General features: G+C 71.3%; 65 protein-coding genes and 1 pseudogene (2 of these 66 running past the window's edge). 31 read left to right on the plus strand and 35 right to left on the minus strand.

Features of this window, described 5'->3' with window-relative positions; all coding sequences use genetic code 11:
* A protein-coding gene (locus AB0M48_RS36695) for an acetyl-CoA C-acetyltransferase (protein ID WP_363850956.1) crosses the window boundary here: on the minus strand, positions 1-1,002 show its 5' portion. 213 nt of this gene lie to the left of the window's left edge; 1,002 of the gene's 1,215 nt are visible here — the first part of the coding sequence; its start codon is at positions 1,000-1,002; the stop codon falls past the left edge of the window.
* A 78-nt stretch (positions 1,003-1,080) separates the two neighbouring features.
* On the opposite strand from AB0M48_RS36695, the gene AB0M48_RS36700 reads away from it, so the two are divergent.
* Positions 1,081-1,971: a LysR substrate-binding domain-containing protein gene (locus AB0M48_RS36700; RefSeq protein ID WP_363850959.1), complete on the plus strand. Its 891-nt coding sequence runs from the start codon at positions 1,081-1,083 to the stop codon at positions 1,969-1,971.
* A gap of 7 nt (positions 1,972-1,978) precedes the next feature.
* Here the strand turns inward: AB0M48_RS36700 and AB0M48_RS36705 are convergent, their stop codons facing one another.
* Positions 1,979-2,473: a MarR family winged helix-turn-helix transcriptional regulator gene (locus tag AB0M48_RS36705; RefSeq protein ID WP_363850962.1), complete on the minus strand. Its 495-nt coding sequence runs from the start codon at positions 2,471-2,473 to the stop codon at positions 1,979-1,981.
* 113 nt (positions 2,474-2,586) lie between these two features.
* On the opposite strand from AB0M48_RS36705, the gene AB0M48_RS36710 reads away from it, so the two are divergent.
* Positions 2,587-3,564 (plus strand): NADPH:quinone reductase, encoded by a 978-nt coding sequence (locus AB0M48_RS36710; RefSeq protein WP_363850965.1) that lies wholly within the window; start codon positions 2,587-2,589, stop codon positions 3,562-3,564.
* 45 nt (positions 3,565-3,609) lie between these two features.
* Here AB0M48_RS36710 and AB0M48_RS36715 read toward each other — a convergent pair whose 3' ends face one another.
* From AB0M48_RS36715 to AB0M48_RS36735, 5 genes are read right to left on the minus strand one after another with little or no spacing between them, the layout of a single operon-like run.
* Positions 3,610-4,806 carry a cytochrome P450 gene (locus AB0M48_RS36715; protein ID WP_363850968.1) on the minus strand — a complete coding sequence of 399 codons (1,197 nt, stop codon included), beginning with the start codon at positions 4,804-4,806 and terminating at the stop codon, positions 3,610-3,612.
* A complete protein-coding gene (locus AB0M48_RS36720) occupies positions 4,803-5,987 on the minus strand; it encodes an FAD-dependent oxidoreductase (RefSeq protein ID WP_363850971.1) in 1,185 nt (394 codons plus the stop codon). The genes AB0M48_RS36715 and AB0M48_RS36720 overlap by 4 nt, the downstream gene beginning before the upstream one ends.
* Positions 5,984-6,178, minus strand: coding sequence for a ferredoxin (locus AB0M48_RS36725; RefSeq protein WP_363850974.1), 195 nt, complete (start codon positions 6,176-6,178; stop codon positions 5,984-5,986). Before AB0M48_RS36725 ends, AB0M48_RS36720 begins: the two co-directional genes overlap by 4 nt.
* The gene (locus AB0M48_RS36730) at positions 6,175-6,855 is read right to left on the minus strand and encodes a TetR family transcriptional regulator (RefSeq protein ID WP_363850977.1); all 681 of its coding nucleotides are present in this window, start codon (positions 6,853-6,855) and stop codon (positions 6,175-6,177) included. Before AB0M48_RS36730 ends, AB0M48_RS36725 begins: the two co-directional genes overlap by 4 nt.
* A gap of 3 nt (positions 6,856-6,858) precedes the next feature.
* Entirely contained in the window at positions 6,859-8,067 is a 1,209-nt protein-coding gene (locus tag AB0M48_RS36735; RefSeq protein WP_363850979.1) for a cytochrome P450, read from the minus strand.
* Between the two features lie 135 nt (positions 8,068-8,202).
* Between AB0M48_RS36735 and AB0M48_RS36740 the strand changes: the two genes are divergently transcribed.
* The 5 genes from AB0M48_RS36740 to AB0M48_RS36760 all read left to right on the plus strand — a co-directional run bounded on the left by AB0M48_RS36740 (position 8,203) and on the right by AB0M48_RS36760 (position 11,322).
* A complete protein-coding gene (locus tag AB0M48_RS36740) occupies positions 8,203-8,643 on the plus strand; it encodes a hypothetical protein (protein ID WP_363850982.1) in 441 nt (146 codons plus the stop codon).
* 79 nt (positions 8,644-8,722) lie between these two features.
* Positions 8,723-9,430 carry a DUF2071 domain-containing protein gene (locus AB0M48_RS36745; RefSeq protein ID WP_363850984.1) on the plus strand — a complete coding sequence of 236 codons (708 nt, stop codon included), beginning with the start codon at positions 8,723-8,725 and terminating at the stop codon, positions 9,428-9,430.
* A gap of 130 nt (positions 9,431-9,560) precedes the next feature.
* The gene (gene ribA, locus AB0M48_RS36750) at positions 9,561-10,211 is read left to right on the plus strand and encodes a GTP cyclohydrolase II (RefSeq protein WP_363850987.1); all 651 of its coding nucleotides are present in this window, start codon (positions 9,561-9,563) and stop codon (positions 10,209-10,211) included.
* A gap of 21 nt (positions 10,212-10,232) precedes the next feature.
* Positions 10,233-10,838, plus strand: a complete 606-nt coding sequence (locus AB0M48_RS36755) for a nitroreductase family protein (protein WP_363850989.1) — start codon at positions 10,233-10,235, stop codon at positions 10,836-10,838.
* Between the two features lie 4 nt (positions 10,839-10,842).
* A complete protein-coding gene (locus tag AB0M48_RS36760) occupies positions 10,843-11,322 on the plus strand; it encodes a MarR family winged helix-turn-helix transcriptional regulator (RefSeq protein WP_363850991.1) in 480 nt (159 codons plus the stop codon).
* Here the strand turns inward: AB0M48_RS36760 and AB0M48_RS36765 are convergent.
* Complete coding sequence (locus AB0M48_RS36765; protein ID WP_363850994.1) at positions 11,319-12,029, minus strand: bacterial transcriptional activator domain-containing protein; 711 nt, start codon at positions 12,027-12,029, stop codon at positions 11,319-11,321. The genes AB0M48_RS36760 and AB0M48_RS36765 overlap by 4 nt on opposite strands.
* A gap of 198 nt (positions 12,030-12,227) precedes the next feature.
* Between AB0M48_RS36765 and AB0M48_RS36770 the strand changes: the two genes are divergently transcribed.
* The 6 genes from AB0M48_RS36770 to AB0M48_RS36795 all read left to right on the plus strand — a co-directional run bounded on the left by AB0M48_RS36770 (position 12,228) and on the right by AB0M48_RS36795 (position 16,510).
* On the plus strand, positions 12,228-13,091 hold the full coding sequence (locus AB0M48_RS36770; RefSeq protein ID WP_363850997.1) for a manganese catalase family protein: 864 nt from the start codon (positions 12,228-12,230) through the stop codon (positions 13,089-13,091).
* A gap of 13 nt (positions 13,092-13,104) precedes the next feature.
* Positions 13,105-14,325: an Nramp family divalent metal transporter gene (locus tag AB0M48_RS36775; RefSeq protein WP_363851000.1), complete on the plus strand. Its 1,221-nt coding sequence runs from the start codon at positions 13,105-13,107 to the stop codon at positions 14,323-14,325.
* Positions 14,322-14,759: a DUF2243 domain-containing protein gene (locus AB0M48_RS36780; protein WP_363851003.1), complete on the plus strand. Its 438-nt coding sequence runs from the start codon at positions 14,322-14,324 to the stop codon at positions 14,757-14,759. Before AB0M48_RS36775 ends, AB0M48_RS36780 begins: the two co-directional genes overlap by 4 nt.
* A gap of 98 nt (positions 14,760-14,857) precedes the next feature.
* The gene (locus tag AB0M48_RS36785) at positions 14,858-15,499 is read left to right on the plus strand and encodes a hypothetical protein (protein WP_363851006.1); all 642 of its coding nucleotides are present in this window, start codon (positions 14,858-14,860) and stop codon (positions 15,497-15,499) included.
* Positions 15,486-15,902, plus strand: coding sequence for a phage holin family protein (locus AB0M48_RS36790; protein ID WP_363851009.1), 417 nt, complete (start codon positions 15,486-15,488; stop codon positions 15,900-15,902). Before AB0M48_RS36785 ends, AB0M48_RS36790 begins: the two co-directional genes overlap by 14 nt.
* Positions 15,878-16,510 (plus strand): DUF3618 domain-containing protein, encoded by a 633-nt coding sequence (locus tag AB0M48_RS36795; RefSeq protein WP_363851012.1) that lies wholly within the window; start codon positions 15,878-15,880, stop codon positions 16,508-16,510. The genes AB0M48_RS36790 and AB0M48_RS36795 overlap by 25 nt, the downstream gene beginning before the upstream one ends.
* Before the next feature lie 150 nt (positions 16,511-16,660).
* Here AB0M48_RS36795 and AB0M48_RS36800 read toward each other — a convergent pair whose 3' ends face one another.
* On the minus strand, positions 16,661-16,903 hold the full coding sequence (locus AB0M48_RS36800) for an acyl carrier protein (RefSeq protein ID WP_363851015.1): 243 nt from the start codon (positions 16,901-16,903) through the stop codon (positions 16,661-16,663).
* Positions 16,904-17,005: 102 nt separating this feature from the next.
* Here AB0M48_RS36800 and AB0M48_RS36805 point away from each other — a divergent pair, with 102 nt between their 5' ends.
* The 5 genes from AB0M48_RS36805 to AB0M48_RS36825 are packed head-to-tail and all read left to right on the plus strand — an operon-like array spanning position 17,006 to position 19,858.
* The gene (locus AB0M48_RS36805) at positions 17,006-17,416 is read left to right on the plus strand and encodes a hypothetical protein (protein ID WP_363851018.1); all 411 of its coding nucleotides are present in this window, start codon (positions 17,006-17,008) and stop codon (positions 17,414-17,416) included.
* On the plus strand, positions 17,413-18,582 hold the full coding sequence (locus tag AB0M48_RS36810) for a zinc-dependent alcohol dehydrogenase (protein WP_363851021.1): 1,170 nt from the start codon (positions 17,413-17,415) through the stop codon (positions 18,580-18,582). The genes AB0M48_RS36805 and AB0M48_RS36810 overlap by 4 nt, the downstream gene beginning before the upstream one ends.
* Before the next feature lie 46 nt (positions 18,583-18,628).
* Positions 18,629-18,838, plus strand: a complete 210-nt coding sequence (locus AB0M48_RS36815) for a hypothetical protein (protein ID WP_363851024.1) — start codon at positions 18,629-18,631, stop codon at positions 18,836-18,838.
* A 34-nt stretch (positions 18,839-18,872) separates the two neighbouring features.
* Positions 18,873-19,664 carry an MBL fold metallo-hydrolase gene (locus tag AB0M48_RS36820; RefSeq protein WP_363851027.1) on the plus strand — a complete coding sequence of 264 codons (792 nt, stop codon included), beginning with the start codon at positions 18,873-18,875 and terminating at the stop codon, positions 19,662-19,664.
* Positions 19,665-19,690: 26 nt separating this feature from the next.
* Positions 19,691-19,858 carry a hypothetical protein gene (locus AB0M48_RS36825; protein ID WP_363851029.1) on the plus strand — a complete coding sequence of 56 codons (168 nt, stop codon included), beginning with the start codon at positions 19,691-19,693 and terminating at the stop codon, positions 19,856-19,858.
* A 37-nt stretch (positions 19,859-19,895) separates the two neighbouring features.
* Here the strand turns inward: AB0M48_RS36825 and AB0M48_RS36830 are convergent, their stop codons facing one another.
* The 4 genes from AB0M48_RS36830 to AB0M48_RS36845 all read right to left on the minus strand — a co-directional run bounded on the left by AB0M48_RS36830 (position 19,896) and on the right by AB0M48_RS36845 (position 23,568).
* Positions 19,896-20,438 (minus strand): DUF2231 domain-containing protein, encoded by a 543-nt coding sequence (locus AB0M48_RS36830; RefSeq protein WP_363851032.1) that lies wholly within the window; start codon positions 20,436-20,438, stop codon positions 19,896-19,898.
* 85 nt (positions 20,439-20,523) lie between these two features.
* On the minus strand, positions 20,524-21,618 hold the full coding sequence (locus tag AB0M48_RS36835) for an amidohydrolase family protein (protein WP_363851035.1): 1,095 nt from the start codon (positions 21,616-21,618) through the stop codon (positions 20,524-20,526).
* A 52-nt stretch (positions 21,619-21,670) separates the two neighbouring features.
* Positions 21,671-22,792, minus strand: coding sequence for a glycosyltransferase (locus tag AB0M48_RS36840; protein ID WP_363851038.1), 1,122 nt, complete (start codon positions 22,790-22,792; stop codon positions 21,671-21,673).
* A 5-nt stretch (positions 22,793-22,797) separates the two neighbouring features.
* On the minus strand, positions 22,798-23,568 hold the full coding sequence (locus AB0M48_RS36845) for a GAF and ANTAR domain-containing protein (protein ID WP_363851041.1): 771 nt from the start codon (positions 23,566-23,568) through the stop codon (positions 22,798-22,800).
* Positions 23,569-23,883: 315 nt separating this feature from the next.
* Here AB0M48_RS36845 and AB0M48_RS36850 point away from each other — a divergent pair, with 315 nt between their 5' ends.
* Both AB0M48_RS36850 and AB0M48_RS36855 read left to right on the plus strand, forming a co-directional pair.
* Positions 23,884-24,606 carry a GAF and ANTAR domain-containing protein gene (locus AB0M48_RS36850; RefSeq protein WP_363851044.1) on the plus strand — a complete coding sequence of 241 codons (723 nt, stop codon included), beginning with the start codon at positions 23,884-23,886 and terminating at the stop codon, positions 24,604-24,606.
* 5 nt (positions 24,607-24,611) lie between these two features.
* Positions 24,612-26,081 carry a PP2C family protein-serine/threonine phosphatase gene (locus AB0M48_RS36855; protein WP_363851046.1) on the plus strand — a complete coding sequence of 490 codons (1,470 nt, stop codon included), beginning with the start codon at positions 24,612-24,614 and terminating at the stop codon, positions 26,079-26,081.
* Positions 26,082-26,368: 287 nt separating this feature from the next.
* On the opposite strand, the gene AB0M48_RS36860 is transcribed toward AB0M48_RS36855, so the two are convergent.
* On the minus strand, positions 26,369-26,698 hold the full coding sequence (locus AB0M48_RS36860) for a hypothetical protein (protein WP_363851050.1): 330 nt from the start codon (positions 26,696-26,698) through the stop codon (positions 26,369-26,371).
* A gap of 72 nt (positions 26,699-26,770) precedes the next feature.
* Positions 26,771-28,003 (minus strand): cytochrome P450, encoded by a 1,233-nt coding sequence (locus AB0M48_RS36865; RefSeq protein ID WP_363851053.1) that lies wholly within the window; start codon positions 28,001-28,003, stop codon positions 26,771-26,773.
* A 300-nt stretch (positions 28,004-28,303) separates the two neighbouring features.
* Here AB0M48_RS36865 and AB0M48_RS36870 point away from each other — a divergent pair, with 300 nt between their 5' ends.
* Positions 28,304-28,753 (plus strand): Hsp20/alpha crystallin family protein, encoded by a 450-nt coding sequence (locus AB0M48_RS36870; protein WP_363851056.1) that lies wholly within the window; start codon positions 28,304-28,306, stop codon positions 28,751-28,753.
* 75 nt (positions 28,754-28,828) lie between these two features.
* Positions 28,829-29,635 carry a metallopeptidase gene (locus AB0M48_RS36875; RefSeq protein WP_363851059.1) on the plus strand — a complete coding sequence of 269 codons (807 nt, stop codon included), beginning with the start codon at positions 28,829-28,831 and terminating at the stop codon, positions 29,633-29,635.
* An 87-nt stretch (positions 29,636-29,722) separates the two neighbouring features.
* Here AB0M48_RS36875 and AB0M48_RS36880 read toward each other — a convergent pair whose 3' ends face one another.
* Positions 29,723-30,100 carry a hypothetical protein gene (locus AB0M48_RS36880; protein ID WP_363851247.1) on the minus strand — a complete coding sequence of 126 codons (378 nt, stop codon included), beginning with the start codon at positions 30,098-30,100 and terminating at the stop codon, positions 29,723-29,725.
* 106 nt (positions 30,101-30,206) lie between these two features.
* On the opposite strand from AB0M48_RS36880, the gene AB0M48_RS36885 reads away from it, so the two are divergent.
* A complete protein-coding gene (locus AB0M48_RS36885) occupies positions 30,207-31,676 on the plus strand; it encodes an ornithine decarboxylase (RefSeq protein WP_363851250.1) in 1,470 nt (489 codons plus the stop codon).
* An 8-nt stretch (positions 31,677-31,684) separates the two neighbouring features.
* On the opposite strand, the gene AB0M48_RS36890 is transcribed toward AB0M48_RS36885, so the two are convergent.
* Entirely contained in the window at positions 31,685-32,461 is a 777-nt protein-coding gene (locus tag AB0M48_RS36890) for an alpha/beta fold hydrolase (protein WP_363851061.1), read from the minus strand.
* A gap of 123 nt (positions 32,462-32,584) precedes the next feature.
* Here AB0M48_RS36890 and AB0M48_RS36895 point away from each other — a divergent pair, with 123 nt between their 5' ends.
* The 4 genes from AB0M48_RS36895 to AB0M48_RS36910 all read left to right on the plus strand — a co-directional run bounded on the left by AB0M48_RS36895 (position 32,585) and on the right by AB0M48_RS36910 (position 35,679).
* Complete coding sequence (locus tag AB0M48_RS36895) at positions 32,585-33,556, plus strand: exopolyphosphatase (RefSeq protein WP_363851064.1); 972 nt, start codon at positions 32,585-32,587, stop codon at positions 33,554-33,556.
* Between the two features lie 73 nt (positions 33,557-33,629).
* Entirely contained in the window at positions 33,630-34,037 is a 408-nt protein-coding gene (locus tag AB0M48_RS36900) for a four-helix bundle copper-binding protein (RefSeq protein ID WP_363851066.1), read from the plus strand.
* A gap of 12 nt (positions 34,038-34,049) precedes the next feature.
* Positions 34,050-34,427: a sensory rhodopsin transducer gene (locus AB0M48_RS36905; RefSeq protein WP_363851069.1), complete on the plus strand. Its 378-nt coding sequence runs from the start codon at positions 34,050-34,052 to the stop codon at positions 34,425-34,427.
* A 40-nt stretch (positions 34,428-34,467) separates the two neighbouring features.
* Positions 34,468-35,679: a zinc-dependent alcohol dehydrogenase gene (locus AB0M48_RS36910; protein ID WP_363851072.1), complete on the plus strand. Its 1,212-nt coding sequence runs from the start codon at positions 34,468-34,470 to the stop codon at positions 35,677-35,679.
* Between the two features lie 27 nt (positions 35,680-35,706).
* Here the strand turns inward: AB0M48_RS36910 and AB0M48_RS36915 are convergent, their stop codons facing one another.
* The 3 genes from AB0M48_RS36915 to AB0M48_RS36925 form a co-directional block, all read right to left on the minus strand.
* Positions 35,707-36,564 (minus strand): DUF6585 family protein, encoded by an 858-nt coding sequence (locus AB0M48_RS36915; protein WP_363851075.1) that lies wholly within the window; start codon positions 36,562-36,564, stop codon positions 35,707-35,709.
* Positions 36,565-36,752: 188 nt separating this feature from the next.
* A complete protein-coding gene (locus tag AB0M48_RS36920) occupies positions 36,753-38,405 on the minus strand; it encodes an RICIN domain-containing protein (protein WP_363851078.1) in 1,653 nt (550 codons plus the stop codon).
* Between the two features lie 349 nt (positions 38,406-38,754).
* On the minus strand, positions 38,755-39,759 hold the full coding sequence (locus AB0M48_RS36925) for a BtrH N-terminal domain-containing protein (RefSeq protein ID WP_363851081.1): 1,005 nt from the start codon (positions 39,757-39,759) through the stop codon (positions 38,755-38,757).
* A gap of 162 nt (positions 39,760-39,921) precedes the next feature.
* Between AB0M48_RS36925 and AB0M48_RS36930 the strand changes: the two are divergent.
* A pseudogene (locus tag AB0M48_RS36930) lies at positions 39,922-40,245 on the plus strand (FHA domain-containing protein); the annotation flags it as partial.
* 150 nt (positions 40,246-40,395) lie between these two features.
* Here the strand turns inward: AB0M48_RS36930 and AB0M48_RS36935 are convergent.
* The 9 genes from AB0M48_RS36935 to AB0M48_RS36975 form a co-directional block, all read right to left on the minus strand.
* A complete protein-coding gene (locus AB0M48_RS36935; protein ID WP_363851084.1) occupies positions 40,396-41,850 on the minus strand; it encodes a HAMP domain-containing sensor histidine kinase in 1,455 nt (484 codons plus the stop codon).
* Complete coding sequence (locus AB0M48_RS36940) at positions 41,844-42,554, minus strand: response regulator transcription factor (protein WP_363851087.1); 711 nt, start codon at positions 42,552-42,554, stop codon at positions 41,844-41,846. Before AB0M48_RS36940 ends, AB0M48_RS36935 begins: the two co-directional genes overlap by 7 nt.
* Positions 42,533-43,657 (minus strand): streptophobe family protein, encoded by a 1,125-nt coding sequence (locus AB0M48_RS36945; RefSeq protein WP_363851090.1) that lies wholly within the window; start codon positions 43,655-43,657, stop codon positions 42,533-42,535. The genes AB0M48_RS36940 and AB0M48_RS36945 overlap by 22 nt, the downstream gene beginning before the upstream one ends.
* Entirely contained in the window at positions 43,657-44,445 is a 789-nt protein-coding gene (locus tag AB0M48_RS36950; RefSeq protein ID WP_363851093.1) for an ABC transporter permease, read from the minus strand. The genes AB0M48_RS36945 and AB0M48_RS36950 overlap by 1 nt, the downstream gene beginning before the upstream one ends.
* The gene (locus AB0M48_RS36955; RefSeq protein ID WP_363851096.1) at positions 44,442-45,356 is read right to left on the minus strand and encodes an ATP-binding cassette domain-containing protein; all 915 of its coding nucleotides are present in this window, start codon (positions 45,354-45,356) and stop codon (positions 44,442-44,444) included. Before AB0M48_RS36955 ends, AB0M48_RS36950 begins: the two co-directional genes overlap by 4 nt.
* 205 nt (positions 45,357-45,561) lie before the next feature.
* On the minus strand, positions 45,562-45,936 hold the full coding sequence (locus AB0M48_RS36960) for a hypothetical protein (protein WP_363851099.1): 375 nt from the start codon (positions 45,934-45,936) through the stop codon (positions 45,562-45,564).
* Complete coding sequence (locus AB0M48_RS36965) at positions 45,929-46,309, minus strand: hypothetical protein (protein WP_363851102.1); 381 nt, start codon at positions 46,307-46,309, stop codon at positions 45,929-45,931. Before AB0M48_RS36965 ends, AB0M48_RS36960 begins: the two co-directional genes overlap by 8 nt.
* An 85-nt stretch (positions 46,310-46,394) precedes the next feature.
* Positions 46,395-47,243, minus strand: coding sequence for a M56 family metallopeptidase (locus AB0M48_RS36970; RefSeq protein WP_363851105.1), 849 nt, complete (start codon positions 47,241-47,243; stop codon positions 46,395-46,397).
* The gene (locus AB0M48_RS36975; protein ID WP_319984846.1) at positions 47,240-47,599 is read right to left on the minus strand and encodes a BlaI/MecI/CopY family transcriptional regulator; all 360 of its coding nucleotides are present in this window, start codon (positions 47,597-47,599) and stop codon (positions 47,240-47,242) included. Before AB0M48_RS36975 ends, AB0M48_RS36970 begins: the two co-directional genes overlap by 4 nt.
* 112 nt (positions 47,600-47,711) lie before the next feature.
* Between AB0M48_RS36975 and AB0M48_RS36980 the strand changes: the two genes are divergently transcribed.
* On the plus strand, positions 47,712-47,999 hold the full coding sequence (locus tag AB0M48_RS36980) for a DUF3040 domain-containing protein (protein ID WP_363851108.1): 288 nt from the start codon (positions 47,712-47,714) through the stop codon (positions 47,997-47,999).
* Here AB0M48_RS36980 and AB0M48_RS36985 read toward each other — a convergent pair whose 3' ends face one another.
* Positions 48,000-48,599 (minus strand): TetR/AcrR family transcriptional regulator, encoded by a 600-nt coding sequence (locus AB0M48_RS36985; RefSeq protein ID WP_363851111.1) that lies wholly within the window; start codon positions 48,597-48,599, stop codon positions 48,000-48,002.
* A 90-nt stretch (positions 48,600-48,689) separates the two neighbouring features.
* Here AB0M48_RS36985 and AB0M48_RS36990 point away from each other — a divergent pair, with 90 nt between their 5' ends.
* Both AB0M48_RS36990 and AB0M48_RS36995 read left to right on the plus strand, forming a co-directional pair.
* Entirely contained in the window at positions 48,690-49,439 is a 750-nt protein-coding gene (locus AB0M48_RS36990; RefSeq protein ID WP_363851114.1) for an SDR family oxidoreductase, read from the plus strand.
* A 186-nt stretch (positions 49,440-49,625) separates the two neighbouring features.
* Complete coding sequence (locus AB0M48_RS36995) at positions 49,626-49,925, plus strand: hypothetical protein (RefSeq protein WP_363851116.1); 300 nt, start codon at positions 49,626-49,628, stop codon at positions 49,923-49,925.
* Positions 49,926-49,939: 14 nt separating this feature from the next.
* Here the strand turns inward: AB0M48_RS36995 and AB0M48_RS37000 are convergent, their stop codons facing one another.
* The 5 genes in view from AB0M48_RS37000 to AB0M48_RS37020 are tightly spaced (at most 33 nt apart) and all read right to left on the minus strand, a layout consistent with a single transcriptional unit that may run on beyond the window.
* Positions 49,940-50,383, minus strand: a complete 444-nt coding sequence (locus tag AB0M48_RS37000; protein WP_363851119.1) for a hypothetical protein — start codon at positions 50,381-50,383, stop codon at positions 49,940-49,942.
* The gene (locus AB0M48_RS37005) at positions 50,380-51,267 is read right to left on the minus strand and encodes a hypothetical protein (RefSeq protein WP_363851122.1); all 888 of its coding nucleotides are present in this window, start codon (positions 51,265-51,267) and stop codon (positions 50,380-50,382) included. Before AB0M48_RS37005 ends, AB0M48_RS37000 begins: the two co-directional genes overlap by 4 nt.
* Entirely contained in the window at positions 51,264-51,629 is a 366-nt protein-coding gene (locus tag AB0M48_RS37010; protein WP_363851125.1) for a hypothetical protein, read from the minus strand. The genes AB0M48_RS37005 and AB0M48_RS37010 overlap by 4 nt, the downstream gene beginning before the upstream one ends.
* A 33-nt stretch (positions 51,630-51,662) precedes the next feature.
* Positions 51,663-52,064, minus strand: a complete 402-nt coding sequence (locus AB0M48_RS37015) for a hypothetical protein (protein ID WP_363851128.1) — start codon at positions 52,062-52,064, stop codon at positions 51,663-51,665.
* A 26-nt stretch (positions 52,065-52,090) separates the two neighbouring features.
* Positions 52,091-53,328 carry the 3' portion of a SpoIIE family protein phosphatase gene (locus tag AB0M48_RS37020; protein WP_363851131.1) on the minus strand. Its footprint extends 376 nt past the window's final position, so 1,238 of the gene's 1,614 nt are visible here — the last part of the coding sequence; its start codon lies off the right edge, out of view — the gene reads right to left on this strand; the stop codon is at positions 52,091-52,093.

The following is a 53,328-nucleotide window of genomic DNA, read 5'->3' on the forward strand; positions in this document are numbered from 1 at the left end:
CGCGAGCACCTGGGCGGCGAACGCCTCGTTGAGCTCGATCACGTCCATGTCGTCGAGGGTGAGTCCCGCCCGGTCGAGCGCGGCGGCCGTGGCCGGGACGGGCCCGATGCCCATGACCTCCGGTCCTACCCCGGCGACGGCCCAGGACCTGAGGGCGAGCACGGGCCGCAGGCCGCGCTTCTCGGCTTCGGCGCGGGTGGTGACCACGCACAGCGCGGCACCGTCGTTCTGGCCGCTCGCGTTGCCCGCGGTGACCGTGGACTCGGGGTCGAGCTTCAGCCTGACCGGTCGCAATGCGGCGAGGTCTTCGAGCGTCGTGTCCGGGCGGGCGTGCTCGTCGCGGTCCACGACGAGATCGGGCTTGCCGCGGCGGCCGGGCACGGTCACCGGGACCAGTTCGCCGGCGAACCGCCCTGCCTGGTCGGCGGCACCCCACCGCCGCTGCGACCGCACGGCGAACTCGTCCTGCTCGACGCGCGAGATGCCGTACTCGCGGCGGAGGTTCTCCGCGGTCTCGAGCATGCCTCCCGGGACCGGGTGGAACCGGCCACCGGCCGTCTCCCTGGCCCGGTCGAGGCGGTCGACGAGCTGGACGCCGCCGCTGCGGACGCCGGTGCGCAGTCCCAGCGCGTAGTGCTCGACCTGCGACATCGACTCGGCACCACCCGCCACGACGACGTCCGCCGCGCCGGTCGCGACCTGGGCCGCCGCGTAGAGCACCGCCTGCAGACCGGAGCCGCAGCGGCGGTCGATCTGGAGGCCGGGCACGCCGGTGCCGAGGCCCGCGTCCAGTGCGGCGATCCGGCCGATCGCCGGCGACTCGCCGTTCGGGTAGCTCTGCCCGAGCACGACGTCGTCGACATCGCCCTCGCGCAGGCCCGTGCGCCGCACCAGCTCCGTGAGCACGGTGGTGGCCAGATCGGCGGCGCTCAACGAGGCGAGGGCCCCGCCGAACCTTCCGACCGGGGTGCGGAGGGGTTCGCAGATCACGACGTCGGTCATGCCGTCGACGCTAGTGCGGCGCGGTTATATTCAGAAATACTCATTTGGCGATCGCTGAGACTCCGGGAGTATCAATCGGTGGAACTTCGTCACCTGCGCTACTTCGTCGCGGTCGCCGAGGAACGGCACTTCGGCCGCGCCGCCGAACGCCTGCACATGGCGCAACCGCCGCTCTCCCAGCAGATCCAGCAGCTGGAGGCCGAGCTCGGGGTGACGTTGCTGCACCGCACCACCCGCAAGGTCGAGCTCACCGAAGCCGGGGCGGTCTACCTGGAGCGCGCCCGAGGCGTGCTCGCCGCCGTCGCCGACGCTGCCGCGGAGGCGCAACGGCTCGCCGACGGGCTGCAGGGCCGCCTGGTCGTGGGGTGCGTCGGCTCGGCCACCTACAGCCTGCTGCCCGCGTTCGCACGTGCGCTGCGGGAGGAGCTGCCGGCGGTCGACTTCGTGTTCCGGGGCGAGATGCTGGCACCGGATCAGCTCGAGTCCCTGCTCGCGCGCCGCGTCGACCTCGCCCTGCTGCGCCCGCCGGTCGAGGATCCGGCGGTGCGGGTGGCCGTGGTGCGCCGCGACCGGCTCATCGTGGCGTTGCCCGAGGACCACCGGCTGGCGCGGCGGAAGCGGTTGAAGATCGAGGACCTGCGCGAGGAGGACCTGATCGTGCACGCGTCACGCGGCCGTTCCGTCATGCACGGGATCGTCACGGACCTGTGCCGCTCGGCGGGGTTCGAGCCTCGGATCCGCCACGAGGTGGCGGAGACCTCGACCCTGGTCACCTTCGTCGCCGCCGGACTCGGCGTGGCCGTGGTGCCGCAACCCGTGGCGGAGCTCGGCGTGGCCGGCGCGACCTACCGCCCGCTGGCAGGGAGCCACGGCGTCGATCTCGTGGCCGCCGTGCGGGCCGACGACGACTCGCCGGTCGTCGCGCGGGCGCTCGGCTTGCTGGTCCGGTGGCAGGAAAGGACGAGGTGAGCCGCGGTCAGGTCTTCAGCCACTCCGGCCGGGTGGAGGAAGCGGGGTCGAGCCGGCCGAGGATGCGTTCGTGGGCGGCGTGCAGCTGGCTCAGCTGTGCCGGGTCCAGGGGGTCCACGACCAGCTCGCGGACCACGGTGACGTGACCAGGTGCCGCCAGCTCGACGGCGGCCGTGCCCGCGGCGGTGAGGACCGCGCGGCTGGCCCTGCCGTCGTCGGGATCGGGCTCGCGGCACAGCAGACCACGGCCTTCGAGGCGCTTCACGACGTTCGACAGCCGGGACAGCGAGGAACTGGTGAGCTGCGCGAGGCGGCTCAGGCGCAGGGTGTGGCCGGGAACCTCCGAGAGCATCGACAGGACGTGGTACTCGAAGAAGGACAGTCCGGCTTCGCGTTCCAGCTGGGCGTCGAGGATCGCGGGCAGCCGCGTCAGCACGCGGACCATGTCCAGCCAGGCCAGCCGTTGCTCCGCCGTCAGCCAGCGCGGATCCTCTGCGGTCACCTTCCCAATTTACTTGACGCTTGAACTATTCGCTCATAGTCTCGGCCGCAGGAAGTTCGAATTTCAACGAACTGCAGGCTGTCAGAGTTCCCGCACAAGCCTGGAGGAGCGCCATGTTCGCGTCCTGGTACGACCGGCAAGGCGCCGCCGCCGAGGTCCTGCGGGTCGGGGAGCTGCCGGACCCCGAGCCCGGCCCCGGTGAGGTGCGCGTCGAGGTGCGGCTGTCCGGGGTGAACCCGGGCGACACGAAGAAGCGGCGCGGCTGGCTGGGATCCTCCATGCCGTTCCCGCGGGTCGTCCCGCACAGCGACGCCGCCGGCGTGGTGGACGCCGTCGGTGAGGGTGTCGACGCCGGCCGGGTGGGACGGCGCGTGTGGGTCTACGGCGCGCAGTCGTACCGCGCGTTCGGCACCGCCGCGCAACACGTCGTAGTGCCCGAAGACTTGGCCGTGCCGTTGCCGGACCACGTGCCCGACGAACTGGCGGCGAGCCTGGGCATCCCCGGCATCACGGCCCACCGCACGGTGTTCGCCGACGGCCCGGTCGACGGGCGGACCGTCCTGGTGCAGGGCGTGCTCGGCGGTGTCGGTTCACTCGCCGCGCAGCTCGCGCGCTGGGGTGGCGCCACGGTGCTGGGAACGGTGACCAGGACCAGCGATCTCGACCTGGTGGACCCCGCGGTCGTCACGCACGCGGTGGCGCTCGACAATCCCGGCGCTGCTGAAGAGATCCGCGCGAACGCGCTGGACGGAGTGCAGCGGATCATCGAGGTCTCCTTGTCCGACAACGCGGACCTGGACGCCGCCGTCATCGCGAACGACGGCGTCATCGCCGCCTACGGCACCAGGGTCGACCGCACGGTACTGCCGTTCTGGCCCTTGCTGTTCGCCAACGTCACCGTGCGGCTGTTCGGCAGCGACGACTTTCCCGCCGCCGCGAAACGAGCCGCGGCCCGCGACCTCACCGCCGCGGCCGCCGTGGGCGCGCTGCGGGTGCAAGTGGGGGAGTTGTTCCCGCTCACCGAGATCGCGGCGGCCCACGACCGGGTCGACGCCGGTGGCCGGGGCCGCGTGCTCGTCACCGTCGCATGACGGTGACGTCCGTGGCGGTCCTTTCGTGCCTGGAACTCGCCGCCGTCACCAGGTCACGGGAAGCTCGTAGACGCCGTACACCGAGCCGTCGTGCTTGAACGGGATCTTCTCCAGCTCGGTCGCCAGCCGCAGCGCCGGGATCCGCCGGTACAGCGTGCTGTACACGACCTGCAGTTCCATCCGGGCCAGCGGCTGGCCGAGGCACTGGTGCACACCGAACCCGAACGCCACGTGCTGACGGGGGTTGCGGCCGAGGTCGAGCCGGTCGGGATCCGGGAACACCGACGGGTCGCGGTTGCCGATGTCGTTGGCCATGATGACGCCCTCGCCCGCGCGGATGGTCTCGCCGGCGATCTCGACGTCCTCCAGTGCGACCCTGCGGCGGCCGTTGTGCGTGATGTGCAGGTAGCGCAACAACTCCTCGACGGCGGACGCCACGAACGCGGGGTCGTCCGACTCCCGGAGACTCGCCAGCTGGTCGGGGTGTTCCAGCAGCGCCAGGGTGCCGAGCGCGATCATGTTCGCCGTGGTCTCGTGCCCGGCGAGCAACATGAGCACGCCCATCTGCACCGCTTCCGGCCGGGTCAGCTCGCCGTCGGCGATCCGCCCGGCCAGTCCGGACAGGAGGTCGTCGCCGGGGTTCTCGATCTTCTCGCCGACGAGGCCGTCGAGGTGCTGGAACAGCCGGCCGCCCGCGGCGCGCCGCTCGTCCCCGGTGGCGTCCCGGTTGATGAGGACCTTGCTGTTCTCCTGGAACGACTCGTGGTCGTCGTACGGCACGCCGAGCAGCCGGCAGATCACCAGTGACGGCACCGGGAGTGCGAACGCCTGCACCAGGTCCACGGGTTTGGGGCCGGCCAGCAGGTCGTCCAGGAGGTCGTCGACGATCTGCTGCACGCCGGGCCTCATCGCCTCGACCCGCTTGATCGTGAACGACGAGGTCACCATCCGGCGGAGCCGGGCGTGCTCGGGGCCGTCCATCAGGATGAAGCTGATGGGGGTGCCGCCGCCCGCCGGGACGTCGACCTCGATCGGGTAGCCCGGCCGGGTGGCGTCCGAGCTGAGCCGGGAGTCGGCCAGGAGCGCCTTCTGCTCCGCGTACCTGGTCACCAGCCACGCCTCGGCGCCGTTGCGCAGCCGGACCCGTGTCAGCGGTGCCTTGTGCTGCAACGACTGGATGGCTGGAGGCGGGTCGAACGGGCACCTCTCCGCTCGTACCCCCGGGAAGGTCTCCACGGTCACGACTTTCCTCCCACGAGTGCTGGTTTCCCGATCTCCTGCCGGAGCAGACGGGCTTGTTTGGCCATGTTCCAGCCGAGCACGCCGGTGACGACGCCGTCCTGGCGGTACGTCGCGACGAAGCGGTCGCCGGCCGGGTCACCGTCCACAACGGACATCTCTGCGCCGGCGCCGGGCACGCCGTGCACCTGGATCTTGACGTCGAACTGGTCGGTCCAGAAGTAGGGCACCGGCGTGTACGGCTCGTCCTCACCGAGGATGGCGCCGGCCACCGCCACGCCCTGCTCGGCCGCGTTCGTGCGGTTCTCCAGGCGCATCAGGGCGTCCAGCGTCTCGTGGTGCCACCGGGCCACGTCGCCGGCGGCGTAGATGCCGTCCGCCGCCCGGCAGCGCGAGTCGCACACGATCCCGTTGTCACGCGGCACCCCGCTGCCCGCCAGCCAGTCCACGGCGGGAGCGGCGCCGAACGCGACCACGACGACGTCCGCCGGCAGGACCTCGCCGGTCTCCAGGCACACGCCGGTCACCCGGCCTTCGTGCGACGCCAGGCCCGTGACGCCGGAGCCGAGTCGCAGGTCAACGCCGTTCGAGGTGTGGAGGTCGGCCAGCAGCCGCGCCGGCAAGGCACCGAACTGGTAGGCCAGCGGTGCTCGCTGCGGTCCGGCGATCGTGACGGCGAGTCCCATCACCCGCGCGGTGGCGGCGATCTCGGTGCCGAGCACCCCGTCGCCGACGACCACGACCCGCGAACCGGCCAGCAGGTCCTCGCGCAGGGCAAGGGTGTCGTCGAGCGTGCGGAGCACGTGCACGCCGGCCAGGCCGTCCTGGCCCGGCAGGGTGCGCGCCCGCAACCCGGTGGCCACGACGACGGCCTCCGCGGTGAGCTCCTGGCCGGAGGCCGTGCGGACGGTCCGTGCCGGAACGTCCAGGCCCACCGCGGCGTCGCCGAGCACGAACGTGGCGTCCAAAGTGGACAGAATGTCGGGCGGCCGCAGTCGTGCCCGGTCCGGCGTCCACGTGCCGGCGAGGACCTGCTTGGACAGCGGTGGCCGGTCGTACGGCAGGTGCCGCTCGGCGCCCAGCACGGTGAGCGGGCCGCGATAACCCTTGCGTCGCAGGGCTTCCGCGGTGCTGAGGCCGGCCGCGGAAGCCCCGACGACGAGCACACCGTCCGGAGCGTTCACCCGGTCACCGAGATCGCGACACCGGGACACACGCTGACGGCCTCGCGGACGACGTCCTGCAGTTCCTCGGGCGGCGTCTCGTCGAGCAGGACGACGATGCCGTCCTCGTCCCGCTGGTCGAACACGTCCGGCGCGAGCAGCACGCACGTTCCGGCGCCGCAGCACTTCTCCTGGTCGACAGTCACCTTCATCGTTCCTCCTTCTCCCGCGGCTCGGCAGGGGAGACGGGCGCGAGCCACATCCCCGTGAGCGCGTCGATCAGCCCGGCCGCGGCGGAGTTCCACGTGTACCGGGGTGTGGTGGTGTCTTCGGCGAGGGAGCGTTCCCGCTCGCCGACGGTGTGCACGATCAGCTGGCGCGCCATGTCGCCGCGTTCGGCCCGGACCTCGGGCGGCAGGTCGGGCAGGCACCGGTTCAGCGCCTCGACGATGCGCACCAGCGACGGTGACGACAGCGACTCGTCGATCATGATCGGCCGGAAGGTCGGGTCGGTCATCACCTGCGCGCCGAACCGCGCGAACCACGTCGGGCTGCCCAGCGCGTCGAGGTGCTCGGCCATCGGGCGCACCAGGCAGGCGATCCAGTCCCGCACGTCGGCACTGTCGCCGGCCTCGTCCGCCGCCCGCCGCCGGATCTCCTCGATCGGCGCGGAGTGCTTGCGGGCGATCGCCCGCACCAGGTCGGCCTTGGTGCCGAAGTGGTAGCTCACCGCGGCGTTGTTCCCCTGCCCGGCGGCCTCGCTGATCTGCCTGTGGGACACCGCGATGACCCCGTGTTCGGCGAACAGCCGCTCGGCCGCCACCAGGATCAGCTCCCTGGTCGACCGCGTCCGCCCGGACCTGCCGGTCCCGGTGGCCTCACTCGTCACCGGTCACCACCTCACCGGCAGCTCCGTGAGCCCGCCGACGACCAGCCCCTCCACCCGGCGCAGGTCGCCGGCGCCGACGGCGAGTTCGAGCGAGGGCAGCCTGCGCAGCAGGACGTCGAGCACGGCCTGCAGTTCGGTGCGCGCCAACGGTTGCCCGATGCACGCGTGGGCGCCGGCGCCGAAGGCCAGGTGCGGGTTCGGGCTGCGGTGCAGGTCCATCTCGGACGCGTCGGCGAAGGCGCGCTCGTCCCGGTTGGCGGCGGCCATGCTGCACACCGCCGTCGTCCCGGCGGGCAGGACCGTCCCGGCGAGCTCGACGTCCTCGTCGAAGTACCGCACCATGCCGAAGCCGGAGTTGGCGTCCATCCGCAACGCCTCCTCGACGGCGGAGCGCACCAGCGACCGGTCCTCCAGCAGCCGCTCCCAGCGACCGCGGTCGGCGAGCAGCATCGCGACCATCTTGGCGATCATGTTGGCCGTGGTCTCGTGCCCGGCGACCAGCAGACCGATGCCCGTCGAGATGAGCACGACGTCCGAGAGCGGCTCGCCCTCGGCATCGGTCTCCGCGATGAGCGCGCTGAGGACGTCCTCGCCCGGTTCCGCCCGCTTGGCCGCGATGTGCGCCGCCATGTAGGCACCGAACTCCGCCTGCGCCGCGTTCATCTCCTCCTGGGAGAAGCGGGTCATGCTGAGCAGCATGTCCGACCAGTGCGCGAATCTGTCGCGGTCGGCGTCGGGGACCCCGAGCATGTCGCAGATCACCCAGACCGGGAGCGGAAAACCCAGAGCCGCCTTCAGGTCGGCAGGCCCGCCCTGGGCGACCATGTCGTCGACCAGCCGCTCGGCCATCGCCTCGATGCCGGGCCGCAGGGCGTTCATCCGCTTGGCGGTGAACCACTTGCCGATCATCCGCCGCCAGCGCAGGTGTTCCGGGCCGTGCTGCGGCAGCACCGACGCCATCTCGCTGTTGAACACCCCGCCGTCCTCGGCGGAGACCCTGGCGCCCCTGCCCGGCCCCGTCCTGGTGAACCTGGGATCGGACAGCACCTGCTTGACGTCGTCGTACCGGGTCACCAGCGCGGCCTCGTCGCCGCTGGGCAGCGTCACGTGCGCAACCGGGCACCGATCACGCAGCCGTGCCCACTCCTCGGGCGGATCCAGCGCTTTCCGGGCCGGAATCGGGTACCGCAACGGCTCTTCGACCTGCGTCACCAAGGCTCCTCTCGCAGCAGCCCGTGTTCGGCCGCTCACCCACAGCTTGGAGATGCGAGGAGATTAAGTCAAGCGACTGACTTAAAGCGCAGGTCCCGGTCGGCCATGCGGGCAGGGCAGGCTAGGTTTGCGCAGGTGAGTCGACTTGATGACGTGGCAGAGCGCGACGGCTGGCGCTGCTGGGTGTGCGACGAGCCGGTCGATCCGGACATGTCGGTGAACGACGCGCGAGGCCCCAGCGTCGACAGCAGGACGGCCGACCGGAAGGCCAAGGTCGCCGAGCGGCTCGCGCACCGCGGCTGCAACAGCCGCAAGGGTGCGGTCAAGGTCGTCATCGCCTGGCCGGACCACCTGCACGTCGCCGAGCCCGCGCCGCTGATCACCGTCGCCGGGAGGCTGGAACGCAAGGGCGGCCGCGAGATGGTGGGCCGTTGTCCGACCAAAAAGGACGCTCACGAGGTCGCGGAGTGGCTGGAGGACCGGTTCTCCCGGCTGGTGCCCGGTCTGCCGGTGACCGCCGCAGTCGAGGCGGGTGGCGGCCAGTTCCTCGTCGTCCTGGCCGCTGGACGCCGCTGACCCGGATCGCGGGGCGTGCGCCGGGCCGCTTGAGGAATTCGGCGCGGACTCTCAGGTGTGCTGCGCTTCAATCGTGCACATGACCTTCGGTTCGCCGCGGCGCGTTGACCGGTCGGTGCTGACGCAGTGGTGGAGCGACGTGACGTTCCTGCACTGGCGGATTCCTCCGGGTGCGGTGGAACACCTGCTGCCCGCGGGGACGAGGCCGGACGTGGTCGGCGGTGACACGTTCGTCGGGCTGATCGCCTTCCGCCTGTACCCGCTGGGCTGGCCCTGGCTGACCGGCCGCTGGAGTTTTCCGGAGACCAACGTGCGCCTGTACACGGTCGACCGGCAGGAACGGCGCGGTGTCGTGTTCCTCTCGATGGACGCCTCGAACCTGCCGTTCGTGCTGGGCGCACGAGCTCTCGCCGGGTTGCCGTACATGTTGTCGGACATGGTGGTGCGCCACGACGGCAACGAGGTCACCTACACGTGCAGGCGCAAGTGGCCGCATCGTCCGGATGCGACGAGCGCCTTCACCGTGCGGGCGGGGGAGCGGATCGTGCGGCCGACCCCGCTGGAGGAGTTCCTGACGGCCAGGTGGGGACTGCACACGTCGTGGCTCGGCCGGACCACGTACCTCCCGAGCCACCACGTGCCGTGGGACCTGAGCCGCGCCACGATCGTCCGCTGCGACGACGACCTGGTGGCTTCGGCGGAGATTCCGGTGTCCGGCGAGCCGATGAGCGTCCTGTACTCACCCGGCGTGCGGGCGAGGTTCGGCATTCCGTCGTGCGCGGCTTGAGCCGCCACGACCGAGGCGGACCTGCCCGGCCCGTCACGAGCATGTGATCAGGGCCATCCGCATAGTTGTTGAACTTTCAATAGTAGAGTTGCAGACTCACATGTGAAACTTCAACAACGCGGAGGCCCGCATGACCAGCACGGAGCTGAAGGCGCCTGCGGCGACGGTGCGCACCCAGGTCACGGTGCCGCTCGAGTTCCCGGACGGGTACGCCACCACCGCGGAGGTGTTCACCTTCACCGGTCTCGGCGACGGCCTGGAGCACCTGGCGCTGGGCCTGGGCGACTGGCGGGCGGCGGTGGCCGGAGACGCGGCGCCGCTGGTGCGGCCGCACAGCGAGTGCCTCACCGGCGACGTGTTCGGGTCCCAGCGCTGTGACTGCGGTCCGCAGCTCCGCGAAGCGGTGGAGCGCATCGCCGGCGAGGGCGGTTTCCTGCTCTACCTGCGGCAGGAAGGCCGCGGCATCGGCCTGTACGCGAAGCTCGACGCCTACGCACTGCAGGACGCCGGACTCGACACCTACGAGGCGAACCTGGCGCTCGGGCGCGGCGAGGACGAGCGCGACTACTCGGCGGCGGCGCAGATGCTGCGGGCGCTGGGTGTCGACCGGGTCCGGTTGCTGAGCAACAACCCCGACAAGGCGCTGCAGCTCGACGCGCTCGGCGTGCGGGTGACCGGCCGCGTCCCGACCGGCGTGCACCTGACCGCCGCCAACGCCGCCTACCTGTCCGCCAAGGTCGCCCGCACCCACCACACCATCGCACTGCCGCTGGCCGGCTGACCACCCCGGAGAGGAAACGACATGGCCACGCTCGAGCCGGCTGTGGACAAGACCGCGTCCACGGTGGTGCCGCTGCACCCGTTGCTGGCGCGCCGGTGGAGCTCGCGCGCGTTCGACCCGGACCACGAGGTCACGGACGAGCAGCTCGCCGCATTGCTGGAGGCGGCCCGCTGGGCGCCGAGCGCGTCCAACACCCAGCCGTGGCGCTTCGCCGTGACCCGGCGCGGCACCGCCGAGCACGCGGCGGTGCTCCGCACCCTGGCCGGTGGCAACCAGGTGTGGGCGCGGGCCGCGTCGGCACTGGTCGTCGTGGCGGCGCGGACCACGGGTGCCGACGGCGCCGCACGGCCGTGGGCGGTCTACGACGCCGGGCAGGCCGTGGCGCACCTGTCGGTGCAGGCCCAGGCCGAAGGGCTGGCCGTGCACCAGATCGGCGGCTTCGACCGCGACGGACTCAACGCCGTGCTCGCGGCGGACGACGTGGTGCCGCTGGTCGTCATCGCCGTCGGTCTGCGCGACGAGCCCGCCCGGCTGGCCGAGCCCCTCGCGCAGCGGGAGACCGCCGAGCGGATGCGCCTGCCCGTCGGCGACCTGCTGCTCCCGGTGCGAACCCGGCAGGAAGGATGACGCGGTGACCGAAGCACGACCCTCGGCGGAACCGCGGTGGCTCACCAGCGCCGAGATGGACGCGTGGTTGAACGTCACGCAGCTGCTGATGCTGCTGCCGACCGCGCTGGACCGGCAGTTGCGTGACGACGCGGGCCTGCCGCACGCCCACTACCGCATCCTGACCATGCTCAGCGCCGAACGCGACGGGAGCATGCGCATGACGCAGCTCGCGCGCAGGGCGGGCACCACCACGACCCGGCTCTCGCACGCGGTGTCCGTGCTGGAGGAACGCGGCTGGGTCGAGCGGTCCGCCTGCCCGACCGACAGGCGCGGCCAGGTCGCGCGGCTCACCGCCGACGGCTGGAACTTCCTGCGCTCCGCCGCACCCGGCCACGTCGCCGAGGTCCGCCGGCTCGTCTTCGACCACCTGACCGAGGACGACGTCGCCCGCCTCCGCGAGATCACCGCCAAGCTCCTCCCGCCCCTAACCGACAACGCCTAGCAGCGCGCGCTCCTCAGCAGCGGCCGCATGAGGTCGTGGATGTGCGGGGACGGTTCGAGGCCGAGTTCCGCGCGGAGCAGGGCCCGGTAGCTCTGGTACTGGCGCAGCGCCTGCGCCGGGTTGCCGTCGGCCAGGTGCAGCTGGACGAGTGTGCGGTGAGCGCTTTCCCGCAACGGGTCGGTCTGAACGGCCGCCAGGGCGGCCTGGTGCGCGTGGTGGTGGTCGCCGCTCGACCGGAGCCGTTCGCTGAGCACCTCCAGCGCGCGCAGCCGTGCCTGTGACCACCAGTCCCGCTCGGCCTGCACCCACGGCTGGGCCCAGCCCGGCAGCAGGTCGGCCTTGAGCAGGGCCACCGCGTCGGGGTTCGCGCCCGGTTCGGCGGTGAGGGCGCAGGCACGGCGGAAGTCGATGTCCACCTTCAGGTCCAGGGTCAGCGCGTCCTCGATGAAGACCACCAGCGGTGCCGGTTTGTTCAACCGCCACAACGACGACCGCAGGCACGCGGCCGCGCGGCGGGAGGTGGCCTCCGGCCAGAGCAGAGCCGCGGCGACGGGCCGCGGCACCGGGCTCTGGTGCAGTGCCAGGAGCGCGAGGAGTCTCTGCGCACCGGGCACCACGTGGATCGGTGTCCGGCCGATGCCCAGTCGGAAACCGTCGAGCAGCTGGAGGTGCAGCCGGGGTTCCGGCGCGGGGGTCGGTCCGGTCATCGTGCGGGCTCGCTCCTCTTTCGGTCAGGGGTCGCCGGGTGCCCGGTAGTTGCCGCCTCACACACCGCCGCGGAATTTTGGTCCGTCCCTACCAGCGGCGGTGACGCGGCGGTGTCGCGCGGGTGGTGTCGCGGAGCCGTGCGGGTCACATCGGCTGCCTAGCTTTCGCCGTGGAGTCCACACCCCACGGGAGGCGAGATGTTCCTGCACACCAGCAGGTTGCAGTTCGAGGCGAAGCCGGACCGCCCGGACGCGCACTACGCCCGCAAGCTCCAGGAGTTGATCGGCGGAGCGTACGGCGAGATGACCGTGACCATGCAGTACCTGTTCCAGGGCTGGAACTGCCGGATGGAGGGCAAGTACAAGGACCTGATCATGGACGTGGCCACCGAGGAGATCGGCCACGTCGAGATGCTCGCGACGATGGTCGCGCGGCTGCTGGAAGGCGCACCGTCCGAGGTGACCGCGCAGGCCGTGGCGGACGACCCGGTGATGGCGGCGGTGATCGGCGGGATGGACCCGCAGCAGGCCATCGTGAGCGGCGGCGGGCCCACGCTGTCGGACAGCAACGGCGTGCCGTGGAACGGCAGGTTCATCGTCGCGAGCGGCAACCTCATGGCCGACTTCCGCGCCAACGTCGCGGCGGAGGCGCAGGGCCGGCTGCAGACGGCCCGGCTCTACAACATGACCGACGACACCGGCGTGCGCGACATGCTGAAGTTCAACCTCGCCCGCGACACCGCCCACCAGAACATGTGGCTCGCCGCGATCGAGGAGCTGCAGGAGGACGGGCTCGAAGGCCCCATCGCGCCGAGCGTGTTGTTCGACGAGGAGCACGCCGAGCACGCCGGGACGATCTGGCACAACTCCGACGGGGCGCTGGGTGCCGAGGGCGGCTGGGCGTCCGGGACCGCGCCGGACGGCGCCCACGAGTTCTCCTACGTGATGAACCCGGAGCCGTTGGGCGGGCACGCTTCCGCGCCCAAGCCCGACCCGCTGCTCTACGCCACCAGCCCGGCGAACCTCGGGCTGATCGAGAAGGCCATCCGCAAGCTCACCTGAGGAGGACCTCGCGATGGTCGGCATCACGGTGCCAGCTCGCGTCCGATCGGTCGCCGTCGTCATGGGACCCGCCTTCGTCGTCGCGGTCGCCTACGTCGACCCCGGCAACTTCGCGACGAACATGGCGGGCGGCGCGACGCACGGATACCTGTTGTTGTGGGTGATCGTCAGCGCCAGCCTGCTGGCGATGTTCGTCCAGTACCAGTCGGCGAAGCTCGGCATCGTGACCGGCCGCAACCTGCCGGAGCTCTGCCGCGAGCACTACCCGCGGCCCGTGACGAAGATGTTGTGGGTGCAGGCGGAGCTCGTGGCGATGGCGACGGACCTTGCGGAGTTCGTCGGCGCGGCGGTGGCGCTGAACCTGTTGTTCGGCGTGCCGCTGCTGCCGGCCGCTCTGATCACCGCGGTGGTGTCGTTCGGCATCCTCGCCCTCGCGCCGCTGCGCAGGCGGCGGTTCGAGTCGGTGATCATCGGCATGCTCGCGATCGTGCTCGGCGGATTCCTCTACCAGACCCTGCACCTCGGACCGCTGACCGGTGCCGCCGCCGGTCTGGTGCCGGGGTTCGCCGGAGTGGACAGCGTGCTGCTCGCGACCGGGATGCTCGGTGCCACGGTCATGCCGCACGTGATCTACCTGCACTCGGCGCTCACCCAGCGCCACCACAGCACCACGCCCGGCGGCCGGCGCAGCGCGCTGCGGGCCAGCAGGACCGACATCGTGGTGGCACTGGGCATCGCCGGAATGGTGAACGTGAGCATGCTCGTCGTGGCGGCCGGCGCCTTCCACCAGGCCGGTGCGCCACGCGAGTCGTTGGAGGACATGCACTCCGGGCTCGGGCAGCTGCTCGGACCGGGAGCGGCGCTGGCGTTCGCGCTGGCACTGCTGGCCTCCGGGCTCGCCGCGTCGAGCGTCGGCACCTACTCCGGCCAGGTGATCATGGAGGGGTTCCTGCGCAGGCGGATCCCGCTGTGGCTGCGCCGGGCGGTGACCATGGCACCGGCGCTGGCGGTGCTGGGGATCGGCGTGGACCCGACGAAGGCGCTGGTGCTGAGCCAGGTCGTGCTGTCGTTCGGGATCCCGTTCGCGTTGATCCCCCTGGTGCTGCTGGCGAGGCGCGCCGACGTGATGGGCGGCGCGGCCAACAGGAGAGGCGTCACGGTGGCCGGCGCGATGGCGGCCCTGGTGATCTCGGCGTTGAACCTGTTCCTGATCGTGCGGACGGTGACCGGATGAAGCGGACAGATCGTGCGGCGTTGGTGCTGGGGCTCGGCATCGGGGGCTTCGTCGACGGCATCGTGATCCACCAGCTGCTCGGCTGGCATCACATGCTGTCCGGGTGGTACCCGGTGGACGACGTTCACCTGATGATGCTCGGCGACGGGCTGTTCCACCTGTTCTGCCTGCTGCTGGTGCTCGTCGGCATCGCCATGCTCAACCGGCGGCCGCCGTTGCCCAACGCCCTGCTGGGCGGCGGGATCCTCGCCGGATGGGGCTTGTTCAACCTCGTCGAGGGGATCGTCGACCACCAGATCCTGGGCGTGCACCACGTGCGGCACGGACCCGGCCAGCTGGCCTACGACATCGCCTTCCTGGTGTCCGGGGCGGTGCTCGTCGCGGCCGGGGTCCTCCTCAGCCGGACCGCGTCGGAGGCAGCGCGGAAGTCGTGAGTGTGGAAAGAGGAACAGTTTCGCCGCCGTCCCGTTTGCGGGGAGTTTCGGAGGGTAGCTCGTAAGCCAGGACACGACGATGAGCTGAGGAGTCAGCCGTGACCGAGAACCAGATGGGCGGAGTGCGCACGGCGGCCCGGGACGAGGGCTTCGAGGTCGCACAGCACGCCAAGGAGGCGGCGGGACAGGTGGGAAGCACCGTCCGGGAGCAGGCCTCGCAGGTGACCCAGGAGACCGCGGCCCAGGCCCGTCACGTCGTCAGGGACGTGCGGGAACGCCTTGCGGCAGAGGCGGAGGACCAGGCGCGGCGGGTGTCGAGTCAGCTCGGCCGCATCGCCGACGAGCTGGGCCAGATGGCGGGCAACGCGCCGTCCGACTCGATGTCGGCCGGAGCGATTCAGAGCGCCGCGGACACGAGCAGGCAGGCCGCCAGGTTCCTCGACGAACGAGGTGCCCAGGGCCTGCTCGACTCGGCACGGGACTACGCCCGGCGCAAGCCCGGCACGTTCCTGCTGGGTGCCGCCGTGGCGGGATTCCTGGTCGGACGCGTCGCGAAGAGCGCGACCGGTGGCGGTGAAGAGCCGCGGCAGCAGGGCGGGGTCGTGCCGGTGACGTCGGAACGGACCGACGTGCCGGTGGCGTCCGAGCGAGCAGGTGCGCCAACGGACTTCGGCGCTCCGCTGACGCCGAGCGCGGCGCCCGCGATGCCCGCGGCGGGGGTGCCCCATGTCGAGCCCTGAGATGCCGTCGTCGCGAGTGGACGGTGCCGGGGAGTCGCTGGGTGATCTCGTCAGTGAGCTCACGAGTGACCTGTCGAAGCTGATGAGGCAGGAGCTCGAGCTCGCGAAGGCCGAGATGCGGCAGGAGGCCGTCAAGGCCGGCAAGGCGACCGGGATGCTCGCGGCAGCCGGGTTCGCCGGGTACATGACCACCGTGCTGATCAGCCTCGCGCTGGTGTTCGCACTCGGTGCGGTCATGCCGCTCGGCTGGGCCGCGCTGATCGTCGGGGCGGTCTGGGGAATCGCCGGCGCCGTCCTGTACTCCACCGGCCGCGCCCGGTTGCGCACCGTCAACCCGAAACCCGAACGCACCGTGGAAACGCTGAAGGAGGACGCGGAATGGGCGAAACACCCGACCAAATAAGGCGTGACATCGAGATGACCCGCGCCGAGCTCCGGCACGACGCGAACCGGATCGTCGATCACGCGAGCCCGCGGAACATCGCCCAGCGCCGTGTCCGCGGTGTGCGGCAGGGGCTGGTCTCGATGAGGGAGAAAGTGATGGGCACTGCCGCGGATGCCGCGTCCACCGTGCGGGAACAGGGACACGACGCGGGAAGTGCCGTCTCCGAACGGGCGGACCAGGCCGTGCGGGCGGTGCAGGACGCACCGCGGCAGGTCGCACGGCAGACGCAGGGCAGCCCCCTCGCCGCCGGGCTCATCGCGTTCGGCAGCGGCCTGCTGCTCGCGGCGGTCCTGCCCCGCACCGACGCCGAAAGGCAGGCGGTGCAACAGCTCTCCGACAGCTTCGGTGACGCGGTGGAACCGGCGAAGGAAGCTCTCACGGAATCGGCGCGCCACCTCAAGGAGGACGTGCAGAGTTCCGTGAGTGACGCGGCCGGCGAGGTGAAGCAGGTCGCTTCGAACGCAGCGCAGACCACTGCGGGAGAAGCGAAAGAGGCGGCGCAGGACGTGGGCGGCCACGCCCGCGAGTCCGGGCAGAGGGTGTCCGGCGAGGCGACCGGCCGGTGAGTCCGCTGTCCGGGTGAGCCGCTCGACGGAGCGGCTCACCCGGACGCGTCCGGTCAGACGACTGTGCCGACGCATCCGTTGCGCCAGACGACTGTGCCGCCGCAACCGTTGCTGGGCAACGGGTGCGGCGGCACGGAATCGGCCCCCTGGTCAGCTGACCGCGGGGCCCGACTCGCCCGATCCCGACAGTTCCTTGATGAACTCGTGGCACCGCTTGGCGCGTGCCGAGTCCTCCTCCATCACGCTGCGGAAGAAGTCCGCGATGTCCTGACGGCCCGCGTTGTCCGCGTCACGGACGTACTGGCCGTAGTCGTGGCCTGCCTTGAGAGCGTGGTACTGCACGGAGATCAGGTCGTAGGTGACGTCGTCGAAGCCGGTCTCACCGGTTGCCATCGGTACCTCCAGTGGTTGTTCGGTAGGGAGGTGGTACCCGAGCGAATCGCGTTGAACCGCCAAGAGCATTTCCGGCATTCGTGCTCCGAGAGAGGCCGAAACATGAACACAGCAGGAAAAGCGCTGCTGGCCGCGGGCGTCGCGACAGCGGTCGCCGTGGCCAGGAGGCGGCGAAGGGCGCAGCAGGACGACGCTCCCGAGCGCTGGCTGGCCGTGACCGTGAACCGCGCACCGGACGAGGTCCAGTCCTCGCTGCCGGACGACCTCGCGCGGTGGCGCGACCAGGTCGAGATCAGCGTCCGGCCGGCGACGGGGGACAAGGGCACCGAGCTCAGGGCGAAGCCCGCCGGTGAGGTGTCGGCCCACGAGCTCAGGCTCGCGTTGCGCCGGGCGAAGGCGGTGCTGGAAGCCGGTGAGGTGGTCCGGCCCGACACGGCTCCCACGCATCCGGGGCCGATGGGCAAGGCGCTGCAAGCGGTGACGAACCGGGCCGGCGGCGGTGGTCGGCTGTGAAGGCGCTGTGCTGGGAGGGGATCAACGACGTCCGGGTGCAGGACGTGCCCGATCCCCAGCTGCTGAACGACCAGGACATGATCCTCAAGGTGCGGCTGAGCACGGTGTGCGGCTCGGACCTGCACCTGCTGACCGGCCACATCCCGTTCATGCAGGCGGGTGACGTGATCGGCCACGAGTTCATGGGCGAGGTCGTCGAGGTCGGGCCCGGTGTCACCAAGCACCGGCCGGGCGATCGCGTGGTCGTGTGCTCGTTCATCGTCTGCGGCCGCTGCTGGTACTGCCGCAACGAGTTGTACTCATTGTGCGACAACACGAACACCAATCCGGCGATCACGCAGCACCTGTGGGGTGCCGATCCCGGCGGCATCTTCGGCTACTCGCACGCCATGGGCGGCTTCCGGGGCAGCCACGCCGAGTACGTGCGCGTGCCCTTCGCCGACCACACCGCGATCCCGATTCCCGAGGCCGTGGACGACATGAGCGCCCTGTTCGCCTCGGACTCCGCTCCCACCGGGTGGATGGGCGCGGATCTCGGTGGCGTGAAACAGGGTGACGTCGTGGCCGTGTGGGGTTCCGGCGCGGTGGGGCAGATGGCCGCCCGCGCGGCCCAGCTGCTCGGTGCCGAACGCGTGCTGGTCATCGACCGCTTCGACTACCGGCTGCGGCAGGCGGAACTGGCGTTCGGCGTGGAGACCATCAACTACGCCGAGACCTCGGTCGGCGACGCGCTGCTGGAGGCGACGGGTGGCCGCGGCCCGGACGTGTGCATCGAGGCGGTCGGCTGTGAGGCGCACTCCACCGGCCCGCAGCACGTGTACGACCAGGTGAAGAGCAAGCTGAAGCTGGAGATGGACCGCCCGATCGCCGTGCGCGAGGCGATCTACAACTGCCGCAAGGGCGGTTCGGTGTTCGTCCTGGGTGTCTTCACCGGGCTCGTGGACAAGTTCCCGCTGGGCGCGTTGATGAACAAGGGTCTGACCGTCCGCGGTGCGCAGCAGCACGGACAGCGCTACATCCCGATGCTGCTGGACCGCATCGCGTCCGGTGAGCTCACGACCAGTCACCTGGCGACGCACGTCATGCCGCTGAGCGAGGGCGCGCGGGGCTACGAGCTGTTCAAGAAGAAGGAGGACGACTGCGTCCGCTCGGTCTTCCGCCTTTGATCCCGGGCTGACGTTCACCCCGGCGGTGCCGGGGTAGCCGACCGGCATGAACACCGAGAGGCAGAACCCGCAGCAGGACTACGACGAAGCGAGCCGCACCTCGCTGGAGGAGGCCGGGGCGGACCAGGTAGGAGTGGACGAGGCCGACACGGTCCCGGGGAGGAGCGGTTCCGGCTCCGCACATCCCGAACCGAACCCGACGGGCAACGTCGGCCTGTCGGACTACTCGGTCGCCGACGACCCGGACCGAGGATGATCACCGCTCCCGCCTCCTCACTGAGGGGCGCGACATGACGGGCTCGCTGCACTTCGTCGGCAACGCCACCACGGTGCTCCGGCTCGGGCCGTTCACGCTGCTGACCGATCCCAACTTCCTCCACAAAGGACAGTGGACGCACATCGGTCAGGGCCTGGTGTCGCGCCGGCTCACCGATCCGGCGATCGAGATCAGCGATCTGCCGGAGCTGGACGCCGTGGTGCTCTCCCACCTGCACGGTGACCACTTCGACCGGGTGGCGAGCAGGGAACTCGCGCGCGACCTGCCCGTGCTCACCACCCCGCACGCGGCGAAACGCCTGGCCCGCCGCGGGTTCCGCGAGGCGGCGCCGTTGCGCACCTGGGAGACCACCACGCTGTCGCGCGGTGCGGCGAAGCTGACGATCACGTCGCTGCCGGGCCGGCACGCGCTGGGGCCGCTGGGACGCCTGCTGCCTCCCGTGATGGGCACCATGCTCGAGTACCGGGAGGCGGCGGGCGTCCTGCCGTTCCGGGTCTACCTGAGCGGCGACACCCTGGTGCACCCGGAGCTGCGCCAGATCCGCGACCGGTTCGACGGCATCGACCTCGCGGTCGTGCACCTCGGCGGCACCAAGGTGCTGGGCGTGCTGCTGACCATGGACGGCAAGCAGGGTGCCGACCTGATCGAGCTGCTCGCCCCGCGCACCACCGTGCCCGTGCACTACGAGGAGTACGGGGTGATGAAGTCACCGCTGTCCGACTTCACCACCGAGATCTCGCAGCGCCGGGCGGGGTTCGAGGTCCAGGTGGTGGCGCGCGGGGACACCTTCGCGCTGCCGATGTGAACGATCACCGATGAGAGGAGTGCGTTGTGACCGGACCAGGACATGACGACGTCGAACGCGGCGCCGCGGAGGAGAACAGCGGTGTGCCGTTGACGCCCACCGAGGAGGAGGCGTCGAACCGGGCGCCGAGCGACCCCAGCGGTCCGGGCGCCGGTCTGGACGGCGGCGGCCGCTACGGCGACGACGACGGCTGACCAGCGCCCAGGCGCGAACGGCGCGTCCGAGCCGCGATCATCGGGCGCGCCGCGCCTCGAACGGGTACACGTTGCCGTCCTCCGCCGGGCGCTGCCAGCGGAACACACCGGCACCCTGGGCGTAGGCGAGGTGCCCGCCGAGCGCGCCACCGACGCCCAGCACCGACATGCCGAGCAGACTCAGCACCTTCCCCTTGGCGTGGTGCTCCTGCCGCCGCGCCGCGTAGGACGCGGCGAAGCACGCCAGCGCGGCGGTGTTGGCGACCGCGTGCACCACACCGACCCGCTGCTGCCGCCGGTTCAGCCGGTCGTAGTCCGCCAGTCCCAGCAGGACGGCCGCCGGCGCCGCCGCCAGCCCGATGCCGGTGAGGCGACGTGCCGCCTCCTCGTTGCCCGCGCGGGCGTCCAGCACCGACGCGCACGCCCAGGCGCCGATGGGCACGGTGATCACCAGGGGATGCAGCGGATGGCCGAGCCACGACCCGCGCAGCACCTCGCGCAGGCCCGGCGGCCGCAGCAGCCGCCTGGCAACCGCCGCCACCGCGGCCGCCGGCCGGTCAGCGGCCCGAAGGTTCTCCACCGCCCGCAACATCTCATGAAGGTTCATGGCTGCGTATACCCCGCCAGGAACGACCCATCCCGGCGAACGACGTCCGTTGCGCGGATCAGATCTTGGGCAGGGGAGGACCGGGGGTGCGGGCGATCACCGCCGCGGTGGCGAGCAGGTCCCAGCCGGGGGCGTACTCGTTGTCCGTCTCGAGCTGCGGAGCGTGTTTCTCGTAGCGGTCGAGCAGGTCCCGCACGGAGTCGAAGACGTCGTGGTGCGGGTGATCCGGCCGGACGCGGCAGCACAGCCTGGCCAGTTCGATCATCTGGCCCGGTGTCTCACCGCGCTTGGTGGCCTCGACGCCCGCGGCGAGGTAGACGTACAGGCGCTCCAGCAACGGATCCAGCGCCGGCACCCGGCCCGGTGCCGGGCCCAGGTCCGCCGGTTCGGCTCGGTCGACGAGCCGGCGGGCCTGCCCGCCCAGGACGCTCGCGATCTGAGCGGCGTCCAGTCCCAGGTACTGAGCGCAGCGGGCGGTGGCGTGCGCACCCCAGGTGGGCGTGGAGTAGGGCACGTCGCTGCCGAACAGGACGTGGCCCGGAGGCATCGTCCCGAACAGCGTGACGAGGTCGGTCGGACTCCACCAGGAGGTGTCGAAGAACAGGTTGTGCACGGGACGCCCGCTCAGCCACGAGAGATCGGTGAGCCCGGCGTGCGCCAGAACGATCCGTGCACCGGGGAATCGGGCGAGAACGTCGAGCAGCGCGTCACCGAACGCGTCCACGCCCGCGCCCGCGTGCACCACGACCGGCAGGCGGAGCTCGTGGGCCAGGCCGAACACGCCGGTGAGCCGGTCGTCGTCGAGCGCGAACCCGTCGCTGGCCGGATGCAGCTTGATCCCGGCCGCGCCCGCCTCGACGCACCGGCGGGCCTCACCGGCCGGGTCGTCCTCCGGCGCGACCCGGCAGAACGCGACCAGCCGCCCGGAACAGGCGTCCAGCACGGCGTCGTTCGCCGCCCGGTAGCCGTCCGGTTCCGTCATCGGGAACACCGCCGCGCCCGCGTCGACCCCGGACAGCGCCTCGGTCAGCTGGCCGAACGTGGAGGAGAAGCCGCTCGGATCCCGCGTTCCCACATGGGTGTGGATGTCGAACAGCTCCGCCTCGACACCGAGTGCGTCCCACCACGGTCGTGTCAGATCATCCGCGTACATGCCACCACCTACCCGGCTCGGCAGGGGGAGAACCCGAATACGCCCGACGGAGTTACGCGCTGACGAACTCCACCCGCTGGTAGACGAGAAGCGTGTCGGCGGCGACGCGGTCCCACCCGTACCGCGCTCGTACGCGATCAGCGCCGGCTGTGCCGAAGGCCTCCCGCTTGGCCGGTTCGGCGACCATTTCGCGCAGGCTGAGCGCGAGTGCGGGCACGTCGCCCGGCGGCACGAGCCGGCCGGTGACCCCGTCGACCACCGCGTCCGCCAGCGCTCCCACAGCCGATGCGACGACCGGCAGGCCGTGCCCCATCGCCTCCAGCGCGTAGACCCCGGACGAATCCTGTCGCGGTGTGGTCACCACGACGTCGGCCGAGCGGAGCAACGCGGCCACGTCGGACGGCGTGGCGGTTCCGGCGACCGACACGCGGTCCGCGACACCGAGTCGCACCGCGAACTGCCGCAGGCGCTTCGCCTCCTGGCCGGTCTTCCGGTCGAGCGTCTCGACCGGCGCCGCGATGACGAGCCGGGCGTCGCGCACCTCGGCCATCGCGGCGACCACGGTGTCGAATCCGTGGCCGGACCGCAGCTCGCCGATGCCGAGCAGACTCACCCGGCCGGGACGGCGCGCGGCGGTACCGGCCGTCTCCTGGCCGTCGAGGTCCACACCGGCGGGTACCACCGTGATCCGCGAGCGGGGAATGCCCATCCGGCAGAGGCCGGTCACCCGGCCGTTGCTCGGCGCCACGACGTGCGCGGCGTGCCGGCAGACCAGCCTCTCGACTCGCTCCCGCTCGGGGTCCGGTTCGTTGTGCGTGTGCACCACGGGAATCTTGTGCTCGCGTGCGGCCAGCAGGGCGGCCAAGCCCGCCATCGTGCCGTATGTGTGCGCGATGTCCGGAGGTCTCTTGTCCCACTCGCGGTTCAGGAAACGGGCCAGCTCGTTGGTGTAGGACCACGCGGCGTCCGCGGACATGGGACGGGCCGGCCCGAGAGCCACGCGCACCACCTCGTAGCCGTCCGGGGTGTGTTCACGCTCGGCGAGGTGCGCCGCATCCCTGCGGGTGTGCACGACGGCGTCGTGCCCGCTGCGAGCCAGCGCGCGGGCGAGCCCGGCGACCGCGGTTTCGAGGGCGGTTGTGCCGGTGTGACTGGTCACCAGTGCGATCCGCATGCTCGTCACGCCTCTTCCCCGGAACCCGCTTCCGGCTGGCTGGACCTGCTGACCAGGTCGGCGATGAACCGTTCGGCGAGTGCGTGCAGCTTGACGTTCTCGCGCTGCGACCGCTCGACCAGCAGCCGGAAGGCCTCGTCCGCGGGGATCGCGTGCACGGCCATGAGAACGCCTTTGGCCTGGTCGATCACGGCGCGGGACTGCAACGCGGAACGCAGTTGCGCGGCGAGCTTGAACGCCCGCAGGTACATGCTGTGACTGCGCAGGGCCGTCTCCACGGCGGCGGTGTAGAGGGCCAGGAGCGGAGCATCCAGTTCGTGGAAGCCGTGGCCCTGCCGGGAGTAGGCGTTGATGGCGCCGGAGTGCTCGTTGTCCACGGTCAGCGGCGCGGACAGGAAGCTGCCCATTCCGGCGGCGTGGGACTCGGCGCCGAAGTCGGGCCAGCGGTCCACGGCCTCGTGGATCGTCGCCCGCACCAACCGGCCGGTCGCGGCGGCGTCGAGGCACGGGCCGGCCCCCGAGCGGTACTGGACACCGTCCAGCCGCATCACGACGTCGCCCGTGCTCGCGGCGGTGAACGGCGTGCCGACGTCCAGCAGTGTCACGGTCGCCTCGTCGACGCCGGGCACGGCGTGCACGACCTGTTCGCAGACCTGGTGCATCAGCTTCCGCAGGTCGTCCTCACGGCTGAGTGCTTCCGAGAGGCGCTCCAGCGCGGTGGTCACCTCGTCCAGGACGACCGGCAGCGGCCGGTCCAAGTGGTTCGAAGTCGCCATGGTCGTGTCCTCGCCCGCCGACGAGGCCCCCGGACGGGACGCACGGCGGGAGTGCTCCCACCGGCACATGGCTGAACCGGACGATTCGTGCGACGACGTTCGGGTGTACTCGTCCACCGTGAAACGCATCCGAGGCGTGCGCCGCGGCTCGACGCACGAAGGACCACAGATCTCACGAGCCTAGCGCGTTCGGCAACTGCTGTCGCACCGGCGAGCCGTCCGCCGGTTTGGAGCGGTGACGGCTGGGAAGCCGGGGGCATCGGTGCACGTCCGTCACCGGAGAGGCGATGAGTCAGTGCCGAAGGTGTGACGCGAATGAACCACGACCTGCCGCTGGCCGACGAACTGGCGGCCGTGTCCGCGCGGATGTCGGGCCTGCTGTTGTCGCGGGAGACGGTCGGCACGGCGCTGCAGCTGGTGACGTCCCTGGCGGGAGAAGCGCTTCCCGGCTCAGCCGGCGCGGGCGTGTCACTGCTCGACGAACACGGCCGCAGGACGACCGCGGCGGCCACCGACCCGGTCGTGGAACACCTCGACGGGCTGCAGTACGACCTGGGGGAGGGGCCGTGCCTGACGGCGTGGGAAGAGCGCCACGTGGTGAGGGTCGACGACATCACCGAGGACGACCGGTGGCCGCGCTGGGCAGCGACCGCCAAGGAGTCGGCCATGCGGTCGGCGTTGAGCGCGCCGCTGGTCGCGGGAGGCGACGCACTGGGCGCGATCAAGGTCTACGGCCACGAGCCGGGCACCTTCGGCGAACGGGACGAGTACCTGCTCACGATGTTCGCGGCGCAGTCGGCGATCCTGGTGGCCAACGTGCGGACGTTCGAGAACGCGACGAAGCTGAGTGAAGCACTCGCGGACGCGTTGCGCGGCCGCGACATGATCAGCATCGCCAAGGGGATCGTCATGGCGCGTGAGCACGTCGACGAGGGAACCGCTTTCGCCTTGCTGGCGCGAAACGCCCGCGAGGAGAACAAGAAGCTGCGCGACCTGGCCGGCAGCCTCGTGCGCTCCACCGTCCGGCGGGACCGCTGATCGCCATGTCCTCCGACCGGCAGGCCTCACACCAGGACGAGCAGCGCCGCGCGCTGGCGCTCGCCTTCAGCAGGGCCGGCTTGACGCCGGAGCAGTTGTGGACGCGGTACTTCGCCCTCGGCGGAGCGGCAGGGCTGATGGAGGTCGAGGCGTACCTGCACGGCCTGATGCCGTTGCCCGCGTTGCAACGCGACATGCTGGCGCACGCGATCAACGAGCGCCTCGACGAACTGACCTGGCCGCAGCGGGTGCCCTACACCTTCCCGGCACGGGGCAGCAGTCCGCGGACAGGACCGCTGGCCGGCCTGGTCGGCCTGCTCGACGGCATGCACAAGGCGCCACCGGAGCGCCTCCCCGCGGCCGCGGCGCGCGCGGGCAGGGCACTGGGGCTGCGGATCGCGATCTACCTCGTCGACTACGACCAGCAGACCCTGCACCCGCTGCACGACCCGGAAGACCCCCATCGCGTTCCCGTCGGAGTGGACACGAGCCTGCCGGGGCGGGCGTTCCGCACGGTGCAGACGCTCACCAGCGACGCCGGCGGGCACCCGCAGTTGTGGGTGCCGCTGCTCGACGGGGTGGAACGCCTCGGCGTGCTGGGCGTGACTCCGGCCGGAGGAACGGATCCGCACGACCCGGAGCTGCACCTGTGGTGCCGCTGGCTGTCGGCGCTCATCGGCCACCTGGTCACCATCAGCACCGGCTACGGCGACGGCCTGGACACGATCCGGCTCCAGCGGCAGAGGACCCCGGCGGCGGACCTGATCTGGCAGCTGCTGCCCCCGCTCACCGCCGCCGTCGACGGCTTCGCGCTCGCCGGCATGCTGGAGCCCTGCTACGAGGTCGGCGGTGACGCCTTCGACTACACGTTGTCGCCGGAGACGGCCTCACTGGCCATCTTCGACGCCGTCGGGCACACCCTGCGCAGCGGGTTCGTGGCCGCGGCCGCACTGGCCGCCTGCCGGAGCAACCGCCGCGTGGGCCGCGGCCTGTTCGAACAGGCCCGCGCCATCGACGAGACGATCTGCGGCCAGTTCCCCGACGGCGCGTTCGCCACCGGTGTCCTGGCCGAACTCGACCTGGGCAGCGGGCGGTTGCGCTACCTCAACGCCGGTCACCCGCCGCCGCTGCTGCTGAGGTCCGGCAAGGTCGTCAAACGTCTCACCGGCGGACGACGACTGCCCTTCGGCCGGGGAACCGGTGAACTGGTGATCGCGGAGGAGATGCTGCAGCCCGGCGACTGGCTGGTCCTGCACACCGACGGCATCACCGGGGCACGCGACGACGCCGGCGAGCTCTTCGGCGAGAGCCGGCTGACGGACTTCCTCGAACGGGAGGCCGCTGCGCAGAACCCGCCACCGGAGACGGCCCGGCGGCTGATCAAAGCCGTTCTGGCGCACCAGAACGATGCCCTGGGGGACGACGCCTCCATCCTGCTCGCGCGCTGGATGAAGAGAGGCGAAATGGAGCTGTGACCTCGTCTCGGCGCGGGCAGGTGGCGTGCGGGCACGCCCCGGCCTGAACCGGCCTGGCTCCGGGCGCGCTCAGGTGCGCGGCCGGACGGGGAAGATCCGATCAGCCTGTGATCGGTGGTGTGGAACAGCCGCGGCAGCGAGGAGCCTGTGCGGCGGGCTCGCCGCAGCGGGCGGCTACCAGGCGCGATCCGCTTCGCACGCACCGGATCGCGCTCGTTCGGTGTGCTTCGGTGCCGCACCGCTTCGGCCGAGCCGCCGCACTGGGCCGCCGCCGGGTCGAGGCTGGTCTAGGTCCGTCCGCGTGACGGCGTCTGTTCGTGGACGCCGTGCCGCAGCGGCGTGGTGCCGTCGGGTGAGTGCGCCGGCGAGATGGGCGGCTCGCCCGCCGTCCCGCTGACGCGGGGAGCGTTGCGCTGGTCGCCCGGTGCCGGTTCGGCGCCACGGCCGAGCTCGTCCAGCCTGGCCTCGATGACCTGCAGGACCGGCGTGCGGTCACCGTGCTCGCGTTCGTGGTCGCGCACGCGTCGAAGTTCCTCCTCGCTCAGCGACCGGATGCGGTGCTTCAGGTCGCCGAGCGGGAGCTGGTCGTAGTCCGTCAAAGGGAGTTCTTCAGTCACGGTGCTCGGCTACCCGGCCGAATCCGGTGCAAACGGTGCCCCGGCAACGCGGAGCGGCAGTCCACTCCGGACTCATCGCGGTGTGGGGACCAGGACGAAGCGGCTGCGGGGACGCGCCGGGATCCGCCTCAGCGAGATGGTCAGGTCCTGCTCCGGCACCTCGTAGTCGAGGTGCGCCAAGCGGGTGCACAGTTCGGCGAGGATCGCGACGGTGAACGGTTCGCCGGGGCAGCGGTGCCCGGTCCCGGGGTCGCCGGCGCCCTGCGGCACGAGTTCCCACTCGCCGATCTCGCGGTCCAGGAACCGGTGCGGGTCGAACCGGTACGGGTCCGGCCACCAGCGGCTGTCGTGGTTCTGGCCCCACAGGTCCAGCAGCACGAGCGATCCCGCCGGAACGCGTTCGCCCGCCAGGTCGAGGTCGCGCGCGGCACGACCGCCGAGGAACGGTGCGAACGGGTAGAACCGCCGCAGCTCGTGTGCGAAGGCGACGGCGAAGTCACCGCCGGCCCGGAGCGGTTCGCGGTGCTGCGGCCACCTGTGCAGCGCATGGCCCGCGTAAGCGACGAACCAGCAGACCGCGACGGTCGGCCGGATCACGTTGAGCAGCTCCACCGCCGCCGTGTGCGGGTCCAGCGGGTCGCCGTCGGCGTCGCGGTGCCGCGTGACGACGTCGAGCGCGGACCCCTCCGGTGCTTCGACCCTGCCGTCGCGCACGTCCCGGACCAGCGATCCCAGCCACTCCTCCCGCCGCTCACGGGCCTGCCGCGCCCGCCAGTGGCGAGGCCCGGCCGTCGCGAACCCGTCGACCATCGCCACCAGGTCGGCGGCCAGCTCCGCGACCTCGTGGGTGTTCACGGGAATGCCCGCCCAGCGGCGCACACCCGCCGCCAGCGCCCGGCTCGCCTCGTCGAACAGCACCACCTCACGGCCCTCGGTCCACCCGACGACGGTGTCCTCCCAGGCCGCCGCCACCGACTGCACCAGCAGGGCGGTCGACTCGGGCGTGGCCAGCGACAGGAAGAGGGACTTGCGCCGCCGATGCGCGTCACCGTCGAGCGTGTGCACCGCCCCGTGGCCGAACAGGGTGCTCAGGACCGGACCGGGGATCGCGTCGTGGCGCTGGACGTTCTTCTCGTCGTAGAAGAACTGCGCGGCCTCCGGGCCGCACAGTCCCACGGCGCGTTGCCCCATGACCCGTGTGTGCACCACATCGCTGTCCAGGCGGCGCCGGAGGTCCGGCATCCAGCCGTAGCCCTTGGCGAGAGCCTGAACTGATCGGTCCCAATGAACACGCGGCGTCTCCATACCCGCTTGTGCCCACTCCGTGCGCGGCCAAACACCGGTGCCGGGGTTCGCGGTCAGCGGGTTCGGCCGGCCGCCGGTCGGTCAGCGCCGGGATGACGAGCACGGCGATGGTGTTCATGGAGTCCCCCAACGCGTGCAGCATCGGACTGCGTCCTGACCGGGAAGCGCGTCTCCAGCCCGCCCGTGGCACGGATCACCCGGAGGACTGAGTCCGAGTGGCTCGGCTCCGGGAACAACGGCGGGCGCGGATTCGTATAGGAGAACGGAAAATCGTTCGGCTCTCATAGGAGGTGTGAAGCCATGGCGTTGCCTGCTGTGCGATCGTCCGGCCCACTCGGCCGGTGGGATCCGTTCCGCGAGTTCGAGGACCTGCACGGCCGGCTCGGCAGTCTGCTGGAGTCGGTGGCCGGTTCCGTCGGTGACACCGTGCGGGCGCCGCTCGCCGACGTGACCGAAACCGCCGAGGCCTACCTGGTCGAGGTCGAGCTGCCCGGCGTCCGGCGCGACGACGTCGTCGTCGACCTCGCCGGCAACGAGCTGTCCATCAGCGGTGAGGTCAGGGAGAAGGAACGGCAGGGCCTGTTCCGGCACCGCACCCGCCGCGTCGGGCAGTTCTCCTACGGGGTCACGCTGCCGCGCGACGTCGACGCCGACAGGATCGAGGCCGAGCTGGCCGACGGAGTGCTCACGGTCCGCGTTCCCAAGACCGAGGCGGCCAAGCCGCGCCGCATCGCCATCAACGGCAAGTGACACCGGACGCCACCGATCGCGGCAGGGGCCCCGATCGGTGGCGTTGCCGCACCGGTGACCGGAGGGAGAACAAGAGTGGAGTTGTTGCCGCTGCGCACCGATTTCGACCTGCGGCGGCGCGGCTACGACCGCGACCAGGTCCAGGACTACGTGCGAGGGGCGGAGGAGGAGCTGAGGCTGGTCACCGCGGATCGCGACGCCGCCCTCGCCCACGCGGAGTCCCTTGCCCGGCAACTGGAAGAAGCTCGCACGCACAACGCGGAGCTGCGCGCCCGCGTCGACCGGATCTGCCGCACCCCGATCGAACCGGACGTGCTCACCGAACGCCTGCGGCGCATGGTCGACCTCGCCCACGGCGAGGCGGAGGAGATCACCACCCGCGCCCGCGCCGCCGCCGAGCAGCACTGGGCGAACGCCGAGAGGGCCGCCGAACGGCTGCGGCAGCGGGCAGAACAGCTCGTGGCCGACCTCGACCGGCGACGCGCGGAGATGGAGACCGAGCACCGCGAGCTCATGGACCGCGCGCACCGGCAGGTCGAAGCGACGACCCGGCAGGCCGAACGCCGCCGGCGCGAGCTCGACGAGCAGGCCGCGCGGCTGCGTCAGCAGGTCGAGGCGGACTTCGAGCAGGCCATGGCGTTGCGCCGGGCGGAGGCGATGCGCGTCCTGGCCGAGCAACAGCAGCGCGCGCAGGCGCGGATCGACGCGCTGCGCGGCCAGCGCGACCGGATCGCCGGGGATCTCCGTGCGGCACAGGCACTCCTGGCCGACACCGAGCTGCTGCTGTGCCCGCTGCCGGAGGAGGCACCGGAAGACGGACCCGTGGTGCCGGTGCAGATCATCCGCCACGACCGGCACACCCGCGAGCCTGTTCGCCGCTGACCCGCTGTTCCCGGTCGCGCAATGCGTTCGGACCGAGCACGGCTCCGTCCACAGGGGACTGTCGCCGTGCTCGGTCCGAACGTCAGGTCAGATCGGGTCCTCGGGCGTGCGTGCCGCGCCGGCCACCGAGCCGCCGGGTTCGTCGGCGAGCTGGCCGCGTCCGGCGGCTTCCGCCCGCACCTCCTCGTCCAAGGGGGACTCGGTGACCGGCACGTCGGGCTGTTCCTCGGCGAGCCGGTCCTCCAGCGGCCGGGGATGGGCCTGCTCGTACGGCGTCATGCCGTACTTGTCCACGCCGCTCCACCGCTCCGGCGGGTCCATGCCCGCTTCGAGCGGGTCGAGCCGGAGCCGGTCCTCGTCCAGGTCCTCCGCACTGTTGAGAGCGGCCGGGTCGGTCTCGACGGCGTCGGGCGAGCCGGTGTCGTGCGGTGGCGTGTACGACGCCTGGTCTTCGGCCGGATCCATGTCATGCGTAGCCATGACCGTCGTGTACCCGGCTGCCGTTCGTCCAATCGCCTCGATCATGGCGCCGGAGATGTTCAAGTGGCCGCGTTCCGGTTACTCCGTTCGCATGGACCACAGCAAAGCACCCGTGCTGGAAGCGTTGCAGGCGTTTCGTGAACTGGGGTTCACCCCGTTCAACCCACCCGGCCACCGCCAGGGGCGGGGAGTGGACCCGCGCGTGCTGGACGTCGTCGGTGAGGCGGTGTTCGCCTCGGACGTCATCTCGGTCAACGGCCTGGACGACCGGCTGATGCGCAACGGCGTCATCGAGCAGGCCCAGCAGCTGATGGCCGACGCCGTGGACGCCGACCAGGCGTTCTTCTCCACCTGCGGCAGTTCGCTGTCGGTCAAGAGCGCCATGCTGTCGGTCGCCGGACCGCACGAGAAGATCATCATTCCGAGGCACGTGCACAAGTCCGTGGTGGCGGGGCTGATCCTGAGCGGCGTGTCACCGGTGTGGCTGTCGCCGCACTGGGACGCCGAGCGGCACCTGTCCCACCCGCCGGGCGCCGACGAGGTGCGCAAGCTGTTCGAGGCCGAACCCGAGGCCAAGGGCATGCTGCTGGTCACCCCGAACGACTACGGCACGTGCGGCGACATCCAGGCCGTCGCCGACGTCTGCCACGAGTTCGGCAAGCCGCTGATCGTGGACGAGGCGTGGGGTGCTCACCTGCCGTTCCACCCGGACCTGCCGCAGTGGGGCATGGACGCCGGCGCGGACGTGGTCGTCACCAGCGTCCACAAGTCCGGTGCCGCGGTGGAGCAGAGCTCGGTGTTCCACCTGCAAGGTGACCTGGTCGACCCGGCGGCGCTCAAGAACCGCGAGGACCTCCTGGGCACGACCAGCCCCACCTCCCTGGTGTACGCGACCCTCGACGGCTGGCGCCGGCACATGGTCCAGCAGGGCAAGGCGATGCTCACCGCCGTCCTGGCGCTGGCGCACTCCACCCGCGCCGAGATCGACGACCTGCCCGGCCTGCGCGTCATGGGCGAAGCCGAGTTCACCGGCTCCGGCCTGGCGCACTCGATGGACCCGCTCAAGATGGTCGTCGACCTGGCCGAGCTGAACATCAGCGGCTACCAGGCCGCCGACTGGTTGCGCGAGCACCAGCGCGTCACCGTCGGCCTGTCCGACCACCGCCGCATCGTCGCCCAGTTCACCCACGCGGACGACCACCGGACCGCGGGCGTGCTCCTCGACGCCCTGAACGCTCTGGTCAAGGCCGCCGAGGACATGCCCGCGCCCCCGCCCGTCGACCTGCCCACGCCCGAGGAGCTGCAGCTGGAAACCGCGATGCTGCCCCGTGACGCGTTCTTCGCCGAGGTGGAGCAGGTGCCCGCGGATCAGGCGATCGGCCGGATCAGCGCCGAGATGGTGACCCCGTACCCGCCGGGAGCACCGGCCGTGCTGCCCGGCGAGGTGATCACCAAGGCGGTCGTGGACTACGTGCGCAGCGGCCTGGACGCCGGGATGGAACTACCCGACCCCGCCGACTCCGAGCTGAACAGCTTCCGGGTGGTGGCCCGCAAGCCCTGACCACCACCTCACGGCGTGGCCCCGGCCCACGCCGTGAGGTGGGTCTCGAGCACCCGGTAGACGTCCGGGTCGAGCACCATGCCGGTGTGCGAGCAGGTCACCTCGACGCAGTGGGCGCAGGGATCGAGACACAGCCACCACGGCGTGACCCGGTCGTTGCGGGAGTGCACGGCGAGCGCGGGGACGGTGGACGGCAGGGGAGCCCTCAGGGCCTCGATGCTGGTGTCGTAGCAGGTTCCGGACAGGCAGTCCTCGTCGAGCAGGCCGGGCAGTCCGGCGGCCGAGAACCGGGCGAGCCTGCGAGCGGCACGCGCCACACCGGGGTTCGCGCCGAGCGGATCGAGCACCGGGCTGGCCAGCATCACGAGCCCGCGCACCAGATCGGGTCTGCGGACCGCGGCGATGCGGGCCAGTCCGCCACCGCGGCTGTGGCCGATCAGCACGGCACGTCCGCCGGTCGCCCGCACGTGGTGCTCGAGTCTGCGTTCGATCCTGTGCACCAGCTCGGTGGTGCACCCCACGTTGAGGCCGATGCGGGCGCCGATGGGACGGAAGTTCCGGCGCCGCAACCAGATCCGGGTCAGCGCGAGGCTGGCGTCACCGACACCGAAGCCGGGGACGAGCACCACGCCCGTTCCCCGGCCGAGGTCCGGGTCTTCTCGTCGCCACACCGGATCGCGCAGCAGTCCGGGGACCTCCAGGACGGCGAGCAGGGCGTGCTCGCCACCGGTTCCCCGTGCGGCTTCGACCAGCTTCGTCGCGTGTCCTGCCGGCGGAACAGCCATGGCCGGCGAATTCCCGCCGAAAGCGGAACAAACCACTTCGCCCCGATGAAAGGGAAGTGTTGTTTGCCTGCCCCGATCCCGGGTATCTGGTGGCCCTGACGACGAGGTGCGAGGTGATGGCGCGTGTCCGAGGAGCCCCATCGGGTCGGCGTTCTGGACGTCGGTTGCTTCAGCGCTCACCTGGTCGTGGTCGACCGCCACGAGGGGTCGCTGGTGCGCCCGGTCCTGTCGCACAAGGTGAGGCTGCGGCTGGACAAGGCCATCGACCCGTCCGGCCGGATCAGCCCGGCGGGGATGGCGCGCGTCGCCGCCGCCGTCGACCAGGCGCAGCAGGCCGTCCGCAGGGCCGGGGTGTCGACCGTGGTCCCGTTCGCCACCTCGGTCATCAGGGACGCCGCCAACGCCGGGGAGGTCGTCGACCTGGTGGCGTCGCGGACCGGTGTCGAGCTGCGCACGTTGTCGGGTCAGCAGGAGGCCCGCCTGTCCTACCTCGCCGCGCGGCACTGGTTCGGCTGGTCGGCCGGCCCGCTCACGGTGCTCGACGTCGGCGGTGGCACCGTGGAGATGGCCGTCGGCGAGGGCACGGAGCCCGTGGCCGCCCACTCGCTCCCGTTGGGAGCGAGAACCCTGACAAGGCTGTGGGAGTCGGAGAAGCTCACCGGCAAGCGGCTGCGCCGCACCACCGCGGACCTCGTCCGGATGATCAACGCCGACCTCCCCGCCGGCCTGCCGGACGGCGCCCGGTGCCGTGCCGTGGGCTGCTCCAAGGTCTTCCAGCAGCTGGCACGCCTGACCGGCGCGCGCTCGCAACGCGACGGGCTCTTCGTCGCGCGCCAGCTCCGTGCCGCCGACCTCGCGAAGTGGATTCCCCGGCTGGCGAAGCTGCCCGCGGCCGAGCGCGCACGGCTCCCCGGCATCTCCGAGCACCGCGCACACCAGTCGCTGGCCGGTGCGATCGCCGCGCGGGCGCTCATGGAGGCGACCGGTCACGACGTCGTGGACATCTGCCCGTGGTCCACCAGGGAAGGGCTGCTGATCACCCTGCTGGAGCAGCCTCCGCGGCCTGCGGGCGGCGCCTTGGTCGCCGTCGCCTGATCGTCGTCGCGTGGTTCGCCGGGACGTCGCGGGGTAGCCGAGACGGGAGCGATGCCGACGGAGGAGGGCTGACGTGACCACGACGACGATGCCGATGCTGGAGAGCTACCCCGCGGAGATCAACGTGGACAGGGGCAGGCTGGCAGCGGCGATCGACGCCTTGATCGCCTGTGCCGAGGCGTGCACCGCGTGCGCCGACGCGTGCCTGAGCGAGAGTTCGGTGGCGGAGCTGACGAAGTGCATCCGCACCGACCTGGACTGCGCGGACATCTGCGGCGCCACGGCTCGGGTCCTGTCGCGGCACACCGCCTACGACGCCGACATCAGCCGGGCCTTGCTGGAGGCGTGTGCGGTGGCGTGCAAGGCCTGTGGTGACGAGTGCTGGTCGCACGCGAACATGCACGAGCACTGCCGGATCTGCGCCGAGGCGTGTCGCGCGTGCGAGACCGCCTGCCGGGACCTGCTCGCGACCATCGGCTGATCGGGGGCAGACATGCAGAACGCTCTGGGACAACGCACCTGGGTGATCGCGGAGGGGCACATCCCCGGCAGCGGTCACGGCGACAGCCCGGCCCTGGAAAGCCACGAGACCGCGTGCATCCTCAACACGTCCGACACGGACGCGAACGTCGAGATCACCGTCTACTTCACCGACCGGGACCCGGTCGGCCCCTACCGCTTCACGGTGCCTGCGCGACGCACGAGGCACCAGCGGTTCAACGACCTGACCGACCCGCAGCCGATTCCGCGGGACACGGACTTCGCCACCGTGCTGCACAGCGACGTCCCGGTGGTCGTCCAGCACAGCCGCCTCGACTCCCGTCAGGCCGAGCTGGCGCTGTTGTCCACCATCGCCTGGCCTGCGGGCTGACGCCGGCGGAATCCGTTGTGGACGAACGAGGGGAAGCGCTGTGAAGGCAGTGGTGTGGCACGGCATCGGTGACATCCGTCTGGACACCGTGCCCGATCCGAAGATCCTGGAACCGTCCGACGCGATCGTGCGGATCACCCGCAGCGCGATCTGCGGAACGGACCTGCACATGGTGCGCGGCACGATGCCGGGCATGGTGCAGGGCACGGTGCTCGGCCACGAGGCGGTCGGTGTGGTCGAGGAGGTCGGCCCGGCCGTGCGCGGCTTCACGCCGGGCGACCGCGTGGTGGTGACCTCGACCGTCGGGTGCGGTACCTGTTCGTACTGCCGGGCCGGTTACTTCGCCCAGTGCGACACGGCCAACCCCAACGGCCCGTCGGCGGGCACGTGCTTCTTCGGCGGTCCGGAGATGACCGGCCCGGTGGACGGCCTGCAGGCCGAGTACGCCCGGATCCCGTTCGCGATGACGACCCTGGTGCGCGTGCCCGACGCGGTGAGCGACGACCAGGCGATCCTGCTGTCGGACATCTTCCCGACGTCGTGGTTCGGCGCCCGGCTGGCGGAAGTGGGCGACGGCGACACCGTGCTGGTGCTGGGCGCCGGTGTGGTGGGCCAGTTCGCGATCGCTTCCGCCAAGCGACAGGGCGCGGGCCGGGTGCTGGTGGTCGACGGCATCGCGTCGCGCCTGGACAAGGCCCGCGAGCAGAACGCGGAGACCATCGACTTCAACGTCGAGGATCCCGTCGCGCTGGTGAAGGAACTCACCGGTGGCGTCGGCGCCGACCGGGTGATCGACGCCGTCGGCGTGGACGCGCAGCGCCCGGCGCGCGGACCGGCCGCCGAGCAGTACGAGCAGCAGGCGGAGCAGTTCGAGCAGGAACGGTCCGAGGCGGCACCGGACGCGGCGCCGCGGGGCGAGCAGTGGGTGCCGGGCAACGCGCCGAGCCTGGCGCTGCGGTGGGCCGTGCAGGCCGTCGCGAAGGCGGGCACGATAGGGATCATCGGCGTCTACCCGGCGGGGTTCGACCGCTTCCCGATCGGCGAGGCGATGAACAAGAACCTCACCCTGAACATGGGCAACTGCAACCATCGCCGTTACCTGCCGGAGTTGCTGGATCTCGTCGTGAGCGGCACCGTCGATCCCACGGCGTTCATCACCCGTCACGAGGACCCGGTCGACGCCATCGAGGCCTACGAGTCGTTCGACCGGCGCGAGGACGGCTGGCTCAAGACCGTGCTCGACGTCGCCTGAGGCTTGCCCGCAGCGGCCGGTGGAGAGTCAGTGTTGCGCCCACAGGTTCTGCGCCAACGTCCAGAAGACCTCGAAGTTGGGGATGTCGCCGATCGCGTACATCCCCGGCTTGCCCCCCGCGGCGGCGATCACCACGTGGCCCGCACTGGTCGACAGGTCTCGCACCGTGTTCCACGGCGCGAGACCGGCGGGGGTGGTGATGCCCGACGCGGACAGGGCCAGCGCGCCGAAGGTGACGGTCCGGCCCGCGTTGATCGCCTCGACCGCCGGTGGCAGTCGCCGCTCGAAGATCTCCTTCTCCAGCAGCGGACCCAGCTGCAGGACGTCGGTGGGTGACACCTTGTCCGGCTGTTCGGCGCCGTGGAAGACGACCAGTTCGCCGCCCGCCAGCACGAGCTTGTAGACGTGGCCGGTGACGACGAGCCGGCGCGCGACGTAGGTGTCGGTCACGAAGCGGTGGAGCGCCTCGACCTCGTCCCAGGTGAACGCGCGGGCGGGAACCCCGTCCCGCGGCGGCAGCGCGAAACCCTCGCCGAACACGTAGACGCGGTCGCGGTCCTCGTCGTCCCCGTCGCCGTCCCGGTTCATGAAGTAGAAGCTCACGCCCCAGGCCACGAGCGTCAGCACCACGCCCACGCCGATGCCCAGGCCGGGGCTCCCGGTGGCCCACCAGAGGAGCAGACCGATGGCCAGAGGGCTGGCGATCGCGCCGAAGACGAGTACGCCCTGGCGGCGTTCGGCGCTCTTCTCCTTCGCGGCCTCCTCTTCGGTGCCCATCCGGTGCGGCACCCGGTGCGCCGCTGTGGCCCTGCCCAGCCCCTTGTTGGAGGCCGCGATCGTCACCTCGGGCGGGATCGCGTGGTCTCCCAAGAACTGAATCGACATCCGTGCTCCCGCCGCGCTCGGCCAAACCTTGATCAGACCACGGGAACGAGAGGTGTGGTGGCGCTTCGGGGTGATCGAACCGCTGGAATAGCGATGGGTGGATTCACGACGTGGATGGGTCGGAGAACCAGCCCAGGCCGGGCCCGCGCGGCTGACGCGCGGACCCGGCCTGGTTCGGGTGGCGGCGGTCAGAGGACGACCGGCCTGCCTCCGAGGGTGACGACGAGCCTGCCGTCGGAGGCGAACGACCAGCCGAGTGCCCCGGAGTAGGAGGCGCACCGGGAACCGTTGGAACCGGTCCAGAACTGGTTGGAGGTGTCGGAGTTGCCGACGATCTTGTCGTTGCTCCCGCTGCCGCTGCGGCAGGAGGTGTTGGTGCGGAAGACCGAGCTGCCCGCGTCGAAGGTGAAGTTGCGTTCGGTGTTGTCGATGCTGAGGTTGTTCGACACGGTCATGGTGCCGGGGTTGCGGTTGTAGGTGAAGCCGTGCTTGCCGTTGTCGTAGGCGATGGTGCGGCGGATGACGTGGTTGACGCCGATGTCCTCGCCGCCGAGCTTGAAGCCGTTGCGGTCGCCGTTGCCCGCCTGGCCGCCGTTGCTCAGCGTGCCGTTCTCGTAGGCCAGGGAGTCCTCGATGGTGACGGCGCCGATCGGGCCGGTGTCCGACTTGGTGTAGAGGTCCCAGCCGTCGTCGATGTTGTTGTGCGCCACCGAGTAGCGGAACACGTTGCCGGGGCCGGAGGTGAGCTTGGTGGCGAACCCGTCGGCGTCCTCCCCGTCGGAGTCGGCGTTGTCGTGCGACTCCGCGCCGAGGATGAGGTTGTTGGCGGGCCACTGCTCCTTCGGCGTGGTGGACAGCATCCGGGAGAGCTGCAGGCCGGTGTCGCGGTTGAAGCGGGTGATCGTGCGCTCGAAGATGTTGTTGCTGCCGCCCACGAAGATGCCGTTGTCCCCGGCCCGTTCGACGACGATGCCCTGGACGTGCCAGTACGAACCGTTCACGGCCAGGCCGCGGTTGGCCGGGTCCTCGGCCTGTGCCGAGAAGTTCAGCACCGGCTTCTCGCCCTGGTAGGCCGTCAGCTTCTTGCGGGCGCTCGCCGTGCCGTTGTTGGTGGGCGGGATCGTCACCGTCTGCGAGAAGCTGTACGTGCCACCGCGCAGGAAGATGGTGCCACCGGCCGCCACCCGCGTGAGGGCGGACGTCAGCGTGGTCGGATCCGAGAGCGTGCCGGAAGCGGCGTCACGACCGGTCGGCGACGCGTACAGCGCGTCGGCCGGCGGCACACTCGTGGTGGTGGTCGTTGTCGTCGTGGTGGTTGTTGTGGTGGACGTCGTGGTGCTGGTCGGCCCGCCACCGACCGGTGCGAGCGTCCACTGCTTGGTGGCCGCGCCGTCGCAGGAGTTGGTCTGCACCAAGGCTCCTGCCGTGGTGGCGTTGTCCTTGATGTTCATGCACTTGCCGCCGTTGGCGTTGACCAGGCGGTGGTTGCTGCCGCTCGCGGTCAACGCCCAGACCTGGCTCCCGGCACCGCTGCACGCCTCCAGCTGGACCGGCTTGCCCGCGCTGGTCGAGGCGTCCCGCACGCCGACGCACAGATCTCCCGCGGTGATCCGGAACCCGCCGCTGACCTCGGTCAGCACCCACGGCTGGTCAGCGCACGCCTGCTGCCGGAGCTGCGTGCCGCTCGCCGGGCTCGTTCCCGCGTCGAGGCACTGCCCGCTGCCGGCGTTCTTCAGCACGTACGTGCCCGCCGCGTTGGCGAGCGCGGCGGTGCTCGGCCAGGCCGCGAGCGTGGTGACCAGCGCGACGACCGCGCCTCCGGACACCAGTCCAGCGCGCACGCGACGTTTTCTCGCCAGGCGGGCAGGCTGTTCTGAAATTCCCATGGAGACTCCGCTTCCAACACTGAGCGAGAAAGAGGTCCGGCCGGACGTGCGGCCATTTCCCGTCGGATGCTAGGAGGCCTTCCAAGGGTGGGTCAATGACGAAATTGCGCGAGGTCAGGGCCTGCTCGAAGTCGAATGAATCGAATGTCCAGGTCAATGATCGTCGAATCGATCACCGGTCGGTTCGACGAATTCGGAATGGTCATGCTTGTGAACAGGTGGTGGCTGAAACGGCACTCGGACGGACTATTTGCGGTTCATCACCGTGAATCTTCGAGACTTCTTCGCGATCGGCGTCGCGGTTTTATCGGGCTCGTGGGGAACTGGAATGCGTCCCCGTCAGGACCTGCATGGCACGGCGTTCCCGGCCCGCGAGTTCGGAGAGGATCGCCGAGGCGCGGGTCAGGGATTCCTGGTCTCCTGTCAGCCCGGCGTCCGTGATGAGACGTGCGACTTCGGTCCACAGCGGAACGATCTCGGCGTACAGCCGATGACCGAGGCGCAGGTCGTCGTCGTCGATGAACGTGGTGCACTCGGCGAGGAAGTCGCGGTACAGGGCGCGGAACAGGGCCCCGCCGGTGCCGCCGCGTTCCATCAGCGTGCCGGTCAGCGGCAGATCGCGAGCCGGGTCGCGGGAGCGGTCGAGCCACCGCGTCACCTGCTGTGCGGCCTTGCCGATGCCGCGGTGACCGAGGTTCGCGATGGGCGGGTTCAGAAAGGCCTGTGCGTTGCCCGCGATGGAGGTCCGGACGGCCGCGGCCAGATCAGGTCGGGTGCCGGGAACGGTGACGGTGTAGGAGAGGTTGCGGGCGGTCATCGGCCCGCGTTCGTCGCGAGCGCGTTCCAGACTCGCCAGGGAGGTCCTCACCGCGCCGCCCTGCTGGGCGGTGTCGACCAGGTGGGCGTGGTCGTCGTCGTAGCCGTACATGGCCACGAAGTGACCTCCGAAGTGGACCTTCTCGGTGAAGTGGTCCAGGTGGTACGAGTCCAGCTGCAGCCCGACGGGCAGACCCTCGGCGAGTGCGGTGGCGACGTTCTGCCACGCCCTGCGCGGCGAGGCCGTCTGCTGGACGTGCAGCGTCAGGCCCAGCCGGTCGGCCGCGGTCCGGGTGATCTCCATCGGTTTGACGCGACCGCCGAGGAACGGGAAGTCCAGGTGCTTGGCGTCCCAGTAGACGAAGCCCAGCCCCTCGCCGAGGCCGAACAGCATCGGCTCCGAGATCTCGACGCCCGCGTGGCGCAGCAGCGCGCCGAGTGCGGTGGTTTCGCAGTGCAGGCCGTCGGGGTACGAGACGTTGTCGATGATCATGTGCTTCCTGGAGGGCTGGTGGCGGCTGGGTCGTCCGGCTGATCACCTTCGACCCTCACACCGTGTGAGGGTCAACCCCGATCCACCAGGTACGCGCCATCGCCGACTACACTTGGCACTCGAACGTGGAGAGTGCCAGAAGGGGAACCGCGGGAGCAGGGCATGATCGGTGAAGCCACGGAGACAGCGCTCACTGGCGCCGCGACGCCGTCGTTGACGATCGCAGGCCACGACCCGGTCACCCTCGCGCTGACCGAGCCGGTCGTCGTCATCGGCCGTGATCGCGGCTGCGGTGTCGTTCTCGACGACATCACCGTCTCCCGTCGGCACGCGGAACTGCGCCGCGAGGGCGGTGCGGTCGTCCTCACCGACCTCGGCTCGCTCAACGGCACCTACCTCAACCGCACTCCCGTGGACAGCGCCGTGCTGCACGACGGCGACACGATCTGGATCGGCGACCACCGGATGACCTTCCGCTCGCCACCGGTGGCGCGGCTGCTCCGTCTGCCCGACTGGGAGGCGACCGTCCCCGCACCGCGCCCGCCCGCGGCGAGCAGCGGCACGCACCGCGGCACGGTCCTGACCGAGTTCGCCCGCGACATCGCGGCGAAGCCCGCCGGCAGCACCTGCGCCTGATCAGTGCCGGTCGGGCAACGGCAGGACGAGGCGGAAGCAGGCGCCTTCGCCCACGGTGGTCTCGAGTTCGACGTCCCCGTCGTGCGCACGGGCCAGGGCGAGGGCGATCGCCAGGCCCAGTCCGGCGTTGGCGCCCTCCGCGCGGTTGCGCGAGTGGTCGGCGCGGTAGAAGCGGTCGAAGACGCGGGCCGCCTGGCCGGCCGGCAGACCGGGACCTCGGTCGGCCACTTCGAGCACGGCGCGGCCGTGCGCCGTGCCCACGCCGATCCGGACCGCGGTGCCGGGCGGGGTGTAGGTGGCGGCGTTGCCGATCAGGTTGGTGACGACCTGGCGCAGGCCGTCCTCGTCGGCGTGCACCGGGGCGGGTCCAGGTGGTCCGATCCCGGCGGGTCCGGTGAGCTCGACCGGGCGGGACGGGTCGAGGCCGCGCAGGTCGTGCCGGGCGTCGTTGGCCAGCGTGCGCAGGTCCATCGGGGCGCGGTCCAGCTGGGCCTCCTGCGCCTCGTCCAGCCGGGCCAGCAGGAGCAGGTCCTCGGTGAGGCGGGTGAGCCGGGTGGCCTCGCGGTCGATGCGGAGCATCGCCTCGTCCACGTCGGCGCGCTCGGGCATCGCGCCCATCCGGTACAGCTCGGTCGAGCCCTTGATGCCGAACAGCGGGGTGCGCAGCTCGTGGCTCACGTCCGAGAGGAACGTCCGCATGCGGGCCTCGGACGCGGACCGGTCCGCGAAGGCTCGTTCGAGCTGGCCGAGCATCGTGTTGAGCGAGGTCGCCAGGTGCCCGACCTCCGTCGCCGGTGCCGCGAGCAGCGGCACGCGCCGGGTGAGGTCCCCGTCGGCGATCGCGGCGGCGGTGTGCTCGATCCGGCGCAGCGGCCGCAGTCCCCGGCCCAGGGCGAACCAGCCGACCGCCGTCAGCAGCGCGAGCAGCACCGCACCGCTGATCAGGCTCGTCGTCCGGAGCCGGGCGGTGGTGGCGTCAGCCTCGGCCAGCGATGCCGCGACGACGACCACCCCGTCCCACCCCGTGGTCGGCCGCGCGGTCGCGCGCCAGCGGCCCGAGCCGTCCGCGGCGCGCAGGTCGACGGGCTCGCCGTCGGCGGGCACCGTGCGCAGTGCGTCGGGGCCGGGCAGGGAGGCGCCGTCCAGGCGGCCGGCGTGCAGACCGCCTGCCACGGTGCCGTCCGCGCCCAGGTACACGAGGTAGGGCGCGCCGACCAGGCGCAGGGCCGGGTCGAGGAGGTCGGGCCGGGGCGTGGTGCCGACGGTGTCGAGCGGCCCGGCGGCGGGCACGCGCGAGAGGATCTCGCCGAGCGACCGCAGCTGCGTGTCGACCCGGTCCAGCTGGTAGCGCTCCAGCTGGTCGGACACGACCGCACCGACCAGGCCGAGCCCGGCGAGGAGCAGGCTCGCGGTGAGCAGCAGGAGCCTGGCGCGCAGGGAGAACCTGCTCAGCACGCGGGGTCCCGGATCACGTACCCCACGCCGTGCACGGTGTGGATCAGCTTGGGGTCCTCGGCGTCGACCTTGCGCCGCAGGTACGAGATGTAGGTGTCCACGATGCCGGCGTCGCCGCCGAAGTCGTAGCGCCACACGCGGTCGAGGATCTGCGCCTTGGACACCACGCGCCCGGCGTTCTCCATCAGGTAGCGCAGCAGCCGGAACTCCGTGGGCGACACCCGGACGGGCTGCCCGGCCCTCGTCACCCGGTGTCCCTCGGTGTCGAGCGCGAGCGCGCCCACGGTCAGCAGGCCCTCCCGGTGGCCGGAGGTGCGGCGCAGGATCGCCCGGATCCGGGCGATCAGCTCCTCCAGGTCGAACGGCTTGGTCACGTAGTCGTCGGCGCCCAGCGACAGGCCGGTGACCTTGTCCGCCTTGCGGTCCCTGGCGGTGAGGAACAGGACGGGCACGGGTCCGCGGCGCCCCTCCGCGCGCTGCTCGCGCAGCCGCCGGACCACCTCGAACCCGTCCACGTCGGGCAGCATCACGTCGAGCAGCACCAGGTCGGGCGGTTCCTCGGTCGCCGACGCGACCGCCTCGGCACCGGTCGCCGCGGACGTCACCCGGAACCCCGCGAAGCGCAGTGTCGCGGCCAGCAGCTCGCGCACCGTGGCCTCGTCGTCCACCACCAGCAGCGTCGTCACCGGGCCCGATCCCTCCACGCGGGCCACGATACGGACGCCAACCTGAGAAGCCCTCCGGCGAGCAGGCCCGCCGCGGCGCCACCCGCACTCCCCAACGCCAACGCCGCCGGCGGGTTCGCCGTCAGCCCCGCGTCGAGCACCGGCACCGAGAACCCGAACGCGCCGATGCCGAGTCGCACCGACACCCGCGACAACAGCGCCAGGCCTGCCAGCACCACACCCACCGCCGCGCCCAGCCACGCGGCCCGGTGCAGCAGCCGGCCACCCCGGCCCGCCAGGACGCCCAGCGCCAGCAACACGGCCGCCGCCACCCACGTCAGCGGTCCACCCGGTGCGGGTGGCGCGACACCGTCCAGGACGCACGCGAGCGCGCCGTCCGAACTGACCGTCCACGGCACGCCCAGCCCGAGCGAGAACACGCCGAACACGATGAGCGGCAACAAGAGCAGGACACCGCCCGCCACCGCCGGACCGCCGAACGCCCACGCCGCGAGCAGGCACGCGGCGGCGAGCCCGCCCACCGTCCACAGTGCACCGCGGACGGCGATCTGGAACCTTGCGACCACCCAGCACACGCCGACGACGACGAGCACCCAGATCACCGCCCCGGCCACCACCGGCCAAAGGGGCACGGAGAACCCGACGCTGAGCGCGTCGACCGACCTGCCGCGGCCCAGCGGCCCGACCGCGGGCAGCCCGCAAACACCGGACATCCCGCCTACCGACGCTCCACCTGGCGGCCTCACGTCGCCCCGAGCCGCCATCGCGACCGCCACCGCGCCGGCCGGGAAGGCCACGGCCGCCGCCGCGCCACGCACGAGCAGCCCGTCCCGATGCCGCAACAGCAAGCACCCCAGCACCACGGCGCCGGTCAGCGCGACCCCCAGGGGCATCAAGTCGATGCTGCCCCTCACCGCGACCGGCGTGCCGCCCGCCGGAACGGCACCGAACTCGGCGGAGCCGCCCACCGCCATGCCGACCACGGCGGCCGTCAACCGTTCGAGCCCGCCGAACCGGCCGGCGTCGAGGAGCAACAGCCCGGCCGCGGCGGTGGCAGCCATGGCGGTCAGCGCCGCGACCGCCGCTGTCACGCCCTGCCACACGTGCCGCCCCGTCGCCATCACACGTCACGCCGGTGGAAGACGACGAACGCGGCGGCCAGCACGACGCCGACCCCGAGGCACATCCCACCCAGGTTCAGCCAGGGATGCGGGTAGCCGGGATTCGGCACCGTCGCGAACACCGCGGCGGCGCCCTGCGTCGGCCAGAAGTCGAGCAGGCCCTGGAACCACGACGGGAACAGACCGGCCAGCGCGGGCACCAGGAACACGATGCCCACCAACGTGGTGAGCGCACCCGCCGTCGCACGCATGATCGTGCCGAGACCGATCGCGAGCACCGCGATCGCCGCGAGGTAGAGCCCGCCGCCCACGACCGCGGAGAGCACACCGGGGTCGCCGAGCCGGGCGTGCGGCACGTTCTGGGCGGCGAAGAGCGCCTGGCCGAGCAGGAAGGTGGCGAACATCAGCGCCTGGCCCGCCACCACGGCGACGGCGGTGGCCACCACCACCTTGGCCGCCAGCAACCGGTGCCTGCGCGGAGTGACCGCCAGCGACGTCCGCACCAGCCCGGTCGCGTACTCGGACGTCACGACCAGGGTCCCGAGCACGCCGATCACGAGCTGCGCCACCAGGTACGCGGTCAGGCTGCGCTCGGTCGGGTCCCACGCCAGCCGCTCGGCGGGTGACGCGCTCGCGTACACCTCGCCCGCCCGTCCCGTCGCGAGGACCGTGATGCCGAGCCCCACCCCGAACAGGCAGACGAGCGTGTACCAGGTGGACCGCAGGCTGCGCAGCTTCACCCATTCCGCGTGCAGGGCGTGGCCGAAGAACACCACTCGCGCGCTCACGCGGTCATCCCCTGGTACTCGACGCTGTCCTTGGTGAGCTCCATGAACGCGTCCTCCAGCGAGGGCCGCTGCGGGGTGAGTTCGCTGAGCACGGTGCCGTGGTAGGCGGCGAGCTTGCCGATCTCCTCGCTCGCCAGGCCGGAGACCACCAGCGACGAGCCGGGACCCTCCCGCACGGTGGCGCCGGTCGCCGTCAGCCGCAGCGCGAACCCGGCAGGTTCGGCTGTGCGGACGAGCACCGTGCCCTCACCGCGGCCACGCAGGAACTCGCCGACGCCCGTGTCGGCGATGAGCCTGCCGCGGCCGATCACGACCAGGTGGTCGGCGGTCTGCGCCATCTCGTTCATGAGGTGGCTGGAGACCAGCACCGCGCGACCCTCGCGGGCCAGGGAGCGCATGAAGTCGCGGATCCAGCGGATGCCCTCCGGGTCGAGCCCGTTCACCGGCTCGTCGAAGATCAGCACCCGCGGGTCGCCGAGCAGTGCCGCCGCGATGCCGAGCCGCTGCCGCATGCCGAGCGAGAACCCGCCCGCGCGCTTGTGCGCCGCGCTGTCCAGCCCCGTCCTGGCGAGCACCTCGTCGACCCGGCGCCGCGGCAGCCCGTTGCCGGCGGCGAGCGCCAGCAGGTGGTCGCGAGCCTTTCGCCCGCCGCGCACCGCTCCGGCGTCGAGCAGCGCGCCGACCTCGGTCAGCGGCACGGGCAGGTCGCGGTAGCGGCGTCCGCCGACGGTCGCCGAACCCGAGGTGGGCGCGGCCAGCCCGAGGATCATCTTCATGGTCGTGGACTTGCCCGCGCCGTTCGGCCCGAGGAACCCGGTCACCTGGCCGGCCTCGACCGTGAACGACAGGTCGTCCACCACGGTGTCGAGGCCGTACCGCTTGGTCAGCCCTCGCACGTCGATCATCGTCATGGCACCGAGCGTCGCGACCCGGTCTGACCGATCCCTGGGAACTCCTGGGAGAACCCGGAGAATCGCGCCTCCGAGCACGGCCGTGCCGGTGCATTCACAGAGAACACCCAGACGGGCGATCCGGCCCGGTCAGGTCGTGCCGGCGGAACAGGCCTGCGAGACGAACGCGACGGTCGCTTCGAGTCCCGGCCTCAGGCGGCCGGGCTCACGCGGTTCTCCGCAGCCACCACAGGCCGAGGACCGGCAGCACGAGCGGTATGAACCCGTAGCCGATGCCGAAGGACGACCACACGGTCGCGTCCGGGAACGCCCGCGGCAGGACGAGGCTGGCCGCGCCGACCAGCAGCACGCCGGCGAGTTCGACGGAGCACGCGACGTACGCGATCCGGCGGCTGTCCCGCGCGAGGGCGATGGTGGCCAGCACGTAGATTACGGCGGCGAACGCCGACAGCAGGTACGCGACCGGTGCGTCGGAGAAGCGGGTGGCGATCTGCACGGCGGAGCGGGACGTGGCGGCGAGGGCGAAGACGCCGTAGACGGTGATCAGCATCCGGCCGGGGCCCTGGCGCGTGTCAGGCATGGCCTGCCCAGATCTGGCCGAGGCGCACGATCATCACCGGCACGCTGAGGCACGCGACCACCAGCACGCCGGCGCTCCACCGGGTGCGTTCGGCGGCCGACCAGAGGACCGCGACGGGCAGGATCACCACCGGGCCGAGCAGGTAGCCGACGAACGACCAGCGCTCGATGTCGCGGTCGGTGCCGAGCATCGACGCGATGCCGGCGACGGCCTGGACGAGCAGGCCCAGTTCGAGCACCGCGAGGCCGCCCACGAGGGTCCAGGACAGCTTCTTCAGCGGCAGCAACGGTGTGTTGAGCGCGATCAGCAGGGCCGACCAGGCGGCGCCGAGGAGGGCGAGCACGGTCAGGACCGTGGGCAGAACATCGATCATGAGGCTCTTCCGAGGACGAAGGGGATCTGCTGCGGAAGGTAGCACTACGGCTTGTAGTAGATGCTCGGCGAGGTTCCGCGACATGTCAGAGGACGAGGAAGCTGAGCGGTGTCGACACCAGTGTCAGGCCGCTGACCAGCGCTGTCCAACGCTGCCACGCCGAGGCGCCGGTGCGGTTCGCGATGCGTTCCAGTCGTGCCGAGGCGGCGGTGATGCCCAGCGCGCCCGCGGGAGGACCGGCCGTGAAGCGGTGCAGCGCCGAGATGAGTGCGTCCGGGCCGTGGTCGCGGCAGGCGCGGTCGTCCGCCCGCATCTCGACGAGCAACGCGACCGCGTCCGCCACGCGAGGTGCGCACCGGCGCAGTGCGACGAACGGCAGCAGCACGAGATCGTGGCGTTCACGGGCGTGTGAGTGTTCGTGTGCCAGCACGGCGTGCAGTTCGGCGGTGGACAGGCTGCGCAACGCCCCGGTGCTCAGCACCACCGACGAAGGCGTCCCCGGCAGGCAGTACGCGACGGCGGCCGGATGATCGACCACCAACGCGCCCGGCGCGGCCTCGTCCGTGCGGCCGACCAGTGCGAGCACGTCGCGATGGCGCCGCCGGATCCGCGCCACCCCGGCCCACGAGCTGATCAGCACGGCGACGAACAGGGCCGGCACCGCGAGTCCGCTCACCACCAGCGCGTCCTGGGTCGCGGTGGACAGCGGGTCGCTCGCCCACGCCGACAGCGCTCGGGGGATCGGCGCCTCGTACGGGTCGAGGCCGGCGGTGATCAGCACGCCCGCCAGGGACAGCACCCAGGTGGCCGCCAGCATCTGCCACAGCGCGATGCCGGTGCCGGGCGTCCACCACACCCATCGGGCCCGGACCAGGGAGTGCGCCGCCACCGCGCAGATCGCGAGCGTGACGACGAGGTGCAGTGCGGCACTCACGTCTCGTCCTGCTTGTCCGCGAGAGCCTGCGACAACACCTCGGCCTCCGGGCTGCTGACCGAGCGCGCGAAGTGCGTGAGCGCCGCCTCGCGGTCACCGGTCAGCGACAGGGCGTCGAGCATGAGCTGGGCGACGTACTGCTCGCGGCTGGCGACGGGGGAGTACCGCCAGGCCCGGCCGTCGGCCTCGCGCCGCACGAAACCCTTGGAGGTCAGGCGGGTCAGGACGGTCATCACGGTGGTGTAGGCGAGGTCGCGCCCGGCCAGTGCCTGCACGACGTCGCGCACGAGCGCGGGGGAGCGGCTGTCCCAGAGGACCTCCATCGCCGCCCGTTCCAGCTCACCCAGCCTGCTCACCACACCGGCGATGGTGTCACAGGGGGTGTGGGCCGGGAGCGGCCGGGAACCTTGGCCGGTTTCGTGCGTTGACTCTGGTGAAGCCCCGAGCGACCCAGCGGGAGGACCGGACGTGAAACTGCCGGACCACGAGCAGCGGGAACTGGACGAGATCGAGCGCCGCCTCGCCGAGGACGATCCGAAACTGGCCGCCAAGCTCACCCGCCCGGCACCCAGGATGCCGCGCCGGACCTTGGTGCTCGCCGGAATGCTGTCGCTCCACGTGCTCGGCCTGCTCGTCGTGATCGCCGGAGTGAGCTCGTCCTCCGCGGTGGTCGTCGCGCTCGGCGCCTGCGTGCTCCTCGGGGTGTTCGCCGCGTTCGTGGTCCGCGCCTGGCGCGAGCGCGAGAAGCAAGGCTGATCAGGCGGGCGGCCAGTTCAGCAGGGCGGCGCCGGCCACGCGCAGGAGTTCCTCGCGCGTCGCACCGCCCGCCGCCTGCACGGCCATGCCGTTCGCGATCGTCATGACGTAGCGGGCGATCAGGTCCGGATCGGCGTCCGAGGGCAGGTCGCCCTCCTCGACGGCCCGCTGGAACCGGTCGCGCAGGTGCTCCTGACCACCGGCGCGCCACTCGGCCAGCACGTCGCGCGCGACCCGCCCGGTCTCGCCGGCGGCGAGCGCGCCCTGCACGCCGAGGCAGCCGGAGGGGCAGCCGGGCCGGGTGTTGGCGCGCACCGAGCCCGTGAGGAACGCCTCCGCCACTTCGCGGGCGGTGGCCGCCTCCAGCGCGTCGACGATGTAGGAGACCGTGCCTTCCGAGTAGCGCTGCAACGCCTTGCGGAAGAGCTCCTCCTTGTTGCCGAAGGCCGCGTACATGCTCTTGCGGGAGATGCCCATGGCCTCGGTCAGGCCGGCGAGACTCGCGCCCTCGTAACCCTGCTCCCAGAAGACCACCATCGCCTTCTGGAGCGCCTCCTCGGCGTCGAACTCCCGCGGCCGACCGATCTGCGCCTTCTCCACGGCCACATCCTACCCTTCGATACCGATCGGTGCAGAAGTGGTACGGTCGCTTTATGCACCGATCGGTGCACAAAAGTGCGGAGGTCAGGAATGCGCAGGCTGGAAGGCAAGACCGCGGTGGTGACCGGTGGCGGCACACGGGGGATCGGCAGGGCCACCGCGGCACGGCTGGTGGCCGAGGGCGCGCACGTGTTCATCACCGGCCGCCGCAAGACCGAGCTGGACGAGGCGGTGGAGGTCATCGGCCAGAACGTGACCGCGGTGCCGGGCGACATCACGAACATGGGCGACCTGGACCGGCTCTACGAGGTGGTCGCCGCTCGCGGCCGGGGACTGGACGTGCTGTTCGCGAACTCGGCCACCGCGTCGTTCGCGACCATCGAGACGATCACCGAGCAGGACTTCGACCAGGTCTTCGGCGTCAACGTGAAGGGCACCCTGTTCACGCTGCAGAAGGCGCTCCCGCTGCTCAACGAGGGCGCCTCGGTGATCATCAACGCCTCCACCGCGGCCGACCGGGGCACCGCGTCGTTCGGCGCCTACGCCGCGTCCAAGGCGGCCTTGCGGACGTTCACGCGCACCTGGGCGAACGAGCTCAAGGGCCGCGGTGTCCGGGTGAACGCCATCTCGCCGGGGCCGATCGACACCTCCGGGATCACCGAGCTCGTGGGCGAGGCGAACGCGACCGCCTTCAAGTCGGGAGAGGCCGCGCGGATCCCGATCGGACGGATGGGCCACGTCGACGAGGTGGCCGCCGCGGTGGCCTTCCTCGCCTCCTCGGGCAGCAGCTTCGTGCTCGGCGCCACCCTGTACGTCGACGGCGGCGAGAACCAGATCTGACGGTCGCGGACGTTCGCCACGTGCGCCATCCCGTGCCGGCGGGCTGGTGCACGTGAACGCGGCAGGGCGGCGAGGGCGGCCCAGCCGCGTGCTGTCCGTGTCGCTGCGTGAACTGCTGGCTCGTGTGCCGGTCTGTGATGTCACCGTGCACACTGACGGTTTTCCGTTCGGCCGAAGGACTGAGCCGTGCCCGACCGACCTGAGATCGTCTGCCTCTGCGGCTCCGCCCGGTTCGCGGACGAGATGCGTGCGGCGAACCGTGATCTGACCTTGGCAGGTGTCATCGTCGTCGCGCCGGGCGAAGCAGACGGGTTGATCACCCACGAGCAGAAGACCGCGCTGGACGCCCTTCACCTGCGCAAGATCGACCTCGCTGACCGGGTGCTGGTCGTCAACCCCGGCGGGTACGTCGGCGAGTCCACGAGCAGGGAGATCGCCTATGCCCGCGCCACCGGCAAGCCGATCTCGTTCACCGATCCTGTCTGACCAGCAGACGCTTCCTAGAAGGCGTCCTCGGTGAAGTCGCTCGGCATGTCGTCGTCGTAGTCACCGCGCGACGGCCTGGCGCGCTGCTGACCCGCCGCGACGACCTCGTCGAGGTCCTGGCCCTCCTTGATCGCCGTGTACGCCCGCTTCAGCGACGGCATGCTGGTCTGCATCGCGCGTTGCACGTCCGGATCGCCGACGGCCCTGCCGGACGCGATGTCCCGCCAGGACAACTCGCCCGAGTCGACCTTGCGCTGCAGGTCCTTCAGCGCGTTCGGCGCGTCCTTCGACCGTGCGAACTTCTCGATCTCGGCGATGTCCGCGGGAGACAGGTCGGCGCCGCGGATCTGCACCTTGGACGCTTCCAGGGCGACCTTCTCCAGCCGCGCGCCCCTGGCGTCGAGGTCCTGTTGCCACGCCTGCAACTGCTGACGTGCGCTGTCGTACGGGAACGTCATTCGCCACCACCCGAACTCGAAGAACCGCTCTCCGCCCAGCGCTCTTCCTTCGCCGCGTCGACGTACGTGCCGCGCGCCTTGTAACCGCTCTTGGCCATGCCCCACGCGCCGCTGCCCACGGCGGCCGTGCCGTCGCCGAACTTCTCCGTGCCGTCCTGCCACGTGTCGACCACGTCGAAGAAGTCGTTGACGTCCCGCACGTCCGGGATCCTGGAGAGTGCGGTGCCCATCAGCCTGATGCCCTCGATCATGCCCTTGACGCCCTCGATGAGCGTCTGCATGGACTGGATGAGCTTGCGCACCTGGTCGACGATGTTGACCACGTCGTAGACCATCCAGACGGCACGGCCCCAGCCGACGAGCGGGATCCACGCGGTCATCGCGGCCTTCATCAGCTTGTCGCAGATCTTGTCGAGCAGGGTCAGCGCGAGCTTCGCGGCCGTGCGGCAGGAGCTCGCCATGTTCTTGAACCGGTCGCCGATGAACTTCGCGACCTGCGAGTCCCACTCGATCGCCGTGGTCCACGTGCGGCGCATGCGGTTCTCGAAGCTCTGCGCGGCGCCGCCGTCCCAGTTCGGCGAGAGCTCCTCGATGCCGTTGTTCACGTTGTGCCGCACGTTGTCCAGCGACTTGGCGATCCGGTCCCACGCGGCGGCGTTCGCGTCGATCTTCTCGAAGTCGCCCGCCAGCGGCATGACCAGGTCGCGCACCAGGTCGTCGCCGGTGACCTGCTGGTAGATCCAGTTGACGCCCTGGATCTTCCACCCGGCGGCCTCGATCAGCTCCTTGACGGTCTGCCGGCCGGGCCGGTCGTCGGGCGCGGCGCGCAGCGCGACAGTCGGATCCTCGACGTCCTGGTAGCCGTTGCAGACCCCGCCGGTCATCGGCCCACCCCCAGGAACCGCTCCAGCCAGGACGGCGGTTCCATCCTGCCGCCCGCGGTGTCGATCAGGCAGACCCCGACCTCGTCCGCCTTCTCGTAGGCCCGGGCCGACTTCACCAACGCCTCGGCGTCCTGGTCCATCTTCTTGCCGGCGGCCTCGAGCGTCTCGCCGTAGAGCTGCGCGACCCCGGTCACGACGGGGTCGAGCAGCGACAACAGCCCGGTGAACCCGGACGTGTCCCCACCGTTGACGATCGCGTGCTCCCGGATCGTCAGGAAGTGCTCGGCCTGACGCTCGAGCAGCCCGCTGTAGCCGCGGAGCTCATCCGGCTCGACGTGGAACTTCTCTCCCATGGCGGTCATGACGCCTGACCCCCGTAGGTGGTTCCGCGGCATTCAGTCCCATAAGGAACTCGAATCGCGGGCGTCCGCCGGCAGCGCCTCCGCCAGCTCGCACAGCAGCGGCAAGGGAACCTCGGAGTACTCCGGGAAGCGGTGGTACGGCTTGATCATCGGGTGGAAGCGCGCCGGTAGCCCGCCCGACCAGGCCAGCGCCGCCAGTGCCGTCCCGATGCGCTGGGCCGGGACCGCGAACGCGAGGTCGTAACCGTCCAGTTCGGACACCCTGGGCAGCCACTCGTCCAGGAACGCCTCCGCCTGGGCGCGGTGGCCGGCGAGTGCGTCGGCGAAGGCCGAGCACAGTGCGAGCGTCACGGCGTTCTCGCGGTCGCCGCCGAGGTGGCGCACGGTCAGGCTGATCGACTCGCTGGTGGCGTTCGGCTGCCGGGCGGTGAACACCTGTGCGGACGGCTCCGGCGGGTCCGTCAGCCCGGCCTGCGGCGCAGCGCGAGCACGCAGATGTCGTCGCGACCCTGCTCGGGAGCGACGGCCTTGATCACCGCCGGCACGAGGTCCTCCAAGCGTTCTGGCAGGTGTGGTGCCGTCACGGCGGCGCACAGCGCCTGGGTTCCCGTGTCGATGTCCTCGCCGCGATGTTCCACCAGCCCGTCGGTGTAGACGACCAGCGCGTCACCTGGCCGCAACGACGTCTCGAACGGGAGGTAATCGGCGTGCTTCACAGCACCCGTGAGCAGCCCGTGCCGGTGTGGCATCGCTTTGGCGACGCCGTCCCGGACGACGATCGGGTGGGGGTGACCGGCGTTGGCGTAGCAGAGGGAGCCGTCCCAGGGCGTGTAGAGGCCGTAGAACACGGTCGTCATCGTCATGTCGCCGGAGGCGCAGACGAGCTGGTTCAGTTCGCGCAGAACGCGGTCGGGGAGCGGGTTCTGCATCGCGTACGCACGGATGGCGCTGCGGACCCTGCCCATCGTGACGGCGGCCTCGACGTCGTGGCCGATGACGTCGCCGACCGCGATCGCGAGTTTGCCGTCGGGCAGGGGGAACGCGTCGAAGAAGTCGCCGCCCACCCCGGCCGAGATGTTCGCGGGCAGATAGGTCGCGGCCAGGTCGGTCCCTTCGACCACGGGAATGCTGGGTGGCAGCAGGGCTCGTTGCAGCTGCAGCACGATCTGCCGCTCGTCCTCCAGCTCGGCCGTCATCCGGTCAGCCCGGACCACGGCCGCGCGCTTGTCTGCCTCCGCGGATCTTCGGAGGGTGCGGTCCACGCACATGCCGCGCAGCGACACGATCGTGCCGGTGGTGTCGGTGACGGGTTCCGCGATCGACGAGAGCACGACGACCCGTCCGTCGGGCGTGCACAGCCGGTACTCGACCTCCGGTGTCGACGTGTGCGCGGTGAGGCCGGTGAAGGTCGCCCTGGCCACGTCGACGTCCTCCGGGTGCACGAGCGCAAGGACGTCATCGACGCTGTTCGGGGACTGGGAGACACCGGCGATGCGGCAGAGGTTGGCCGACCACTCGACCCTGCCGTTGCGCAGGTCGATCTCCCAGGAACCGGTGCCACCGGCGCGGTGCGCCCGGTCCAGCCGGTCGGTCCACTCCGCGTGCAGACGCAGCCCTTCGAGTTCGGCGGCCTCGTGCGACCGGGTGACGTCCTGAACCGCGATCACGGCCGCGATCACGTCGTCCTCGCTGTCGCACA

Source organism: Lentzea sp. NPDC051208 (assembly GCF_040682435.1).
GTDB classification, from domain to species: domain Bacteria; phylum Actinomycetota; class Actinomycetes; order Mycobacteriales; family Pseudonocardiaceae; genus Lentzea; species Lentzea kristufekii.

Excerpts from the sequence above, each read along its gene's own strand:
- AB0M48_RS36725 (WP_363850974.1), bottom strand. The coding sequence starts at position 6,178 with ATGAAGGTGACTGTCGACCAGGAGAAGTGCTGCGGCGCCGGAACGTGC.
- AB0M48_RS36990 (WP_363851114.1), top strand. The coding sequence starts at position 48,690 with ATGCGCAGGCTGGAAGGCAAGACCGCGGTGGTGACCGGTGGCGGCACA.
- AB0M48_RS36870 (WP_363851056.1), top strand. The coding sequence starts at position 28,304 with ATGGCGTTGCCTGCTGTGCGATCGTCCGGCCCACTCGGCCGGTGGGAT.
- AB0M48_RS36745 (WP_363850984.1), top strand. The coding sequence starts at position 8,723 with ATGACCTTCGGTTCGCCGCGGCGCGTTGACCGGTCGGTGCTGACGCAG.
- AB0M48_RS36890 (WP_363851061.1), bottom strand. The coding sequence starts at position 32,461 with ATGGCTGTTCCGCCGGCAGGACACGCGACGAAGCTGGTCGAAGCCGCA.
- AB0M48_RS36775 (WP_363851000.1), top strand. The coding sequence starts at position 13,105 with ATGGTCGGCATCACGGTGCCAGCTCGCGTCCGATCGGTCGCCGTCGTC.
- AB0M48_RS36855 (WP_363851046.1), top strand. The coding sequence starts at position 24,612 with ATGTCCTCCGACCGGCAGGCCTCACACCAGGACGAGCAGCGCCGCGCG.
- AB0M48_RS36835 (WP_363851035.1), bottom strand. The coding sequence starts at position 21,618 with ATGTACGCGGATGATCTGACACGACCGTGGTGGGACGCACTCGGTGTC.
- AB0M48_RS36925 (WP_363851081.1), bottom strand. The coding sequence starts at position 39,759 with ATGATCATCGACAACGTCTCGTACCCCGACGGCCTGCACTGCGAAACC.
- AB0M48_RS36845 (WP_363851041.1), bottom strand. The coding sequence starts at position 23,568 with ATGGCGACTTCGAACCACTTGGACCGGCCGCTGCCGGTCGTCCTGGAC.
- AB0M48_RS36965 (WP_363851102.1), bottom strand. The coding sequence starts at position 46,309 with ATGATCGATGTTCTGCCCACGGTCCTGACCGTGCTCGCCCTCCTCGGC.
- ribA (WP_363850987.1), top strand. The coding sequence starts at position 9,561 with ATGACCAGCACGGAGCTGAAGGCGCCTGCGGCGACGGTGCGCACCCAG.
- AB0M48_RS36815 (WP_363851024.1), top strand. The coding sequence starts at position 18,629 with ATGAACACCGAGAGGCAGAACCCGCAGCAGGACTACGACGAAGCGAGC.
- AB0M48_RS36955 (WP_363851096.1), bottom strand. The coding sequence starts at position 45,356 with ATGACGATGATCGACGTGCGAGGGCTGACCAAGCGGTACGGCCTCGAC.
- AB0M48_RS36765 (WP_363850994.1), bottom strand. The coding sequence starts at position 12,029 with ATGACCGGACCGACCCCCGCGCCGGAACCCCGGCTGCACCTCCAGCTG.
- AB0M48_RS36770 (WP_363850997.1), top strand. The coding sequence starts at position 12,228 with ATGTTCCTGCACACCAGCAGGTTGCAGTTCGAGGCGAAGCCGGACCGC.
- AB0M48_RS36790 (WP_363851009.1), top strand. The coding sequence starts at position 15,486 with ATGTCGAGCCCTGAGATGCCGTCGTCGCGAGTGGACGGTGCCGGGGAG.
- AB0M48_RS36885 (WP_363851250.1), top strand. The coding sequence starts at position 30,207 with ATGGACCACAGCAAAGCACCCGTGCTGGAAGCGTTGCAGGCGTTTCGT.
- AB0M48_RS36915 (WP_363851075.1), bottom strand. The coding sequence starts at position 36,564 with ATGTCGATTCAGTTCTTGGGAGACCACGCGATCCCGCCCGAGGTGACG.
- AB0M48_RS37000 (WP_363851119.1), bottom strand. The coding sequence starts at position 50,383 with ATGACGTTCCCGTACGACAGCGCACGTCAGCAGTTGCAGGCGTGGCAA.
- AB0M48_RS36795 (WP_363851012.1), top strand. The coding sequence starts at position 15,878 with ATGGGCGAAACACCCGACCAAATAAGGCGTGACATCGAGATGACCCGC.
- AB0M48_RS36850 (WP_363851044.1), top strand. The coding sequence starts at position 23,884 with ATGAACCACGACCTGCCGCTGGCCGACGAACTGGCGGCCGTGTCCGCG.
- AB0M48_RS36805 (WP_363851018.1), top strand. The coding sequence starts at position 17,006 with ATGAACACAGCAGGAAAAGCGCTGCTGGCCGCGGGCGTCGCGACAGCG.
- AB0M48_RS36905 (WP_363851069.1), top strand. The coding sequence starts at position 34,050 with ATGCAGAACGCTCTGGGACAACGCACCTGGGTGATCGCGGAGGGGCAC.
- AB0M48_RS36880 (WP_363851247.1), bottom strand. The coding sequence starts at position 30,100 with ATGGATCCGGCCGAAGACCAGGCGTCGTACACGCCACCGCACGACACC.
- AB0M48_RS37010 (WP_363851125.1), bottom strand. The coding sequence starts at position 51,629 with ATGACCGCCATGGGAGAGAAGTTCCACGTCGAGCCGGATGAGCTCCGC.
- AB0M48_RS36820 (WP_363851027.1), top strand. The coding sequence starts at position 18,873 with ATGACGGGCTCGCTGCACTTCGTCGGCAACGCCACCACGGTGCTCCGG.
- AB0M48_RS36710 (WP_363850965.1), top strand. The coding sequence starts at position 2,587 with ATGTTCGCGTCCTGGTACGACCGGCAAGGCGCCGCCGCCGAGGTCCTG.
- AB0M48_RS36840 (WP_363851038.1), bottom strand. The coding sequence starts at position 22,792 with ATGCGGATCGCACTGGTGACCAGTCACACCGGCACAACCGCCCTCGAA.
- AB0M48_RS36945 (WP_363851090.1), bottom strand. The coding sequence starts at position 43,657 with ATGGCGACGGGGCGGCACGTGTGGCAGGGCGTGACAGCGGCGGTCGCG.
- AB0M48_RS36865 (WP_363851053.1), bottom strand. The coding sequence starts at position 28,003 with ATGGAGACGCCGCGTGTTCATTGGGACCGATCAGTTCAGGCTCTCGCC.
- AB0M48_RS36800 (WP_363851015.1), bottom strand. The coding sequence starts at position 16,903 with ATGGCAACCGGTGAGACCGGCTTCGACGACGTCACCTACGACCTGATC.
- AB0M48_RS36960 (WP_363851099.1), bottom strand. The coding sequence starts at position 45,936 with ATGCCTGACACGCGCCAGGGCCCCGGCCGGATGCTGATCACCGTCTAC.
- AB0M48_RS37005 (WP_363851122.1), bottom strand. The coding sequence starts at position 51,267 with ATGACCGGCGGGGTCTGCAACGGCTACCAGGACGTCGAGGATCCGACT.
- AB0M48_RS36755 (WP_363850989.1), top strand. The coding sequence starts at position 10,233 with ATGGCCACGCTCGAGCCGGCTGTGGACAAGACCGCGTCCACGGTGGTG.
- AB0M48_RS36780 (WP_363851003.1), top strand. The coding sequence starts at position 14,322 with ATGAAGCGGACAGATCGTGCGGCGTTGGTGCTGGGGCTCGGCATCGGG.